This is a genomic window from Nocardia transvalensis NBRC 15921, from assembly GCF_000308875.1.
Lineage (GTDB): Bacteria > Actinomycetota > Actinomycetes > Mycobacteriales > Mycobacteriaceae > Nocardia > Nocardia transvalensis.
Map to the genome: position 1 here is coordinate 113,280 of NZ_BAGL01000032.1, position 49,436 is coordinate 162,715.

General features: G+C 69.2%; 41 protein-coding genes and 2 pseudogenes (1 of these 43 only partly in view). 26 read left to right on the forward strand and 17 right to left on the reverse strand.

Annotation, left to right across the window (positions count from 1 at the left end):
• Together octT and ON41_RS10365 are read left to right on the forward strand one after the other, a co-directional pair.
• Positions 1-278: the 3' portion of a diglucosylglycerate octanoyltransferase gene (octT, locus tag ON41_RS10360; protein ID WP_040747173.1), read on the forward strand. It extends 463 nt beyond the left edge of the window; the window shows 278 of its 741 coding nt (coding positions 464-741); the start codon falls outside the window, past its left edge; it ends in the stop codon at positions 276-278.
• A gap of 41 nt (positions 279-319) precedes the next feature.
• Positions 320-1,162 carry a DegV family protein gene (locus tag ON41_RS10365; RefSeq protein WP_040747174.1) on the forward strand — a complete coding sequence of 281 codons (843 nt, stop codon included), beginning with the start codon at positions 320-322 and terminating at the stop codon, positions 1,160-1,162.
• Positions 1,163-1,169: 7 nt separating this feature from the next.
• Here the strand turns inward: ON41_RS10365 and ON41_RS10370 are convergent, their stop codons facing one another.
• Positions 1,170-4,055 carry a P-loop NTPase fold protein gene (locus tag ON41_RS10370; RefSeq protein WP_040747176.1) on the reverse strand — a complete coding sequence of 962 codons (2,886 nt, stop codon included), beginning with the start codon at positions 4,053-4,055 and terminating at the stop codon, positions 1,170-1,172.
• Between the two features lie 291 nt (positions 4,056-4,346).
• Between ON41_RS10370 and ON41_RS10375 the strand changes: the two genes are divergently transcribed.
• From ON41_RS10375 to holA, 4 genes and pseudogenes are all read left to right on the forward strand, one after another.
• Positions 4,347-5,186: a class I SAM-dependent methyltransferase gene (locus tag ON41_RS10375; RefSeq protein WP_246829495.1), complete on the forward strand. Its 840-nt coding sequence runs from the start codon at positions 4,347-4,349 to the stop codon at positions 5,184-5,186.
• 131 nt (positions 5,187-5,317) lie between these two features.
• Positions 5,318-6,478 (forward strand): ComEA family DNA-binding protein, encoded by a 1,161-nt coding sequence (locus ON41_RS42975; RefSeq protein WP_246461707.1) that lies wholly within the window; start codon positions 5,318-5,320, stop codon positions 6,476-6,478.
• Positions 6,479-6,682: 204 nt separating this feature from the next.
• The gene (locus ON41_RS10385; RefSeq protein ID WP_051161195.1) at positions 6,683-8,218 is read left to right on the forward strand and encodes a ComEC/Rec2 family competence protein; all 1,536 of its coding nucleotides are present in this window, start codon (positions 6,683-6,685) and stop codon (positions 8,216-8,218) included.
• A pseudogene (gene holA, locus ON41_RS10390) lies at positions 8,190-9,199 on the forward strand (DNA polymerase III subunit delta). The gene ON41_RS10385 and the pseudogene holA overlap by 29 nt, the downstream one beginning before the upstream one ends.
• Before the next feature lie 149 nt (positions 9,200-9,348).
• Here holA and ON41_RS38895 read toward each other — a convergent pair.
• The 3 genes from ON41_RS38895 to ON41_RS10405 all read right to left on the reverse strand — a co-directional run bounded on the left by ON41_RS38895 (position 9,349) and on the right by ON41_RS10405 (position 11,959).
• Complete coding sequence (locus tag ON41_RS38895; protein ID WP_157185418.1) at positions 9,349-10,389, reverse strand: phosphatidylinositol-specific phospholipase C; 1,041 nt, start codon at positions 10,387-10,389, stop codon at positions 9,349-9,351.
• Between the two features lie 137 nt (positions 10,390-10,526).
• Positions 10,527-10,790 carry a 30S ribosomal protein S20 gene (rpsT, locus tag ON41_RS10400; RefSeq protein WP_040747177.1) on the reverse strand — a complete coding sequence of 88 codons (264 nt, stop codon included), beginning with the start codon at positions 10,788-10,790 and terminating at the stop codon, positions 10,527-10,529.
• Between the two features lie 233 nt (positions 10,791-11,023).
• Complete coding sequence (locus ON41_RS10405; RefSeq protein ID WP_051161197.1) at positions 11,024-11,959, reverse strand: AraC family transcriptional regulator; 936 nt, start codon at positions 11,957-11,959, stop codon at positions 11,024-11,026.
• 213 nt (positions 11,960-12,172) lie between these two features.
• Between ON41_RS10405 and ON41_RS10410 the strand changes: the two genes are divergently transcribed.
• Positions 12,173-13,366 (forward strand): cytochrome P450 family protein, encoded by a 1,194-nt coding sequence (locus ON41_RS10410; protein ID WP_040747179.1) that lies wholly within the window; start codon positions 12,173-12,175, stop codon positions 13,364-13,366.
• A 108-nt stretch (positions 13,367-13,474) separates the two neighbouring features.
• On the forward strand, positions 13,475-14,269 hold the full coding sequence (locus ON41_RS10415; RefSeq protein ID WP_040747180.1) for an aquaporin: 795 nt from the start codon (positions 13,475-13,477) through the stop codon (positions 14,267-14,269).
• A gap of 4 nt (positions 14,270-14,273) precedes the next feature.
• On the opposite strand, the gene ON41_RS10420 is transcribed toward ON41_RS10415, so the two are convergent.
• Positions 14,274-15,119 carry a class I SAM-dependent methyltransferase gene (locus ON41_RS10420; RefSeq protein WP_040747181.1) on the reverse strand — a complete coding sequence of 282 codons (846 nt, stop codon included), beginning with the start codon at positions 15,117-15,119 and terminating at the stop codon, positions 14,274-14,276.
• A gap of 16 nt (positions 15,120-15,135) precedes the next feature.
• On the reverse strand, positions 15,136-15,699 hold the full coding sequence (locus ON41_RS10425) for a type II toxin-antitoxin system PemK/MazF family toxin (RefSeq protein ID WP_040747183.1): 564 nt from the start codon (positions 15,697-15,699) through the stop codon (positions 15,136-15,138).
• Positions 15,700-16,102: 403 nt separating this feature from the next.
• On the opposite strand from ON41_RS10425, the gene lepA reads away from it, so the two are divergent.
• From lepA to ON41_RS10445, 4 genes are all read left to right on the forward strand, one after another.
• Positions 16,103-17,947: a translation elongation factor 4 gene (gene lepA / locus ON41_RS10430; RefSeq protein ID WP_040747185.1), complete on the forward strand. Its 1,845-nt coding sequence runs from the start codon at positions 16,103-16,105 to the stop codon at positions 17,945-17,947.
• Positions 17,948-18,202: 255 nt separating this feature from the next.
• Positions 18,203-20,674, forward strand: a complete 2,472-nt coding sequence (locus ON41_RS10435; protein WP_040747187.1) for a hypothetical protein — start codon at positions 18,203-18,205, stop codon at positions 20,672-20,674.
• Positions 20,671-22,461, forward strand: a complete 1,791-nt coding sequence (locus tag ON41_RS10440) for a P-loop NTPase family protein (protein WP_083905255.1) — start codon at positions 20,671-20,673, stop codon at positions 22,459-22,461. The genes ON41_RS10435 and ON41_RS10440 overlap by 4 nt, the downstream gene beginning before the upstream one ends.
• A gap of 54 nt (positions 22,462-22,515) precedes the next feature.
• Positions 22,516-22,785: a hypothetical protein gene (locus ON41_RS10445; protein WP_040747188.1), complete on the forward strand. Its 270-nt coding sequence runs from the start codon at positions 22,516-22,518 to the stop codon at positions 22,783-22,785.
• A 7-nt stretch (positions 22,786-22,792) separates the two neighbouring features.
• Here the strand turns inward: ON41_RS10445 and ON41_RS10450 are convergent, their stop codons facing one another.
• The gene (locus tag ON41_RS10450; RefSeq protein WP_040747190.1) at positions 22,793-24,838 is read right to left on the reverse strand and encodes a glycoside hydrolase family 15 protein; all 2,046 of its coding nucleotides are present in this window, start codon (positions 24,836-24,838) and stop codon (positions 22,793-22,795) included.
• Between the two features lie 67 nt (positions 24,839-24,905).
• Between ON41_RS10450 and ON41_RS10455 the strand changes: the two genes are divergently transcribed.
• Complete coding sequence (locus ON41_RS10455) at positions 24,906-25,136, forward strand: hypothetical protein (RefSeq protein WP_083905256.1); 231 nt, start codon at positions 24,906-24,908, stop codon at positions 25,134-25,136.
• Positions 25,137-25,228: 92 nt separating this feature from the next.
• Positions 25,229-25,492, forward strand: a complete 264-nt coding sequence (locus ON41_RS10460; RefSeq protein ID WP_157185419.1) for a hypothetical protein — start codon at positions 25,229-25,231, stop codon at positions 25,490-25,492.
• Positions 25,493-25,511: 19 nt separating this feature from the next.
• Here ON41_RS10460 and ON41_RS10465 read toward each other — a convergent pair whose 3' ends face one another.
• A complete protein-coding gene (locus ON41_RS10465; protein WP_040747194.1) occupies positions 25,512-26,546 on the reverse strand; it encodes a M48 family metallopeptidase in 1,035 nt (344 codons plus the stop codon).
• A 65-nt stretch (positions 26,547-26,611) separates the two neighbouring features.
• Here ON41_RS10465 and ON41_RS43730 point away from each other — a divergent pair, with 65 nt between their 5' ends.
• The 9 genes from ON41_RS43730 to ON41_RS10505 all read left to right on the forward strand — a co-directional run bounded on the left by ON41_RS43730 (position 26,612) and on the right by ON41_RS10505 (position 36,173).
• Positions 26,612-26,701, forward strand: coding sequence for an Ms4533A family Cys-rich leader peptide (locus tag ON41_RS43730; RefSeq protein WP_373281333.1), 90 nt, complete (start codon positions 26,612-26,614; stop codon positions 26,699-26,701).
• A 207-nt stretch (positions 26,702-26,908) separates the two neighbouring features.
• The gene (locus tag ON41_RS10470; protein WP_040747196.1) at positions 26,909-27,955 is read left to right on the forward strand and encodes a sulfate ABC transporter substrate-binding protein; all 1,047 of its coding nucleotides are present in this window, start codon (positions 26,909-26,911) and stop codon (positions 27,953-27,955) included.
• 45 nt (positions 27,956-28,000) lie between these two features.
• The gene (cysT, locus tag ON41_RS10475) at positions 28,001-28,873 is read left to right on the forward strand and encodes a sulfate ABC transporter permease subunit CysT (RefSeq protein WP_051161198.1); all 873 of its coding nucleotides are present in this window, start codon (positions 28,001-28,003) and stop codon (positions 28,871-28,873) included.
• 16 nt (positions 28,874-28,889) lie between these two features.
• Positions 28,890-29,699 carry a sulfate ABC transporter permease subunit CysW gene (gene cysW, locus ON41_RS10480; protein ID WP_040747198.1) on the forward strand — a complete coding sequence of 270 codons (810 nt, stop codon included), beginning with the start codon at positions 28,890-28,892 and terminating at the stop codon, positions 29,697-29,699.
• The gene (locus tag ON41_RS10485) at positions 29,696-30,712 is read left to right on the forward strand and encodes a sulfate/molybdate ABC transporter ATP-binding protein (protein WP_040747199.1); all 1,017 of its coding nucleotides are present in this window, start codon (positions 29,696-29,698) and stop codon (positions 30,710-30,712) included. The genes cysW and ON41_RS10485 overlap by 4 nt, the downstream gene beginning before the upstream one ends.
• A gap of 506 nt (positions 30,713-31,218) precedes the next feature.
• On the forward strand, positions 31,219-31,812 hold the full coding sequence (locus ON41_RS10490; RefSeq protein WP_051161199.1) for a hypothetical protein: 594 nt from the start codon (positions 31,219-31,221) through the stop codon (positions 31,810-31,812).
• Positions 31,813-32,064: 252 nt separating this feature from the next.
• Entirely contained in the window at positions 32,065-33,189 is a 1,125-nt protein-coding gene (locus tag ON41_RS10495; protein ID WP_051161213.1) for an Hsp70 family protein, read from the forward strand.
• 383 nt (positions 33,190-33,572) lie between these two features.
• Positions 33,573-34,577 carry an AurF N-oxygenase family protein gene (locus ON41_RS10500; RefSeq protein ID WP_040747293.1) on the forward strand — a complete coding sequence of 335 codons (1,005 nt, stop codon included), beginning with the start codon at positions 33,573-33,575 and terminating at the stop codon, positions 34,575-34,577.
• Positions 34,578-34,589: 12 nt separating this feature from the next.
• Complete coding sequence (locus ON41_RS10505; protein ID WP_040747201.1) at positions 34,590-36,173, forward strand: FAD-dependent oxidoreductase; 1,584 nt, start codon at positions 34,590-34,592, stop codon at positions 36,171-36,173.
• 80 nt (positions 36,174-36,253) lie between these two features.
• Here ON41_RS10505 and ON41_RS10510 read toward each other — a convergent pair whose 3' ends face one another.
• From ON41_RS10510 to ON41_RS10520, 3 genes are all read right to left on the reverse strand, one after another.
• Positions 36,254-37,225 (reverse strand): zinc-binding dehydrogenase, encoded by a 972-nt coding sequence (locus tag ON41_RS10510; protein WP_040747202.1) that lies wholly within the window; start codon positions 37,223-37,225, stop codon positions 36,254-36,256.
• A gap of 69 nt (positions 37,226-37,294) precedes the next feature.
• Entirely contained in the window at positions 37,295-38,698 is a 1,404-nt protein-coding gene (locus tag ON41_RS10515; RefSeq protein WP_051161200.1) for a carboxylesterase/lipase family protein, read from the reverse strand.
• Positions 38,699-38,719: 21 nt separating this feature from the next.
• Positions 38,720-39,616, reverse strand: a complete 897-nt coding sequence (locus ON41_RS10520; protein ID WP_040747203.1) for an MBL fold metallo-hydrolase — start codon at positions 39,614-39,616, stop codon at positions 38,720-38,722.
• A 123-nt stretch (positions 39,617-39,739) separates the two neighbouring features.
• On the opposite strand from ON41_RS10520, the gene ON41_RS10525 reads away from it, so the two are divergent.
• Together ON41_RS10525 and ON41_RS43385 are read left to right on the forward strand one after the other, a co-directional pair.
• Positions 39,740-40,615 carry a helix-turn-helix transcriptional regulator gene (locus ON41_RS10525; protein ID WP_040747205.1) on the forward strand — a complete coding sequence of 292 codons (876 nt, stop codon included), beginning with the start codon at positions 39,740-39,742 and terminating at the stop codon, positions 40,613-40,615.
• A gap of 582 nt (positions 40,616-41,197) precedes the next feature.
• Positions 41,198-43,348 (forward strand): Hsp70 family protein, encoded by a 2,151-nt coding sequence (locus ON41_RS43385; RefSeq protein ID WP_051161201.1) that lies wholly within the window; start codon positions 41,198-41,200, stop codon positions 43,346-43,348.
• Positions 43,349-43,575: 227 nt separating this feature from the next.
• Here the strand turns inward: ON41_RS43385 and ON41_RS10540 are convergent, their stop codons facing one another.
• The gene (locus tag ON41_RS10540; protein WP_373281334.1) at positions 43,576-44,346 is read right to left on the reverse strand and encodes an SDR family NAD(P)-dependent oxidoreductase; all 771 of its coding nucleotides are present in this window, start codon (positions 44,344-44,346) and stop codon (positions 43,576-43,578) included.
• 167 nt (positions 44,347-44,513) lie between these two features.
• On the opposite strand from ON41_RS10540, the gene ON41_RS10545 reads away from it, so the two are divergent.
• Positions 44,514-45,311, forward strand: coding sequence for an HAD family hydrolase (locus ON41_RS10545; RefSeq protein ID WP_040747208.1), 798 nt, complete (start codon positions 44,514-44,516; stop codon positions 45,309-45,311).
• A 55-nt stretch (positions 45,312-45,366) separates the two neighbouring features.
• Here ON41_RS10545 and ON41_RS10550 read toward each other — a convergent pair whose 3' ends face one another.
• The 5 genes and pseudogenes from ON41_RS10550 to ON41_RS10570 all read right to left on the reverse strand — a co-directional run.
• Entirely contained in the window at positions 45,367-46,122 is a 756-nt protein-coding gene (locus tag ON41_RS10550; RefSeq protein ID WP_051161216.1) for a sirohydrochlorin chelatase, read from the reverse strand.
• A gap of 65 nt (positions 46,123-46,187) precedes the next feature.
• Positions 46,188-47,483 carry a sulfate adenylyltransferase subunit 1 gene (locus ON41_RS10555; RefSeq protein WP_040747210.1) on the reverse strand — a complete coding sequence of 432 codons (1,296 nt, stop codon included), beginning with the start codon at positions 47,481-47,483 and terminating at the stop codon, positions 46,188-46,190.
• Positions 47,483-48,412 (reverse strand): sulfate adenylyltransferase subunit CysD, encoded by a 930-nt coding sequence (gene cysD, locus ON41_RS10560; RefSeq protein WP_051161202.1) that lies wholly within the window; start codon positions 48,410-48,412, stop codon positions 47,483-47,485. Before cysD ends, ON41_RS10555 begins: the two co-directional genes overlap by 1 nt.
• The gene (locus ON41_RS10565) at positions 48,391-49,107 is read right to left on the reverse strand and encodes a phosphoadenylyl-sulfate reductase (RefSeq protein ID WP_040747213.1); all 717 of its coding nucleotides are present in this window, start codon (positions 49,105-49,107) and stop codon (positions 48,391-48,393) included. Before ON41_RS10565 ends, cysD begins: the two co-directional genes overlap by 22 nt.
• 15 nt (positions 49,108-49,122) lie before the next feature.
• Positions 49,123-49,436, reverse strand: a pseudogene (locus ON41_RS10570) (nitrite/sulfite reductase); the annotation flags it as partial.

A 49,436-nucleotide genomic window follows, 5' to 3' on the forward strand; every position in this document is an offset into this window, starting at 1 on the left:
CCGAGCTGCCGATGATCGGTGTCCTGCCGTCGGTGCACGACTGCGAGGCATACGGTCGCGTCCACGCCGGCCGCGAGCCCGCGGTCCGCGCGCTGCGCGAGTGGTCCGCGAAAACCGCTGTGCCCCTGGTGGATCTGGCCGATGCGGTACGCGACAACATCTTCTCCGGCGACGCCAATCCGGACGGCATCCACTGGGGCTGGGAAGGTCACACCGCCGTCGCCCGGGCCATGGTGAAGGTGCTGGCGGAAGTCCGTGCCCCCGAGGGCGGTTCATGAGCGGAAACCCCGCCTCGGTTCGGCGAGGGGGTGGATGACCGGTGGCCGTCGTCGTGGTGACCGACTCCGCCGCTGGCCTGCCCGCCGAACTCGTCGAGGAACTGGGCGTCGTCGTGGTGCCGCTGCACGTGCTTGTCGATGATCGGGCGCTTCGCGAAGGGGTCGACGACGAGCCGATCGACTACGCGTCCTCGACGGTGACGACCTCGGCCGCCTCGCCGGGCGAGCTGTGCGCCGCCTACGAGCGGGCGCTGGCGCTCAGCGGCGGTGACGGTGTTGTGGCCGTTCATATTTCGCGTCAGCTGTCGGCGACCTGGGAGGCCGGCCGGCAGGCGATCCGCGATATGGACGCCGCGGACAAGGTCCGGCTGGTCGACTCGCTCAGCGCCGGCCTCGGCACGGGCCTGCCGGTGCTGGCGGCGGCGCGGCGAGCCCGCGAGGGCGCCGCGCTGGAGGTCGTCTACGACGCGGCCGCGTCGGCGGCGGGCCGCGGCCGGGCGTTCATCGTGGTCAACCGCACAGAACAGCTTCGCCGTGGCGGCCGCCTGAGTTCCGCCGCCGCCTTCTTCGGCACCGAACTCGTCACCAAACCCATCCTGCAGATGGTCGACGGCCGACTCGAACTCCGCGAGAAGGCACGTACCCGCTCCAAGGCCTTCGCGAAACTCGTCGCCGCCGCGGTGGACGCCGCGGGCGAGGACGGCGCCACCGTAGCCGTCCAGCACCTCGGCGCGTCCGACGCCGCCACCACCATCACCGCCCAGCTGACCGACCTCATCCCCGGCATCCGCGAATTGGTCACCGCGGAATTCGGCCCCACCCTCGCCGTCCACCTGGGTCCCGGCGCGGTAGGCGTCCTGGTGGTCCCCGGCGGCTGCGGCTGAACCGGCGTCATGCGGTCCGCGTGACAGAACTGCTCGCCGGACGGCCGTTCGGAGGTGCGGCCGACGTGGGCGGCACGGCCGCACCGGGCGTGAGCGTGTAGCAGAAGCGCCGTACCCGGGGGAGCCAGGTGTGGAGACCGGACAGGTCCCTGAAGGTCACGTGCGCCGTGAGCCGGACCAGCCCCGAATGCAGTCGATGCCACTTGGGCACTTGGCTTTTCGGTATCCCGCCGATGATCCCGTTCACCCACTCCGAGCCGGAGTCCCGCGGTTCGAAATCGGCGACGAACCGGTCCAGCTCGGTATCCGGCGGCCGGTACGTAAGACCGCCGGCGAGCCCGCGCACCGGATCCGGAACCATATCGAGCACATCGGCGAGCAGCGAGGCGTGGGCGGTGAGCAGTCCCAGCAGCAGCACGACCGCCTCGAATTCGCCGGGGCGGCCGTCCATGCCCAGGAAGCGCGAGGCGGGTGAGAGGTCACGGGTGGCCCGCACCATGCGGTAGAGATTGAGCAGGCGCTTCGCCTCACGCGGTGTGTCCACCAGCATGTCCAGTGCGGTGAGCAGCGTCAGTTCCGGATCGGTGAGCGGCCGCGGCGGTTCCGGGGCCACGACGGAGTGCTGCAGGACGTCGACCTCCGAGCCCGCTTCGATATCGAGGGCGGTGATCACACCGTAGCGATCCGCGCTCGGCGGAGGGGACGTCGTCGTCGGCCGGCGCTCGGCAGGAGGGGCCGGCACCGAACGCGGCGTGGCGGAAGGCCGCGGGTCTCCCAGCGCGTGCAGCAGCCGGCTCATACCGGTCGAGGACATCGGCGGCAGTACCAGCGGGATGTTCAGGATCTTTTCCAGATAGTCGTCGGGCGTGTGCCACAGATCTTCGGGGTCGTTGTCCCCGTCGCGCAGCAGTGCGGAATAGCGGGTGCGCAGCGAACGCATCAGCCACCGCGGATCGACCCCGACGACCACCACGAACAGGTCCAGGGCCAGCAGGAGGTGCACGGCCTGCATGACGTCGACGACCTGGTCGGGGGAACAGCGGTCCAGGTCGTCGATATACAACACGATGCGGTCGATCGGCCGGTGATCGCCGTACGGGTCCGGATTGCGGCGCCAATCGTCCATGAGCTGGACCAGCTGCTGGAAGTCCTTGCGGATCGTCGAGATGAGGCCGAGTTTGCCGGAGTACGAATCACTTCCGGCACGCTCGGCGAGAAACGAGTACAGCCGCCGCCCGGGGTCGAGTTCGGCGAGTTGCCGGCCGAGTTCGCCGACATGCGCGATCACATCGTCGAGCTGTGCCTGCGCGACCCGCTGTTCGGCCTCGGCGGCGCGCAGCCTGGTCAGAGTATCGGCCATCTCGGTGCCGACCGCGCTCTCCGCGGCGGTCCGCATCTCGCCGCGCAGGTCCTCCCGTACCCGCCGCAACGTGCGCAGACCGGCGTGCGCGCGACCGAACAGGACGGTGACCCCGCCGACCCCGCCCAGCGCGGTGACCAGTCCGGTGACCCAGGCCAGCTGGCCGGCGGCGTGCGAGACGATCAGCGGTACGAGCACGCCGATGCCGACGAGGGCGACCGCGAAGGCGAGCGAGATCCGTCCGGCACGAGTCAGCGATGCGCGTGCCAGCACCTTGGTGTCGTCCACCGCGTCGTGGAGCTGTCCGGCCAGCAGGTCGGCCCGCTCCTTCTCGTCGGTGATGCCCAGCTGCCGCCACAGGGTCGCGATCTCGCTGCCGTAACGAGACGAATTGGTGAGTGTCGCAAGCAGATTGCGTGCGGTGGTCTCGCGATGGGCGACGGCCCGGTCGACCTCGGTCTGGAGCCGGGTCGCCGTCGCACGGGCCTGGCGCGTGGCCGCCTGGAGCTGGTGGCGCTGATCCAGGCGTTCGGTCAGTTCGGCGCGAATCCGGTCGGCACGGTCCGCGGAGGCCTCCGTGCCGCCCGCGAGCTGCCGGAATATCTCGTCACCGAGGCTGGCCCACAGGTTGCTGTCCGCGTAATGCCAGGCGTTGAAACCGATCTGCACGATCTCCCGGCAGTACTGCTCGCTGCCCGAGTCCGCGAGGGTGCGGATCCGGTCGCGCAGCAGACCCATGAAATAGCTTTTGCCCGAACCCCATTCGCCGAAGACTCCGATCGACAGGGGCAGCGGGGTCGTGCGGTCGGCAACGACGGTGGCGAGCATCGATACGTACGGAGCGACGCCGAGATGGTCGTCGTGCAAAGGGATTCCGACGTTCGGGTCCACCAGGTCGCTCGAGACTCCGCCTGCCAGTGGGGCTTCGGCGAGTGTCGGCGAGTTGGCGATGGCTCGGGTGAATGCCGCGGCGATGACTTCGGCGTCGGTATCGCTCTGGCAGAGGAACATCAGCTGGTCCGCGTCGCGTCCTGGTCGGACGTCCATTGTGGAAACGGCCGCGGGGACGATGATCTCGGCGACGTGATCGACCGGCTCGCCCAGTAGTCCCGCCGTGAGCAATGGCAGTCCGATCGCTCGCGCACCGAGACCCGAGGCCGCCTCGAGCGCCGACTTCACGGCGGAAGCCAGGGAGTTGTCGGTGATGTCGCTGTATTCGCCGGGCTCGTTCCTGGGGTTGACCAATATCGCGCGCCGAAGCAGTGGATTCGTCCCCGGGGGCGGTGGTAGTGCCAGGATATGGGGCCGGTCGGCATTGATGTGGTCGTAAGGGACGTCGCGCCACGCCGCCTCGGCGAATTCCATGCGGAGTGCGCCGCCCAGGCTGCCGAGACTGGAGCCGACCGACACCACGATGGCGTCGATCGGGAGCTGCCACGGTTCGCTGGTGCGAGCGATCGAATAGCGAATGCCGCCGTGAGTGCCGAGTTCGGTTGTCGAAGTCGAGTTCGGGAAGGCAGGTTCAGACACCATGGGCTCCGTCGTGCCGGTGCCTGTCCGGGCTCGGCAGGGACGCGCCGTGCGGGGCCGATGGGCGTCGCTGTACGTCGATGGATGGCATGAACCCCCCGAACAATCCGTGTGGAAACCCCAACCCTTCCGGCAGTGTACTGCGTCGCGCGGCCTCTGGGTGGCGGATGAATAACGGGCCCAGCGGATCTGCGTCTCGGGTCGGGTTGCCGCAGGGCGGCGCGGGGTACGACACGTTTGCCGAAATGGCAAAGGATGTTGCCTGCTTCCGGGGGTGTGGAGCATTGTCGAGGGGTGAATCACGACGACTTCGATTGGGCCGCGATGGCCGACATGCTGGTGGACGAGGCCGAGGCGTATCAGCCGTACCTGGACGGTGCGTTCGATCGGCTGGCGGATCTGAATCCGAAACGGATCCTGGATATCGGGTCCGGACCGGGAGTGGCGGCGTGCCTGCTGGCGCAGCGGTTCCCCGATGCCGAGGTGATCGCGGTGGACGGGACGCCGGAGTTGCTGACCCGCGCCGAGCAGCGGGCCGAGCGGCTGGGGGTGCGCCTGAGCACCCGCGTCGCGGAGTTCCCGGGCGGGTTGTCCGACCTGCCCGAAGCGGATCTGGTGTGGTCGGCGAACGTCGTGCACCACGTCGGCGATCAGCTCGACGCGCTGACCCGCATGGCGGGGCTGCTGCGGCCGGGCGGCACCCTGGCGATCGCCGAGGGCGGGCTGCCGGTGCGGTGGCTGCCTCGGGATATCGGTTTCGGCCGTCCGGGCCTGCAGATGCGGCTGGATGTCGCGCTGGCCGACCGGTTCGAGCAGATGCGTGCCGAACTGCCGGGCTCGGTTTCGGTGGCCGAGGACTGGCCCGCTCTCCTGCGCGCCGCGGGCCTGGTCGACGCGTACAGCCGCAGTTTCCTGGTCGACCGCCCCGCACCGCTGGACGCCGGTGCGCGCCGGTCGGCGCGGCAGTGGCTCGAACGCCACCGCGGCATGCACACCGACTACCTCGCCGAGGACGACCTGGCCACCCTGGATCGCCTGGTGGACCCGGACGACCCGGAATCCGTCGACAATCGCACCGACGTCTTCCTGCTCACGGCCAGGACGGTGCACTTCGCCCACCGCCCGGCGGACTGATACCAGATCGGTGTGACAAGTAGCCACCCGATGCCGGCTGGTTGTGCACAGCGGATCGGCTGTCCCCAGGTCTGTCGAAAGACCTTGTCGGGCCGGGGATCTCGGTGCGGCATCGGCCTACGGTGGCTCGCATGGCGCGAAACGAGGAGCGGAGACGGGTCCGCGAGCGGCTGGGGTCGCTCGCGGCGGAGGCGCCCGATACACGATCGGTGCCGGGCGGGCGTTGGGATCTCGACGAATTCGACGATCCGGTGCCGGGCCGCCGCCCGGACGACGACGGGGACGAGTGGGAAGAGACGGTCGAGGGTCCGCGCACGCCGCAATGGCTGAGCGAACCCTCGAGCGGTCTCGCGGTGTGGCACGAGCGGCTGGTCCCGGAGCGATTCCGGGGAACACGCCTCGATCCTGGGCGGCGCGGGTTGCTCGTGCTGGCCGCGGTCGGACTGGTGGCGGTGGTGCTCGCGGCCGCCGCGGCACAACGGGAAAGACCTGTCGCACAGCCTGTTCCGCCGTTGCCCGTGGTGCGTGCGGGTACGGCGGGCGCAACCAGTACGTCCGGGGCTGCGCCGTCGGCGGGAGTGTCCGGTACTTCGTCAGCCGGGGGCATGCCTGGTGGGAGTGCGCCCAGTGGTGTCCCGCCCGCCGGTGTTTCCGATGCCGTGCGGCCCGGGGACGTTCCCGGTGCCGCGACGCCGGCGGGTGCGCCCGGTGCTGCGACGCCGGCGGGTGTGTCCAGTGCTGCGACGTCGGCGGGTGTGCCCGGCACCGTGTCGGCCGGAGGCGTCTCCGGTTCCGCGCCGACGGCCGGCGGGTCCGGAGATCGGATGGCGGACCTGGTGGTGAGCGTCGTCGGCATGGTCGAGCACCCCGGCCTCCTGCATCTTCCACCCGGTTCGCGGGTGGCCGACGCGGTCTCGGCCACGGTCGCGAAGGACGGCGCCGATCTCGCCGGCCTGAATCTGGCCCAGCGGCTCGTCGACGGCGATCAGGTCGTGGTCGGAACCACGGCCCCCGATTCCGTTCCGCCACAGACGGGCAGCGCGGTAGTTCCCGGCCGGCGAGCCCCCACGGCGGCGTCGGGCGGCCCCTCTCACCCGGCCACAAAAGTAGACCTGAACACCGCCACCGAATCCGACCTCGACGCCCTCCCCGGAGTCGGCCCCACCACCGCCCGCGCCATCATCGCCTGGCGCACCGAACACGGCCGCTTCACCACCATCGACCAATTAGCCGAGGTCACCGGCATCGGCCCCGCCCGCCTGGCCCGCATACGCGACCTGGTGAAGATATGACGGCGGCGGTGCAGGGTGTGCGGGCCGGAAGGCTTCGTGATCGGGGGCGTCGGTCCGGCCTACTCGTTTCGGCTGCGCGATGCGGTGGAGATATGAGCGGGATCGGCGTGCGGGCCTGGGGATTTCGTGCCTGGGCGGTGGACTGTGGGGGATGACGGTGGGCAGGCGTCGAGTGAAGCGGATCGTGAGGTTCGGCCGGTTGATGTGCGGCTGGTTCCGGCGACGGTGGTGTGCTGGGGGGTCACGATCGCGGGGGTCGCCTGTGGCTGGCGGGTGGGGCTGATGGCGGGCGGTGCGTCGGCCGGGGTGGGGATGGTGTCGGGCGCGTTGCTCTTACGGGCCGTGTGGCCGGGGCGGGCGCGTGTGGTTGCGATGGCGATCGTGGCCGCGGCGCTGGCGGGGAGCGGGTTCGCGGTGGCGGCCGCATGGCACGAATATCGGGTGGCGGTGCATCCGCTGCGGACCGCGGCTCCGGGAACGTATCTGACAGCCGTGGTGACGCCGACGGATGATCCGAAAGTGTTGTCGAGCAAGCCTTTCGGTGGGCGGCAACGTCTGGTGCGGGCCGATCTCCGGGAGTATCGGCACGGCGAGTCGGCGGTTCGGGCGGGAGGGGGTGTCATCGTGCTCGCGCCGGAGCGTGGGTGGTCGACGATTCTCCCGGGCCGGACCGTGGAATTCCGGGCACGGGTGGACCGGCCGTGGCGGCGGGACCTCACCGTCGCGGTACTGCGGGCGCAGGGTCCGCCGATCGCCGTATCGGAGGCTCCGTGGTGGCAGCGGGTCGCGGGCACGGTGCGGGCGAGGTTCGCCGACACCGCCGATCGTGCGCTGTCCGACGATGCCGCGGGCCTGCTGCCGGGGCTGGTCGCGGGCGACACCTCGCGGCTTCCGGAGCACGTCCGGGAGAACTTCGAGAAGACGGATCTGGCGCATCTCACGGCCGCGTCGGGGATGAACGTCTCGATCCTCTTCGCCGCGGTCTTGATGGCGACGCGGGCGCTCACCCTGGACGCCCGGCTGGGCCTCGCGCTCGCGGCGCTGGCTCTGGTGGCGTTCGTGATCCTGGCGCGGCCGTCACCCTCGGTGCTGCGGGCGGCGGTAATGGGTGGGATCGCGCTGCTGGCCCTCATGACCGGCCGCCGGAGACAGGCACTGCCCGCGCTGTGCGCCGCGGTGATCGGGCTGCTCGCGTATTCGCCCGCGCTCGCTGTCGACGCCGGCTTCGCCCTGTCGGTCTCCGCCACGGCGGGCCTCGTCCTGCTGGCCCCGCCCTGGGCGCACTGGTTGCGAGCACACGGCTGGCCCCGCGTCGCCGCCGAGGCATTCGCGGCGGCGACCGCGGCCTTCCTGGTGACGACGCCGATCCTCGCCGCACTCACCGGACACGTGGGCCTGCTGGCCATCCTGGCCAACGTCCTGGTCGAACCGCTGATCGCCCCGATAACCATCCTCGGAACCGTCGGCGCCCTGCTCTCGTGCGTATGGCAACCCGCCGCGATCCTGGTCCTACAGCCGACCGCCCCGGCCCTGTGGTGGCTCCTGACGGTCGCCGAACACGGTGCCGCACTGAATCTTTCACTCGACGTCTCCGACGGCGTCCGCGGTGGCCTACTCGCCGCGGCGGCAGTGACCATCGCGATAGCGGTCCTGCTCCGCCTCGCCTGGCCCCGGAGGGAGGTCTCCGGTGACTTCTCGGGCAGCGCGGCGAATGCCGGGGGTGTCGGACCGCACCCGTAGGATCGTCGCCGTGACCGAACGTCCCGCACCCGTCCATCTTGTGCTCGGTGAGGAAGAGTTGCTGATCGAGCGCGCGGTCGCCGCGATCGTCGCCGGGGTGCGGGGGGCCGCGCCGGATCCGGAGGCGTTGCCGGTGGATCGGCTGCGGCGGGGGATGCGAGCACCTCCGAGCTGGCCGAGTTGCTGAGTCCGTCACTGTTCGCCGAGGACCGGGTGATCATTCTGGAGTCGGCGGCCGAGGCGGGGAAGGACGCGGTCGCGGTGATCACCGACGCGGCCTCCGCGCCGCCCGAGGGCGTGGTGCTGGTCATCCTGCACACGGGTGGCGGGCGGGCGAAGGCGCTGGCCCCGGCACTGCAGAAGGCGGGCGCCGAGGTGCACCACTGCGCCAAGGTATCCAAGGCCGGTGAGCGAATCGAGTTCGTGCGCAACGAATTCCGCGCCGCGGGGATCCGGGTGTCCGGCGAGGTGGTGCAGACGGTGCTGGAGGCCGTCGGCTCCGACCTGCGCGAGCTGGCCGCGGCCGCCTCGCAGCTGGCCGCCGATACGGGCGGCCGGGTCGATGTCGCGGCCGTGCGGCGGTACTACTCCGGCCGGGCCGAGGTCACCGGTTTCGACGTGGCCGAACTCGCCGTATCCGGTGACCGTGCCGGCGCCATGGAGGCGCTGCGCTGGGCCACCGACCGCGGCGTGCCGGCTGTGCTGCTGGCCGACGCCCTTGCGGACTCGGTGCACACCATCGCCCGAGTCGGTTCGGCCGGCCGCGGCGACCCGTTCAAACTCGCCTCGGCCCTCGGAATGCCGCCGTGGAAGGTGAAGAAGGCCCAGGGCCAGGCCCGGGGGTGGAACCCGGCCACCATCGGCAACGCCCTCGAGGTCGTCGCCACCCTCAACGCCGATGTGAAGGGTGGCGCGGCGGATACGAACTTCGCTCTGGAACACGCGTTGGCGAAAATTCTGGATCTTCACGAAAGTCGTTGAGCGGCAACGAGCTAGGGAAGCTGTCATGTTGCGTAGGTTTCCGGCCAAAAGCATGCCGGAAACTAGGAGGCATGCCGGGAAACTAGAAGGCATGGCGGGAACAAGAAGGAATGGCGGGAGCAAGAAGGCATCCCGGAATTGAGGGGGCGTCATCCCGCGTTGTGGCGAATGATCTCCTCGACCAATGCAGGGCCCGGGAAGTCCATCATCAGGACTCCGGTGGGGCCGGGGTGGGTGCGGAGGTGGTCGAGGGTGTGGTCGTTTTCGTAGGACGCGTAGCGGCCGGGGAATTTGGTGGGGTCGGGGGCGCCGTTGGCGGAGAGGTAGTTGATGTAGAGGGCCGGGGTGGGGGCGGCGGCGGCCTTGGCCAGGTGGGCTGCGATCGCCGCCCATTTGACGTCCATGTCCGGGCCGTCCCACAGGTCCTGCGCGTCGACCGTGAGGCCCCGGTCCTCGCCGTGTTCGATATCGGTGAACTGGGTGACGACGATCTTGCCGCGGACGTCGCCGAGCCGGGGTAGGTCGGCGTGGGCGGTAGCGGAGGGCCGCCAGGCGCGGGGTGCGGCGGTGAGGTACCGGTCGATCAGGGGCAGGTCCGGTTTGGCCCCGCCGGCGTCCACACAGCCGAAGGGACGGCCGTCGTTGGCACATTCCGCCTTCACCCGCAGGAGGACCGTCTCGCGCGGATGCCGGGACAGGAAGTCGTCCACTACGCCGAGGACGTCCCCGAGGTTCGCGTGCTGGTAGAACGACCCGTGCTGGACGGCCGGCACATCGGCCTCGTCGCGGCGCACCCGGATGTCGAGGGCGCGCACACCGGCCTCCAGCTGGCCGCGCAGGGTCTGGCGGGAGGTGCAGGGCTCGTCGGCGCAGCCCTTGTCGAACCCCTCCTGCGTGACCACCGCCGGACCGCCCTTACCGCCGTGGACGGCCATCGTGTCGTGGGTGCCGGGCACGGATAGGCGGCCCAGCGGGCGATCGTCGGGCAGTGCGCCCATCCAGTCGGGGCTGCTCGCGGTTGCCAGCTTGCCGTGCGCGCCGGAGGATTTCGCGCCAGGCAGACCCATGGCGACCGGAGCCGCCGACTCGTCCGAAGTCTGCGGGGGAGCGGAGGCGGTCTGCCCGCACCCGGCCAGCAGCGCCCCCGCCGCGATCGCCACCGTGATTCTGTAGAGCACCCCACCCGTCACCCGATCACGGTAGCCGACCCCCACCGGTGGAGCTACCGGTTCCCGGACACGACAAAGCCGCCGTGGTCGTCTGCTTCAGCAGACCCTCTGCCACGGCGGCATCGCGAAGAACAGTGCGGTAGTGCTACCGCGAAAGATCAGCCGATCTTGTTGTACGCCAGCGCCAGCGCCGACTTCTTGTTGGCGGCCTGGTTGGCGTGGATGACGCCCTTCGAGGCGGCCTTGTCGAGGTCGCGGCTCGCCGAGACCAGCAGCTGCTGCGCGGTCTCCTTCTCACCGGCCGAGGCGGCCTCGCGGAACTTGCGGATCGAGGTGCGCAGCGCGGACTTGACCGACTGGTTACGCTGACGCGCCGCCTCGTTGGTACGGATCCGCTTCATCTGGGACTTGATGTTGGCCACGCTTGTTCCTCTGATTCCTGTCGTCAGTTGGGGTCATGCTTCGAGAAGTCTCTGGGCGCACTACACCGGGGCGTAGCGCCGCGCCGACGATCGAGACTACCAGCTGCCGCGGTACGGGGTGAAATCGCCCCGGTCAGGGCTTTGCCGAGCCGAGAAACCCCTGGTCCTGCCGTGCGCCCAGGTTGGTGCTGCTGGGCGGTGCCGGCAGGATTCCGGGGGCGGGTGGCGGCGGTTCATCGCTCGGGGCCCTCGGCCGCGCGACGCCGCCGGAAGTCGCGGGGGGTCTCGCCGTACCGGGCCTTGAAGGCGGCGGAGAACCAGGTCGGCGTGAAACCGCAGCGGGCCGCCACCTCGGTGATCGACAATCCTTGCGGCCCAGGGCGTTCCAGAGTGTCGCGGGCGAGCCGCAGGGCCTCCTCGCGGCGCAGGTCGCGGTAGGTGGTCCCGGCCTGCTGCAAGGTGACCCGCAGCTGCCGGGGCGACCAGCCGAGCGCCTGTGCCACGGCCGGCAGCCGCAGATCCCCGGCGCCGAGGGTGTCGCGCACATAGCGCCGCACGGCCGCGACCGTTTCCTCGCCGTGCCCGCTCTGCGGTCCCAGATCGCCGAGCGCGAGCATGCACAGCAGCTCGCTGATGCGGTCGCACACCGCGTTGAAGTCACGGTCGCTCAGCTGGGACTTCTCAGCGTGCACGCTCTGGAGCATGGTCCGGACGATGCTGCCGAGGCCGGTCTCCAGATTCAGCACGAGGCGGCGCGGGCCGTCGGCGGGGACCGCGTGGTCGATTTCGGTGCGCGGCAACTGCATTGCTATCGCGGCGGGACCCGGGCGCATCCGGCACGCCTGGTCCAAGCCCATGAGGATGGCGCCGCCCGGCGCCGCGCTGGCGACGCCGTCACCGTTCCAGCCCACCGTGAAGGGGACCCGCTCGGGCAGGACCAGCCAGTAGAAGCTGTCGGCGGGCGCTCGCCGCACGTGCGAGGGCGTGCGATAGCCGATCCGGTCGCCCGGTTCGTCCCAGCGCAGCAGGCTGTAGGTGGTCGTCTGCTGCACGGTCAGGCTGGAATTCCAGTGGTCCGGATCGCCGATCCGGTGATCCATCGGCACGAAGGTGTTGGTGAGCTCGGTCCACTGCCGCGCATCGGACACGGTCAGCCGGTCGTATCTCATACAGACCCCGATCCTGGTTCGAGCGGCTGAATCTCGTTCCGCGCATGGGACCCTATCGCCATCTCGGGGCGCCGTCCTGCCAACGGGGTCTGCGACTTACGTTTTGGTGCCGATGAATTCCGCTGGCGGGCAGGAGGTCCCGGAACGGGTTTCAGCGCTCGCGCGGGTGCACCACACTGCTCGGGATCAGCCCGCAATCCCCTGGGAGACACTATGACCCGAGCAGTCATCCAGCTTCCCACCGCTGGAGAATCCGTATACGACACCTACGCCCGCATCCGGGCGGCCGGTGAGGTCGTCCCGATCGAACTGCCCGGCGGCGTACCGGCATTCGTCGCGACCAGCTACCGGGCCGTGAGCCAGGTCCTCGACGACAAGGTGTTCGCCAAGAACGCGGCGCACTGTCCCGCGCTGCACGACGGCACCATCCCCGCCGACTGGCCGCTGCGCGCGCTGACCGATATCGACCACATGCTCAACATGGACGGTCTCGACCACCGCCGGCTGCGCAAGACGATCAGCCAGGCCTTCACACCGGCCCGGATCGCCGCGCTGGAACCGGATGTGGAGAAGATCGCCGCGAATCTCATCGCGGCCTTTCCCCAGGACGAGGAGGTCGATCTCGTCGCGAATTTCACTACGCCGCTTCCGGTTCGGGTGATCTGCACACTGTTCGGCGTGCCGACCGAGGACCAGCCGCGCATCAAGGACTGGACCGCCACGATCGTCTCGGCCACCGCGACCCACGAAGAGGCCGGGGGCGCCATGGTCGGCATGATCGGCTACTTCACCGAACTGCTGGAGCGCAAGCGCCGCGAGCCGGGCGACGATCTGACCACCGCGCTGCTGGCGGCCAACGAGGACAACAACCTGACGACCGAGGAACTGGTCAACATCCTCTGGATCGTGATCGTGGCCGGGCACGAGACGACGGTGCATCTGCTGGGCACCGCGGTCGTGGTGCTGTGCACCAATCCGCAGCAGCGCGCCAAGGCGGTCGCCGAGTCGCGGTGGGCCGATGTGGTGGAGGAGATGCTGCGCTACGGCTCGCCGGTCGTCGGCGCCCTGATGCGCTACGCGCTGCACGACGTGACCGTCGCCGACGTCGAGGTTCCGGCGGGCAGCATGATGCTGTGGCACGGCACGGTCGGCCGGGACGCCCGCCACTATCCGGACGCCGACCGGTTCGACATCGACCACGACCACCGCGATCAGCTCGCCTTCGGCCGCGGGCCGCACTTCTGCCTGGGTGCGCCGCTGGCCCGGCTGGAGAGCCGTATCGCGCTGTCGATGCTGTTCAACCGCTTTCCGCGGCTCACGCTGGCCCGCGATCCGGCGGATCTGGGCTACGCGAACCAGATCAGTACCACCGGACCGCTGGCGGTGCCGGTACGGCTGTACGGGTAGCGGCGCGGGATCGTTGTGCTGCCGGTCCGCCTCGCGTAGCGTCCGATACAGAAGTCTCCGCGTAGTACCCGACCTCGCAGCACACGGCTCGAAAGGGGAAGGTGGCAGATGTCTCCCACTGCTCAGGAAGTTGTCGAGGAAGACGTCGAACGGCGGCCGGTGCCGCTGACCCGCAAACTGCTCGCCGAGGCGATCGGCACCTTCGTTCTGGTGCTCGGCGGCGTCGGTACCGCGGTGATCGCGGGGGAGCGGGTGAGTGCGCTCGGGGTGGCGCTGGCCTTCGGGTTCTCGCTGCTGTTCCTGGTGTACGCGATCGGTCCCATCTCCGGCTGTCATGTCAATCCCGCGGTGACGGTGGGACAGCTGCTGCTGGGCCGGGTCAGCGTGTCGACGGCGACCAGTTACATTGTGGCGCAACTGATCGGCGGTTTCGCGGCCGGTGCGGTCATTTTCGCGCTCGCCAACAACCTGCCGTCCTACAACCGGGCCGCCGACGGGCTCGGCGCCAACGGCTGGGGCGCGCACAGTCCGTCGAAGGTGTCGATCGAGGGTCCGCTCGGCGGGACGCTCACGCAGAACGGCTACGGGCTGGCCGCCGCCATCACGATCGAGATCATCCTGACCGGGCTGCTGGTGTTCGTGGTGCTGGCCTCGACCGACCAGCTGTCGGATCTGCCGCTGGCCGGTCTGTCGATCGGTATCACGCTCGCGGTCATCCACCTGATCTCGATCCCGATCGACAACACCTCGGTCAATCCCGCCCGCAGCCTGGCCGTCGCGCCCTATCAGGACGGGGCGATGGCCCAGGTCTGGGTGTTCATCGTGTTCCCGCTGGTCGGCGGGGTGCTCGGGGCGCTGGTGTACAGCCTGCTGTTCGGCCGCTCCCGCAACATGGTGTCCTGAGCGGCTACGTCCGGGTCGCGCTCAGCGCGTAGAGCAGCGGTACGCGAGGGTCGTCCGGCGGCAGCCGCCACCATCCGCTCGCCTGGTCGCGGACCATTCGCTCCCACCGCGGCCAGGGGAGCAGGTCGGTCTCCCGTAGTCCGGTGATCGTCAGCCCCGCCCCGGCGAGCGCGGTGACCACGTGTCCCAGGCCGTGGGCCCACTCGTAGACCCGCGCCGCCTCGGGCGGGAGCGCGGGGCCGTCGGTGTAGGTGTGGGTGGCGTTGTGCTCGATCGCGCCGCGTCCCTCGAGGTAGTCGTGGCGCAGCAGCAGTTCCGGTCCGTCGTCGGGGCCCGGCTTCGGGCCCAGCGAGGTCAGGACGGGATGGAATTCCACGATGTACAGCAGGCCGCCGGGGCGCAGCAGCTCGGCGATCAGGGCGGCCCAGCGGTCCAGGTCGGGCAGGTAGCACAGCGCGCCCTTGCCGGTGTAGACGATGTCGAAGCGGCGGTCGCCCACCGCGGCCGGGGCGTCGTACACATCGGACCGGATGTACTCGATATCGGCGTCCTGTGCCAGGGCGATGCGACGCGCCTGCTCGACGGCCCGGCCGGAGATGTCGAGTCCGACCGCGCGGGCGCCGCGCTCGGCGAATGCCACGGTCTCGGTGCCCAGATGGCATTGCAGGTGGATCAGGTCGCGACCGGCGAGCGGCCCGAGATCGTCCCATTCGAACGGCGCGAACCAGGATTCTGCGGGCCTGCTGCCGTCGACGCCGTAGAACCGGGATGCCACGTGAATGGGAGTGCGCGCATCCCAGTTGCGTTCGTTGACACGGCGCAGCTCGGCGGTGAGATCCTCGGTATCCATTGCGCCTCCGGTGGTTTCAGTGCCAGTGGTAGTCGGCGCAGAGCCGGTGCGCGACCCGGTCGAAGGTCTTGCGGGGCAGGATGGCGCCCTCGCGGCGGATACCCGCCTCCGGGACATCGAGCACCCGATCCAGCCGAACCCAGCTCGGCCGATCCTCGTAATCCCAAGGCCCGGAACCGATCTCGATCCAATTGTGATCGCGCGAGCGCTCCGGATTCGACGAGAGCATGAGCCCCAGCAACACCTTCCGCTCCCGCCCCACCACCAGCACCGGCCGATCCTTCCCGTTACTCGGATCCTCCTCGTAAGGCACCCAGGTCCATACGATCTCACCTGGATCGGCGCGCCCGTCCAGCTGCGGGCAGTACACCACCTGCCGCGCCCGCTCCCGCGTCGGCACGGGCGTCGACGCCGCCGGCCGCACCGCGACGCCCCGCCCCTTCCGTCGCCCCCGATCGAACACCGCCGACCGCTGCACCCGCCCCACCAGCCGCGGCGCCTGCCTCTTGACGATCTTGGGCCCCTGCTCCCTGGCGAGTGTCCCCAACTGCTTGCCGAGTGAGCTCCACGTGCTGGCCATGAATCGGACTATAACGGCGGCGAGCCCCGATCACACCCCACCCCAACTCCCTTGCGCGAGCTGGGGATTTGCCAGAGGCGGAGTAGTGATCGAGAGAGCGAATCGCCGACGGCCCGGAGGCTGGAAGAGCAGCCGGAAGACCGCACCCAGCTGTGACCCAGGTCTCCGTGAGGAAGCACGGTGCTACCGAGGAAGGAGGGGCGTTGCAACTCCGTCGGCCGGAGCCCATAAGCTGAAACACAAGCGAACGGCACCGCGCAACCACAACGGTTTGCGGCGCGGCTCGGTTTTCGGTGGCCGCCGCGCAAGCGACGAAGGAGCAAGCGGCGGTCGCCGAAAACCGAGCCATACGGGCGCCGCAAACCCGCGACGCCGGAGGCGGCGCAATTAGAGAGAGAGTGGAGTGCCAAGCTTCGCCGATACGACGTTCACCGATCCCGCCCGGATCCGGAACTTCTGCATTATCGCCCACATCGACCACGGGAAGTCCACCCTGGCCGATCGCATGCTGCAGCTGACCGGTGTGGTCGAGGAGCGGCAGATGCGTGCGCAGTACCTGGACCGGATGGATATCGAGCGGGAGCGCGGTATCACCATCAAGGCCCAGAACGTGCGGCTGCCGTGGACCGTCGACGGCACGGACTACGTGATGCATCTGATCGACACCCCGGGCCACGTGGACTTCACCTACGAGGTGTCCCGGGCGCTGGAGGCGTGCGAGGGCGCGATCCTGCTGGTGGACGCGGCGCAGGGCATCGAGGCGCAGACGCTGGCCAATCTGTATCTGGCCCTGGACAAGGACCTCGAGGTCATCCCGGTCCTCAACAAGATCGATCTGCCGGCCGCCGATCCGGATCGCTACGCCGCCGAACTCGCCCACATCGTGGGCTGTGAGCCCGAGGACGTGCTGCGCGTCTCCGGTAAGACCGGCGAGGGCGTGCCGGAACTGCTGAACACGGTGATCGGGAAGGTGCCCGCGCCGCAGGGCGAGGCGGACGCTCCTGCCCGCGCGATGATCTTCGATTCGGTCTACGACACCTATCGCGGCGTCGTCACCTATGTCCGCGTGGTGGACGGCAAGCTCACTCCGCGCGAGAAGATCAAGATGATGTCCACCGGCGCCACCCACGAGCTGCTGGAGATCGGCATCGTCTCGCCGGAGCCGAAGGCAACCCAGGGCCTGGGCGTCGGCGAGGTCGGCTATCTGATCACCGGCGTGAAGGACGTGCGGCAGTCGAAGGTCGGTGACACCGTGACGGCCGCGCGCAACGGCGCGGCGGAACCGCTGACCGGTTACCGGGAACCGTCGCCGATGGTGTTCTCGGGCCTGTATCCGGTGGACGGCTCGGATTACCCGGATCTCCGCGATGCCCTGGACAAGTTGCAGCTCAACGATGCCGCGCTGACCTACGAGCCGGAGACGTCGGTGGCGCTGGGCTTCGGTTTCCGCTGCGGGTTCCTGGGTCTGCTGCATATGGAGATCACGCGCGAGCGGTTGCAGCGCGAGTTCGGCCTGGACCTGATCTCGACCGCGCCCAACGTGGTCTACCGGGTGGTCATGGAGGACGGCAGCGAGCACATCGTGACCAATCCCTCGTACTGGCCGGAGGGGAAGTCGCGCGCGGTCTTCGAGCCGATCGTCAAGGTGACCATCATCTCGCCGAGCGAATTCATCGGCTCGATCATGGAGTTGTGCCAGTCCCGCCGCGGCGAGCTGGGCGGTATGGACTACCTGTCGGAGACGCGCGTGGAGATGCGCTACACGCTGCCGATGGCGGAGATCATCTTCGACTTCTTCGACTCGCTGAAGTCGCGCACCCGCGGTTACGCCAGCCTCGACTACGAGGAGGCGGGCGAGCAGGAGGCGGACCTGGTCAAGGTGGACATTCTGTTGCAGAGCGAGGCCGTCGACGCGTTCTCCGCCATCGTGCACCGGGACGCGGCGCAGGCCTACGGCCGCCGGATGACCGAGAAGCTCAAGGAGCTGATCCCGCGCCAGCAGTTCGAGGTGCCGATCCAGGCGGCGGTCGGGTCGAAGATCATCGCCCGCGAGAACATCCGCGCCATCCGCAAGGACGTTCTGGCCAAGTGCTACGGCGGCGATATCAGCCGCAAGCGCAAGCTGCTGGAGAAGCAGAAGGAGGGCAAGAAGCGGATGAAGACCATCGGCCGCGTCGATGTCCCCCAGGAGGCTTTCGTGGCGGCGCTGTCCACCGACTCGTCGTCGGACAAGCCCAAGGGCAAGTAGCATTGCCGCTGGTCTGAGCGTTCGACCGGTTGGTGTTGCCCGTTGATCTCGGGGCTTTCCTCCGGATTCGGGCACTGCAAGGGTGGTAGACGCACCACCGTCCGGTCGGTTTCCAGCCCTGGGACGCCTCGAGGGCGGTCCGGGATGGTACAAGAGATGTGACAGGCCGGATATCCGGAAATAAGGTGTAAAGCGATCTGAATTCGGTAACACCCCGTTCGGTTCGGATACCGAGCAGCTGAGAGCGGAGCCTGTATGACGCGTGACCTGCCCATCGAGGACGACGATTCGGGCGCGGGCGATCACGCGGGGGACACCGCGTATCGCGTCGCGACCGGCGTCGCACGGGTGGCCAGGGCGGGCGCGTATGTCACCGGTGGCGCGCTGATCGCCTCCAACGGCTCCCCGGCGCCGGCGAACGAGTCGCACACCAGCCGCATCACCGGGCTCACCAACGATCCACACCCGGATGCGCCGAGCCCGGTGGTGACCTATCCGGATCCGGATCCGGACTCGGTCCCGCCTCCGGTGCTGGGCAAGCCCGCGCCACCCGTCCTCGCCGCGCCGGATCCGTCGGCCCACGCCCCGAATCCGTGGGCGGCCCCGCAGGCGCAGAACCATGTCGACCTGTCCACGCCGGACGGCAGTTTCAGCGGCGGGGGCTACTGGTACTCGCAGCCGCTGGGTGACGGGTACTCGCCGACCGCGCCGTCGGCCGGGACGCAGGGAAACTCGTCCTCCGATGCGGGAACGCACGGCTCCGGACATGCTCCGACGCCCGGGTACGGGGATTCCGGCACGATGCCCTTCGGCTCGCTCACCGATCCGGGCTTCGGGTTGCCGGGCCTGCCTGGCTTGGACGGCCAAGGTTTCAACCTGCCCGGATACCTCACTCATCCGACCAGTTCGACGATCGGGAATGTCGCGTCGACCGGTACGTCGCCGGAGGCTCGCTTCGCCGACACCGCCGACGACGGGTCGCACGCCTACGGTCTGCCGGGCGCGGAATCGCATCCGGCCGCCTCGTTCGGGTCGGGCCTCGGCCTGCCCGGTACCGGCGGGTTGCACCTGCCGGGGATGAACGGTCTCGGCGCGGGCGGTTTCGGATTGTCCGACGGCACTCAATCGCAGGCCGACCATGCCTTCGGCGCGCAGCCGCAGGCGGGCCATGCCTTCGACGGCATCGGTGACGACCATATGACCGGCGTCTTCTTCGGCGCGGAATCCACCCTCGACGTGCACATCGGGCTCGACGGCATCTGGGTGAGCGCCGATTCGCACGTCGATGTCGTCGTCGGGGAACTCGGGCATCAGCTCGACAGCTACGGCGACTGGCTGGATCACGGCGTGGGCGTCGCGACCCCGGCGGACGAGGCGAATCCGCTGCTCGCGGGGCTGGGCGCGCAGGCCTCCGGTTCGCAGAACGGTACCGGCGCGGTGGCGGGCGCACAGTCCGCGGGCGCACCCGGATCCGCCTCGGCGACGCCTGGGACGGGTTCCACGATGGCCGGCACCCAGGGTGTCCAGGCGGCCGGCGCCGCCCCCGTCGTCGGCTCCGCGGGCGCGCCCGGCCCGATCGCCGCCGCACCCGCGCCGATGTCCGGCCCCGCTCCCGCATCGATGCCGAATATTGCTGTCGCACAACCGATGCCGACCGCTCCCGTCGCGGCCCCCGCGCCCATCGCGGCCGCGCCCGCACCGGTGCCACCGCCGGCCCCGGTGCCGGTGCAGCCGGTGGCCGTGACCCCGTGGCAGACGACCATCCAGCCGGAGGCGGCCTCGCATCCGATCGCCAATGTGCTGGTGGCTCACCCCGGCCCGACGCCGCTGACGGTGCCCGCCTTCGCCGCGCCGACCTTCTTCGACCACAATCCCGGCCGTCCGGAGCACACCGGCGTGGGCGGGGGGCACGACGACGACGGTTCGCCCGCGTCCACGATCGCCCATTCGCTGACCGGCACCGCGGCACCGTCGACGACCCCGCACGTGGGCATCGTTCCCGGTCACACGAGCGGCAGCACCACGCCCTCGCACGGCGCGGAGCCGAGCCTGCCGGGCCTGCCGATCTTCGGACCGGGCTCCTCGACCACGGTCGCCCCGACCACCCCGCCGGGGAGCAGCGAGCCGGGCACCACACGCCCGGAGTCGTCGAAACCCGAGACCACCCGGCCGGAGACCTCCACGAACCCGAGTGGCGCCCACGATTCGGACTCGCCGAGCGTCACCCCCACGGTGACCCCGCCTCGCGACACCGATTCCGATCATCCCGGCGGCGTGCACCGGCCCACCCCGTCCGATACCGACGACGCGACTACGACCGTGCCGACATACGACGGCCCGACCCGCGACGTCCCCTCCCATGAACCGTCCGCCTCCGACCCGACTACCATGCCGGGGCATGCGTCGACGGTTCCCAGCATCAGCAAGCCCGCGCCGCCCGATACCGGCGACGTCGGTGGCGGCGCGTCCCACACGCAGCCTCCCGTGACCGCGCCGCACACCCCGGTGAAGCCGCCGCCCACCGTGGATTCGTCGCCGGGCGGCTCGCATCCGATCAAACCCGCCGCGTACGAAGCGAATTCGTACGACAGCGCGGTGTGGCCCGACCCCGGGCACACAGGGCTCGACGCCGGGCACGACGGGCTGGCGGGCACGCTGCTGCCCGGCCCCGCCGAGACCGACCACACGATGGTGCACCTCGTCACCGACCACCACGTCATGCTGTGACCGGAACAGCAGTGGAATCCTCCGCCGCCAAGCATCCCGACGCGATGGCGCCGCTGCTCGGCCTGCTCGACCAGCTGCTCGAACAGACCCGGACCGCCGGTCGCGCCGATCTGTCCGCCCGGCTGGGGATGTCCCGGTCCCGGGTCGCCGATCCGCGGGTGCGCCTGGTGGTGGTCGGGGAGCCCAAGAACGGGATGAGCACGCTGGTCAACGGCCTGGTCGGCACGGTGGTCAGCCCGACCGACAGCCGGATCAGCGTGCCCGCCATCGCCGAGTACGGCCCGCGGCCCACGGCCACCCTGATCCGCGCCATCGGCGGCGGCCGTACCGAGCGCCAGTCGGTCGACCCGCTCGATCCGGGTCCCGCGCTCGCGGCCGAGGGCGTGATCCGCGCGGAATTCACCGAACCCAGCCCGCTGCTGGCCGAGGGTTTCGTGGTGATGGACGCGCCCGGCGCGCCCGCCGACACCCCGACCACCTGGTCGCTGATCGCGGCCGCCGACGCCGTGCTCTACGTCGCCGATGCCGGATCTCCGTACAACCCGGACCAGATCGCCCTGCTCCAGCGCATCCAGCAGGTGTGCCCGACGGTCGTCTGCGTGCTCAACAAGATCGATCGGCATCCGCAGTGGGCGCGGGTGCAGCAGCGCAATCGTGAACTGCTCGACTCCGCCGGGCTCGGATTCGCGGTCGCGCCGATCTCGGCCGAACTGTATCTGCGCGCGAAGGGCGATCAGCGCCGCGATCTCGAGTCCGGGGTGCCGCAGCTGCTCGACCATCTGCGCGAATACGTGCTGCGACGCGCGGATACGGTCGCCCGCGAGGCCGCGGTGCGCGATATCCGCATGATCACCGATCATCTGGCGATGGCGCTGCGCACCGAGGCCGAGACGCTCCGCGATCCGCGGCGTCGCGGCGAATTCACCGAACAGCTGCGCGCGGCCCGCGCCGAGGCCGACGAACTGCGCCAGCGTTCGGCGAACTGGCAGGTCACCCTCTCCGACGGCTGCTCGGAGTTGATGGCCGATATCGAGCACGACCTGCGACACCGGCTGCGCACCCTGATCCGCGAGGCCGAGGCCGAGATCGGCAAGCGCGATCCGGCCCGGCGCTGGCGCGAATTCGGCGCCGACCTGGACGCGCGCATCTGCGAGGCGGTGGAGGAGAACTTCGTCATCGCGCACTACCGCTCGATCGAGCTGGCCGAGCAGGTGGCGGAGAAGTTCCCGCACACCGAGTGGGATGTGCCGCTGCCGGATATGCGGCTGGAGAATCCGGGCGAGGTGCTCGAGCCGGTGGCCTCGCTGGAACCGCTCGGAAGCGCGAAAGTCAGTGTCACGCAATCGGTTCTGAACGCCATGCGCGGCTCCTACGCCGGCCTGCTGATGGTGGGCGTGCTCACCACGCTGCTGAATATGCCGCTGTTGAACTGGTATTCGGGTGCGGCCGCGGCGGTGCTGGGCGTGAACGCGCTGTGGGAGGACCGCCGGATGCGCCGCGAACGCCGCCAATCCGAGGCGAAGGTGGCCGTGGCGCGGCTGATGGACGACGTGATCTTCCAGGTGAGCAAGGAATCCCGGTTCCGCCTGCGCAACGTGCAGCGCACCCTGCGCGACCACTTCACCGAGATCGCGAACCAGACCCTCCGCTCGGTGGACGAATCGCTGCGCGCCGCCGAGGAGGCCGCCGCGGTCCACTCGCCGGAAAGCCGTGACCGTCGCCTCACGGAGATCGAGAAAACCCTGGTCCGCCTCCGCGAGGTTCGGGAACGCGCCGACGCGGTGTAGCGATCTGCGGTAAGTTACCTGGCCGAATGTGTTGTCGTCGTGGATGGAGCTCTCGTGCGCACCAAACTCCTCGCCGGAATTCCGGCCGCCGCGTTGCTGGCCTCGGGCGTTGCGCTGGTGTTCGCGCCGGCGGCCCAGGCCGTGCCGACCTACTCCTGCACCGCGCAGTCCGTCGACGGGCAGCAGTTGGACCCGGTCGTCGTGGAGGCGCGCAACGGCGCCACGCAGGCCCGGCTGCGGGCCCGCCCGGAATGGCGGGGCCAGGCCAAATTCGACACCATCCAGTGCACGCCGACCGGCGGCCAGGCTCCTTCGCAGCGCTGAGCCGGCCTCAGACCGTCCGGTGAGCGGGCTGGAATTCGCCCGCCCGCACTGATTCCTCCGCGCGGATCACGTGCATGACGGCGTTGATCAGCGCCAGGTGGGTGAACGCCTGCGGGAAGTTGCCGAGGTGCCGTCCCGAGCGCGGGTCGATCTCCTCGGCGTAGAGCTTGAGCGGGCTGGAGTAGCCGAGCAGCCGTTCCAGCAGGTGCCGCGCGCGCTGCACCTCGCCGATCTCGACCAGCGCCGAGACCAGCCAGAACGAGCAGATGGTGAAGGTGCCCTCGACGCCGGACAGGCCGTCGTCGGTGGAGTCGGTCCGGTAGCGCAGGACCAGGCCCTGTTCGGTGAGGTCGTCGGCGATGGCCAGGACCGTATTGCGGACGCGCTCGTCGGTGGGGTGCAGGAATCGGACGAGGGGGACCAGCAGCAGCGAGGCGTCGAGGGTGTCGCCGCCGTAGGTCTGGGTGAAGACGCCGTCGGCGTTGACGCCGTTGTCGAGGATGTCGGCGTGGATCTCGTCGGCGATATCGTGCCATTTCTTGGCGTAGTCGTATTCGCCGTGCATCTCGGCCAATTTCGCGCCACGATCCAGTGCCACCCAGCACATGACCTTCGACGACGTGAAGTGGCGGGGTTCGCCGCGCACCTCCCACATGCTGCGATCGGGTTCGCGCCAATGTTCGATGGCGGCCTGCACCTGTTTCTCCAGGATCGGCCACAGCGATTCCGGAACCTGCTGGCGGGAGCGGACGTGCAGGTAGACCGAATCGAGAATGGTGCCCCAGATATCGTGCTGGTCCTGCTGGTAAGCGTCGTTACCGACCCGGACCGGGCGGGCGCCGTCGTAGCCGTGCAGGTGGCCGAGTTCGTATTCGGTGATCTCGCGTTCCCCGCCGATGCCGTAGAGCACCTGCAACGGCACGGTTTCGCCGTTGTCGGATTTGGCGACGTCGTAGAGGAAGGAGAAGAAATCGTCGGCCTCGCGGTTCAGCCCGAGCGTGTACAGACCCCACAGCGCGAATGTGGAATCACGCACCCAGCTGTAGCGGTAGTCCCAGTTGCGTTCTCCGCCGGGCGTTTCCGGCAGCGAGGTGGTCGCGGCCGCGAGCAGCGCCCCGGTCGGCGCGTAGGTCAGCCCCTTCAACGTCAACGCGCTGCGCTGTAGATAACCGCGCCATTCGTGGTCGGGGAATTTGCCCAGGGTGATCCATTGCCGCCAGTACTCGGTGGTCGCCCACATCTTCTGCGCGGCCTCGGCGAAGGTCGTCGGCGGCGGCAGCGGTGACCACGACAGCGCCACGAAGACCTCGTCGCCCTCCTGCATCCGGGTGCGCGCCTGCGCGGACCGGCCCTCCAGGCCCAGCCGCATATCCGTCGTGAGCGTCAGGGTCGGCTCGTCGTGGCCGTCGGCGGCGTGTTCGCGGTGGGCGGTGGCCTGCTCGTAGACGTCACCGGTGTATTGCCAGGTCGCGAGGCCGCGGTGGTAGTCGAACGACGGTTCGCAGGTCAGTTCGAGTTCGACGACGCCGTTCACGCATTTCACCGTCCGCAGCAGGATGTGCTCGGCATCCCAGTCCCGCGGGGTGCGGCGGTAGGTGCGGCTGCGCTTGTCGTTGTTGTGCCAGGGGCCCAGCACCAGCGCGTCGCGCACGATGACCCACCCGGTCTCGGTCTGCCAGGTGGTCTCCACGATCATCCCGCCCGGCAGATACCGCCGGGCCGCGGGCACGTTCACCCCGTAGGGCCCCAGCCGGAAATGCCCCGCGCTGCGATCCAGCATCGCCCCGAACACGCTGGGGGAGTCCGGCCGCGGCAGGCACATCCACTCCACCGAGCCGTTGCGCGCGATCAGGCAGTTCGTCTCGCAGTCGGACAGGAACGCGTAGTCGTCGATGGGCGGGAACACCGAGCGGTGCGTGCCCGTGGGAGTCGGGATATAGCCTGCGGCCAGGGACGCGTCGGTCACGTCTTCGAGCGCGTCCCGCCGGACCGGCGCGTCGACCGGCAGCAGCCCGTCGGGCCCGGCGGAAATCGGTTCATCGTAAGACGACATATCCCCATCATCGGCGCTGCACGCTTCCCCCGTCCATAGAGCGGACGGGGAGGACTAGGCTGAGGCTGTGCATCGCATTGCTGGCTGGTGGGACGGCTTCGAACTCTGGGTGGCCGGACTGCCGTTCCTCCCGCAGTTTCTCGTGGTGCTGATCGGGGCCCTGCCGGTCAGCTTCGCCATCGCGTTCGCGCTCGATCGCGGACTGCGGGTGGTGCTGCGTGTGCTGGGCCGCGACCGGTCGGTGGATTCCGAGGCCGAGCGGCCCGCCCCCCGGCCCATCCACGAAGAGGCCGCCTGATGCCCCGCTCCCGCGTACAGCTCGCACTGGTCGCGCTGCTCGTGCTGGTGATCGTCGCCTGGTTGATCACCCGCTGAGGTACTGTGCACGGCATGCCAACCGATGAGGAATTCGCCGAGATCACGCAGCTGCTGGACGCCGACGAACTCGATGAGGGACCGCGCGTGCTCGCCACTCACTACGCGTCGCCGGAAGAGGCCGTGGAGATGGTGAAGGCAGCCCAGGTTCTCGGCCTGGGGGTGCGCCTGCACAACCAGCTCCGGGTGGAGGAGACCAACGAGGACGGCGAGGAGACCGCCACCGAAGAGTGGATCATCGATCTCCTCGAGAGCCCGCCCGAGGTCGAGGACGAGTGATCGGCTGACGCCGATTTCCTCAGAGCCCCAACCTTTTTCCTAGTTTCGACACCGTTCCGCCCACCTCTTGGCCCACGGTGCTCACCGCGGCCCCGACATCGCGGCCGAGGTTGCGCACCGTGCGGACCAGGGGATCCTCCGACGAATCGAAATTCTCCCGGTACGAGCGCGCCGCCGCGCGGATCTCGTCCGTGATCCGGGTCTGCCGGTCGTGTTCGCGCAGCGGATAGCGGCCGTCGAGAATGCGGTCGTACTCCCCGGAGGTGATCCAGCGCCGCAGCTCCGCGGCCCGCAGCACCGAGAACGGGTGCGTCCGCAGCTCCAGATTGAGCAGCTTCAACACGCCGTCGCGCAGGTCGCCGGTGCGGTCGTAGTCGTCGGCCTGCTGGAGGAAGGCGGCGTGGTTCATCTCGGTCACCATCGCGCCGCCGGCGAGCTTCATGTGCACCCGCACCGAGGCGTCCACATCCTGGCCGCACAGCAGCCCCGCGCGGTCGCCGGACAGCTCCGATTTGCGGCTCCACTCCATCAACGCCGCCACGATCGCCCGCAGCGCCCAGCCACCGATCGGCATCCACCCGACGGTCGACGCCAGCCCGAGCAGATGCATCAGCATGGTGCGATAGACCGCGTGCCCGGACAGCGCGTGACCGAGTTCGTGGCCGACCACGAAGCGCAGCTCCTCGGTGTCGAGCAGTTCGATCAGGCCCGTGGTGATCACGATGAACGGCTCGTCCATGCCGATGGTGAGCGCGTTGGCGCTCGGATCCTGCAGGACGAACAGTTGCGGCGTGACGGGCGCGTCGAGGATCCGCACGGCGTCCGCGCGCAGTTCGTGCAGCGTCTTGAACTGACGTTCGTCCACCCGGACGGCCGTCGCGAGATACAGCAGCCGATGCTGGCGTTCGCGCAGCAAACCCGACAGCGTGCGCAGCACCGTGTCGAAGCCCGTGAACGAGCGCAGCGCCACCAAGGCGGTCCGATCGGCAGGGTGCTCCCAGGCCCGCGTACTGATGCCGGGAAAGCTGCGGCGGATGCGGTCCGGACTGGTCATTTGGTTCCCCCGGTATGTTTTGTCTTGATTAGCGGGTCGTTCCCCCGCTCTGCTACAGTCTGCCCGTGAGGTCGAGTGTTGTACCGCAGGTCCGCCATGAATTGGCGTTGATCGCAGTCGGTTGCCTCGTCGTCGCGGACGTCTACTGTCGCTGATCGTCGAGCGGGCAGCTCTGCGCCGATTCCCAGTAGACTGGCGCGCATTCCTTTCGCAGACATGCCCGAACCCAGCCGGCCCCCGCGGTCGCAGTCGCGCCGTCGCCGCACCCACCGGCGATAGGTCTACTCAGGCAACCACAGTAGTTCCACCCGTCGCAGACTTCCCGGAACTGGGAACGGCGGTCAGCAGGAAGGTCCACCCCGATGTCACGCACCAGCCGGTTTCTCTCGCGTCGGCACACCGTCGCCGCGGCCCTCACCGCACTCTCGGCCGTGGTGCTCACCGCCTGCTCCGGCGGGGCCAGCGATACCGCGGGCGGGGGTGGCGCCGACGGCAGCGGCGGCACGCTGAACCTCTACGCCTACGCCGTGCCGAAGCCCGGCTTCGACAAGGTCATTCCCGAGTTCAACAAGACCGACCAGGGCAAGGGCGTGCAGATCCAGCAGTCCTACGGCGCCTCCGGCGACCAGTCCCGCAAGGTGAAGGACGGCGCTCAGGCCGACGTGGTGAACTTCTCGGTCGAGCCCGACGTCACCCGGCTGGTCGATGCCGGTCTGGTGGACGCGAACTGGAACGCCGACGCCACCAAAGGCGTGCCGTTCGGCTCGGTGGTCTCGATCGTGGTGCGCAAGGGCAACCCGAAGGGCATCAAGGACTGGGACGACCTGCTCAAGCCCGGTGTCGAGGTGGTGACCCCGAACCCGTTCAGCTCCGGCTCGGCCAAGTGGAACCTGCTCGCGCCCTACGCCGCCAAGAGCGACGGCGGTAAGAACCCGCAGGCGGGCCTGGACTACCTGGGCCAGCTGATCTCCAAGGACCACGTCAAGGTCCAGCCCAAGTCCGGCCGCGAGGCCACCGAGACCTTCCTGCAGGGCACCGGCGACGTCCTGCTGAGCTACGAGAACGAGGCCATCTTCTCCGAGCGCAACGGCGATCCGATCGAGCACTTCGTCCCGTCGACCACGTTCAAGATCGAGAATCCGGTCGCGGTGCTGAAGAACAGCAAGAATCTGGACAAGGCCGTGGCGTTCAAGGACTTCCTGTTCACTCCGGAGGGCCAGAAGGCCTGGGCGCAGGCCGGTTTCCGGCCGGTCGACCCGAAGGTGGCCGCCGACTTCACCAAGGACTTCCCGACCCCGCAGAAGCTGTGGACCATCGACGATCTGGGCGGCTGGAAGACCGTGGACAAGGAGCTGTTCGCGCAGGGCACCGGCAGCGTCGCGCAGATCTACGACCGGGCCACCAAGTAGGCCGGACGGGGAGACACGGGATACTCGACGACTGTGGGTGACGGCATGACGGGCACCGGTACCGCCGCCGGGCAGCAGACATCGCGGGAGACATGGGGTGGCCGGGCGCGATCCTGGCTACGCGTGACCGGTTCGGTCGGTCCGCTCGGCATCGCCGTCGCGGTGCTGTGGCTGAGCCTGATCGTGCTGCTGCCGCTGGCGGCGTTGACCTTCCACTCCTTCGACGAGGGCTGGGCGGGTTTCTGGGACGCGGTGACGGCGCCGGCGTCGCTGGATTCGCTGCGCGTCACCATCCTGGTCTCGATCGCGGTCGCGCTGATCAATGTGGTGATGGGCACGCTGGTCGCCTGGGTGCTGGTGCGTGACGAGTTCCCGGGTAAGGGCATCGTCAACGCGCTGATCGACCTGCCGTTCGCGCTGCCCACCATCGTGGCCAGCATCGTGCTGCTGTCGCTGTACGGACCGCAGAGCCCGATCGATGTGCAGCTCAACGCCACCCAGCCCGGCCTGATCGTGGCCCTGACCTTCGTGACGCTGCCGTTCGTGGTGCGCTCGGTCCAGCCGGTGCTGATCGAGGCGGATCGCGAGGTCGAGCAGGCCGCGGTATCGCTCGGCGCGGACAACTGGACGACGTTCCGGCGCATCATCCTGCCGTCGCTCACCCCCGCGATCATCTCCGGTGGCGGGCTCGCCTTCGCCCGCGCCATCGGCGAATACGGCTCGGTCGTGCTCATCGGTGGCAATATCCCCGGCCGGACCCAGATGACCTCGCAGTACATCCAGCAGCAGATCGAGGTCGATCGCCCGGTGAACGCCGCGGCGGTGTCGGTGGCCCTGCTGGCGATCTCGTTCCTCACCCTGCTGGTGCTGCGGCTGTTCGCCGATCGCATCGCCCGCAAGGAACAGGCGAGCCGATGAGGACGGAGGTATCCCGATGAAACTGTCCGCTCCGACCCGGATCTCGCTGCGGGTGGTCGCGCTGGCCTACCTGTTCGTGCTGCTGGTGGCGCCGCTGATCATCATCCTGTGGCGCACCTTCGAACGCGGTATCGGCGCGTTCATCGATGCCATCAGCACGCCCGCGGCGGTCTCGGCGTTCAATCTGTCCCTGCTGATCGTGCTGATCGTGGTCCCGGTGAACGTGGTGTTCGGGATCGTGACCGCGCTCGCGCTGGTCCGGGGAAACTTCCCGGGCCGCAACCTGGTTCAGGGCGTGGTTGACCTGCCGTTCGCGGTGTCGCCGGTGGTGGTGGGCGTCTCGCTCATCATGCTGTGGGGCGTCAACGGCTGGTTCGGCGGCGTCGAGAATCTCGGCTTCCGGGTGATCTTCGGCCTCCCGGGCATGGTGATCGCCACCATCTTCGTGACGCTGCCGTTCGTGGTGCGCGAGGTGGAGCCGGTACTGCACGAGATCGGTGACGACCAGGAGCAGGCCGCGGCCACGCTGGGGGCCACCGGCTGGCAGACGTTCTGGCGGATCACGCTGCCCGCGATCCGCTGGGGCCTGACCTACGGCGTCGTGCTGACCGTCGCCCGCGCGCTCGGCGAATTCGGCGCGGTGATCATGGTGTCCTCGGCGCTGCCGGGTATCTCGCAGACCCTGACGCTGCTGGTGCACGGCCGATACATCAACGACCACAACACCTTCGGCGCCTACTGCGCCGCCACTCTGCTGATGGCGATGGCGCTCGTCACTCTCGTCCTGATGACCCTCCTCGAACGCAAGCGGGGCACTGCCACATGATTACCGTGACCTCGGCGAACAAGCGCTACGGCAGTTTCGCCGCCCTCGACGACGTCAGCCTCGAGATTCCCTCGGGCGAGCTGACGGCGCTGCTCGGACCGTCCGGATCCGGTAAGTCGACGCTGCTGCGATCGATCGCCGGGCTGGAATCGCTGGATTCCGGCACGGTCGTCATCGCCGGGCGGGACGTCACCCGGGTGTCGCCGCAGAAGCGCGATATCGGATTCGTCTTCCAGCACTACGCCGCGTTCAAGCACATGACCGTGCGCGACAACGTGGCGTTCGGGCTGAAGATCCGCAAGCGGCCCAAGAACGAGATCCGCAAGCGGGTGGACGAACTGCTCGGCATCGTCGGCCTCGACGGTTTCCAGCACCGGTATCCCGCGCAGCTGTCCGGCGGTCAGCGTCAGCGCATGGCCCTGGCCCGGGCGCTGGCCGTGGACCCGCAGGTGCTGCTGCTGGACGAGCCGTTCGGCGCGCTCGACGCCAAGGTCCGCCACGACCTGCGGACCTGGCTGCGGCGGCTGCACGAGGAGGTGCACGTGACCACCGTGCTGGTCACCCACGATCAGGAGGAGGCCCTGGACGTCGCCGACCGGATCGCGGTCATGAATGCCGGGCGGATCGAGCAGATCGGCAGTCCGGAGGATGTCTACGATCGCCCGGCCAACGATTTCGTCATGTCGTTCCTGGGCGCGGTGGCGAAATTGAACGGACATCTGGTGCGGCCGCACGATATTCGCATCGGCCGCGATCCGGGCATGGCCCTGGCCGAACACGAGGGCACCGCGGAATCCGCCGGAGTCACCCGCGCGAAGGTGGAACGCGTCGTCCGCCTCGGCTTCGAGGTGCGCCTGGAATTGCGCAACGCCGCCACCGGCGACCTGTTCACCGCCCAGGTCACCCGCGGCGACGCCGAGGCCCTGCGGCTCGCGGACGGGGAAACGGTGTACGCACGGGCAACACGCATTCCCGACCTCCCGGTGGCCGAATCCCCAGCCTCGGCGAGCTGAATCCCGCGACGTCGGCGAGCTGAATCCCGCAACGTCCGCGAGCTGAATCCCGCGACGTCGGCGAGCTGAATCCCGCAGCCTCGGCGAGGTGAATGCGCACAGCCGTGGCGATCCGAATCCTTTTTCCGGCGTGCCTTTGGCCGGAATCTCGCGAGGTCCCGGCCAAAAGCACGCCGAGAACAGTGGAATGCGACACGCCATGAGCAAATGGCGTTTCACATCTGGGATATGTGATCGAATACATCCCATGCGAAACGAGTAATCCGAAAGTGATCGGACAGTGATCTCGTGGGTCGCGCGGTGCGCGATCGCATATCCTCGCCCGGACGACAATATCCCCGGGTAGTCCCTGTCACCGCCGCCGCTGTCGCGCGAAGATAGGCGAATGCGGGCCTGGTGGGGGAGTGGCGGACACACAGAAATCGCCCAATTCCATGCATATTCCCAGAATTTCGCCGGCGGCTCTCGCCGCCTGTGGCGCAATTGCGATCGTCACCGGGAACTCGGTGTCGGGACCGGACGAGCGCGTCGTGGACGAGCCGGAACTCGTCCGAAGTTACAGCGCTCCGGCCGTCGCGCCGGAGCCGCGCGATCCCTATCGCCGTTCCTCGCACCACGATCCCGATCTTCGTCCGTCGCTCCATGATCCGTACCTCCGTCCGACACCGGCGGACGTGTTGCCGCGCACGGTGACCGGTGCCCAGCAGCGTTTCACGCCGAGCCCGCCGCAGTGGGACAACGCGCGCGTGATCGTCTCGGTCGCCCGCGATCGTGGCCTGCCCGTCTACGCGGCGGTGATCGCGCTGGCGACCGCCCTCCAGGAATCGTTGCTGGAGAACCTCACCGAAGCCGTCGACAACGATTCGCTGGGCCTGTTCCAGCAGCGGCCCTCCAGCGGCTGGGGAATTCCGGACGAACTGACCGACCCGGCCTACGCCGCGGGCGCGTTCCTCGACGGCCTCGTCGCGCGGGCGCCGGATTTCCGGGAGCTGCCGCTGTGGGAGTCCGCGCAGGCCACGCAGGCCTCGGCCCATCCGCAGGCGTACGCGCAGTGGGAGGAGCAGGCGGCGGCGATGGTGGACGAGATCTGCGGCGAGTGAGGCCTTCCGCGATCCCGGCAAACCGGCGCCGGACGTCACCTCCTCGTCACCGCCGCCGGGAACACCGTGCCCCGACGATCATGATCACCCAGCTCGACGCGCGTATATCGGCTCGATATGTAGCGCACCTCACAACCGGCGCTCGGGCGGACAACCGCTTGTCCGGTGGTTGGCAATCTTTCAGCACAATGGTTGCCTTGTTCCGGGTCGAATCACGGTTCTATAAAGGCTCGTCGAACGAGGGTGGACGTGATGACGGTTGGGCTCGGAGTCAGTATCGGCACGGTCAATACGGTGTGCGCCGTGGAAAACGGAGGTGGGAACAGAAACGGGCCCCCGGCCACCTGGCGCACCACCCTCACCTTCGACAGCACGGGCACCGCCCGGGTCGGCCGCATCCCCAAACACGGCCGGGCCATCACCGATTTCGCCGATCTCACCCAGCGCGGGACGCCGAACGCGCGGGTCGGCCATCGGGCGCTGTCGGCCGCCGATCTGGTGGCGACGGTCGCGTCGAGCGTGCTGTCGGATGTGCTCGGCGCCGCGCCGGAGCCCGAGCACGGCATCACCGTCACCCACCCGGTCGGCTATCCGCCGCAGCGCGTGGACGATCTGCGCGAGGCCCTGGATGCCGTGGGGTTGCGGCATGCGGTGCTGGCCGCGGAGCCGATCGCGGCCACGGCCTGGCTGGAGGAGACGTGCGGTCCGCTGATGCCCGGCCTCGCACTGGTCTACGACCTGGGCGGATCGGGGTTGCGGGTCACGCTGGTCCGGGTCGGGGCGGGCGCGCCCCGCAATCCGGTGGTCGGAGAGTCGTTGCGCTCCACCGACTTCGGCGGCCGCGCGTTCGGTGCCCAGATGGCGCGGCGGGCCGACTGGCGGTCCGCCGAGACCCCGCATGTCGCCACCGACGCGGTGATCACCGAGCGGCGCACGGCCCACGTCCGCAAGTCGCTCGACGTCGTCTACGAATGCCTGCGCGTCGCCGACGTCACGATGGCCGACGTCGACCGCGTCCTCGTGATCGGCGGTGCGGCCCGGCCGCCGGAGGTCGCCGCGGTGCTCGCGGCCGCCCTGGCCCGCCCGGTGATCGTGGCGCCCGATCCGGAACGCACGGTCGCCGAGGGCGCCGCCATCCTCGCGCGCCGCGCCTCGGAGGCCGAGCACGGCGGCGTCGGCCAGCGCCGGGCGTGGTGGAGCGGCGGCACCGTCCGGGCGGCGAGCGGCCGCCTCCTCGGCCGCCGCCTCACCCGAGCGGTGATCACCGCCTCGGTCACCGCCGGCGCGGCCCTGTTCGTAGCCACCGCCCCCGCCGGCGACGCGGTCAGCGTAGGCGCGATAACCAACGACGCCTGCCTGATCCACCTCTACGGATGACCGCCCCTATATAGACGACTCCCGCTTGCGCGGCGGAGTAGTGAACGCTCCCCACCCTCGGTGGGGAGCGTTCCTCTTTCCCGGAGCCCTCCCATTTCCCGGCACGAGCCCTCCTCATTTCCCGGCGCGCTTTTGGCCGGGAACCCCCACGGGCACTCTCACCAATAGCGGACGAACGTTGACGTGATGCGGAACACGTTACCTGCGGGTCAAGTACGACCGGAAACCCTCTGACCTGCGAACCCCGCTCACGTCAGCGCCATTTCAGTGCACAAGTGTGCACTCGAATCCGAACTACCACCGGGTCACTATTGACCCCCGTCGTCGTTGGTGTAACTATGGGAAACAGTTAACCGTGCAAACCCGGAGAGGCTGTGACGACGATGTCGGTTGCCGCTACCAACGACCTCGACCCCGTGGTCGCTCAGGCTCAGGAGTACGCCCAGAAGCTGATGCTGCTGTCCGAGGGGTCGGTCAACAAGCACTTCGACCCGTTCGAGGATATCGACTGGGACAATCCGGACTTCGCCGCCGATGCCGGCGAGGAGCGCTGGGTGCTGCCCGTCTCCGGTGACGCGCTCGGCCGCCACCCGTGGTACCAGGCGCTGCCGCTGGAGCGGAAGATCGCCATCGGCAAGTACCGCCAGGCCAACGTCGCCAAGGTCGGCTTGCAGTTCGAGTCCATCCTCATCAGCGGCATGGTGACGCACAACTTCGGGCTCCCCAACGGGTCCCCCGAGTTCCGCTACTGCTCCCACGAGATGATCGAGGAGCACAACCACACCCTGATGTTCCAGGAGATGGTGAACCGCATCGGCCTGGACGTCCCGGGTATGGGTCCGCTGGTGAGCAAGTTCAAGTACATCGGCGCCCCGGTGGCCGCGCGGTTCCCGAACCTGTTCTTCATGGCGGTGCTCGCCGGCGAGGAGCCGATCGACCACATCCAGAAGGCGATCCTGCGCTCCGGCGAGGAGATTCACCCGATCATGCGCGGCGTCATGGCCATTCACGTGGCCGAGGAGGCGCGGCACATCTCCTTCGCGCACGAGTTCCTCAAGAACCACGTGCCGGAGACGTCCAAGGCCAACAAGTTCGCGCTCTCGCTGCTGATGCCGATCGTCATGTGGATCCTGGGCCGCTCGATCTACACACCGCCGCGGTCGTTCTGGAAGGAATTCGATATTCCGGACTACGTCCGCAAGGAGCTGTTCTACGGCACCAAGGAAGCCAAGCGGGAGTTCAGCGACTTCTTCGGTGACGTGCGCACGCTCGCCAAGGACATCGGCCTGATGAACCCGATCGCCAAGGGCGTGTGGAAGGCCCTGAAGATCGACGGCCACACCACCCGGTACCGGTCGGAGCCGCTGCGCTCCGCACGGGCGGGCTGAGCGGGCCGGCCGATGCCCTACGTTGTCACGCAGTCGTGCTGTAGTGACGCCTCGTGCGTGTACGCCTGCCCGGTCAACTGCATTCACCCGACGCCGGACGAGCCCGACTTCCTGACGGCCGAGATGCTGTACGTCGACCCGAAGGCGTGCGTGGACTGCGGCGCGTGCGCCACGGCGTGCCCGGTGGACGCCATCGCCTCGTCGAAGAAGCTGACCGACGAGCAGCTGCCATTCATCGAGATCAACGCCGACTTCTACCGGCAGGCCCGCCCGCGGGCGCTGCTCGCGAAGCCGATCCCGGCGGCGAAGGTCGAGTCCGGCCACGGGCCGATGCGCGTCGCCGTGGTCGGCTCGGGTCCCTCGGCCATGTACGCCGCCGACGAACTGCTGACCCAGCCCGGTGTGTCGGTGACGGTCTTCGACCGGCTGCCCGTGCCCTACGGCCTGGCCCGGCACGGCGTGGCGCCCGATCACACCCGCACCCGGCAGGTGAGCCGGCTGTTCGACGTGATCTCCGCCCAGCCCGGCTTCGGCTCGTATCTGAATGTGGCCGTGGGCGAGCATATTTCGCATGCCGACCTGCTGGATCACTTCCACGCGGTGATCTACGCGGTGGGCGCCTCGGCCGATCGCAAGCTCGGCGTCCCCGGTGAGGGACTGCCCGGCAGCGTCTCCGCCACCGAATTCGTGGCCTGGTACAACGGGCATCCCGATCACGCCGGGCGCGAGTTCGACCTGTCCCAGCGCCGCGCGGTGATCGTGGGCAACGGCAATGTGGCGCTCGACGTCGCCCGCATCCTGACCGTCGACCCGGAGACCTTGTCCGGCACCGATGTATCGCCCGCGGCGCTGGATGCGCTGCGGCACAGCAAGATCGAGGAAGTCGTGATCGTCGGCCGCCGCGGTCCGGCCGAATCCGCCTTCACGGTGCCGGAATTCGTCGGCCTGCTCGGTGCGGACGTGGATATCGTCGTGGACGGCCAGGTACCCGAGACGGTCGCGGGCATGCCGCAGAAGGTGGAGCAGAAGCTGCGCCTGCTGCGCGGTGCGGCCGATCGGCCGGTGGGCGCGCGCAAGCGCATCGTCTTCCGCTACCTGTCGTCGCCGACCGCCCTGCTCGGCGCCGACCGGGTGACCGGAATCGAGTTGGAGCGCAACGACCTTCGCACCGGCGACGACGGGACCACTCGCGCCGTCGGCACCGGCGAGACCGAAACCCTCGACGCGGGCCTGGTGCTGACCTCGGTCGGCTACCGCGGCGTGGCGCTGCCCGGACTGCCCTTCGACGAGAAGGCGAACGTCATCCCGAACCGCGAGGGCCGGGTACTCGATGCCCCGGACGGCGCGGTATTCCCCGCCACCTACGTGACGGGCTGGATCAAGCGCGGCCCGACCGGTTTCATCGGCACCAACAAGTCCTGCGCCCAGGAGACCGTGCGTCAACTGGTCGACGACTTCAACGCCGGCCGCCTCCCCGAACCCGCCTCCAGCGCGGCCGATTTCGACCACCTGATCACCACCCGCCGCCCCGCCGCCATCCGCGGCGGCGCCACCTCCCGCCCCTGGTGGAAACGAAAGCTCCTGGCCCGCACCTGATCCCGTTCCCCCTGCAGGTCCCGCGCCCCGTCCTTCCCTGAGGCCGGGGCGCGGGGCGTCTTCACGGCGGAGCAAGGTCGCTACACCAACAGCAGACTCTTGCCGACGACCGAACGGGCTTCGATGTCGGCGTGCGCGGTGACGGCGTCCTCGAGCGCGTAGGTCTGCCCGACGATCGGAACCAGCCTGTCGGCAGCCGCTTCGGCCAGCACCTGCCGGACTCGGCGGGGGGCGTCGGGCCAGAACGTGGGGAGCTGAGACATGTCGGTGACCGTCAGCCGCCGACGTGCCGCGACATCCACGAGAGTCTCGGCGCCGCTCGTCATGCCGTAGCCGGAGAACCGGCCGCCGTCGTCGAGCAGCGCCGAGGAAGCCGCTCCGAGCGATCCCCCGATGCCGTCGAATACGACGTCGAGTTTCCGCCCGCCGGTGATCACCGACAGTTGTGCCGTGACGTCCGGATCCGAATAGTCCACTGCCGCCACACCCAGACGTCGTGCGCGAGCAACCTTCTCCGGCCCACGGACCGCCGCGATCACCCGAGCCCCCGCCGTCGTGGCCAACTGCACCAGCAAACTGCCCAGACCCCCCAGGCCGGGCTGCACCAACACGAGATCACCAGGCGCGACCGGTGTGTTCTCCAGCAGAGCCAAGGCCGTGCTGCCGTCGTCGAGCACTGCCACCGCGGTACGGGCATCGAGACCCTCCGGGAGGGGAAACGTCGCGTCCACCGAAGCGCGGACGGTATCGGCGTATCCACCGCCGTAGCCGCCGGCCGCGTGAGTGACCACCACCGTGTTCAGCCAGGTGCGGTCTACACCTGGACCAACCGCGCTGACCCGGCCGGCCACCGCACTGCCCGGCACGAAGGGAAGGTCCACCTCGAACACCGGCGGGCCCTCGCCCGCCCGAATCCGTGTGTCGAGCCAGCCGACGCCGACCACTGCCACATCCACCAGCACCTCACCTGTGCCGGGCGCCGGACTCGGCAGATCTTCGACCAGCTCCAGGACGTCAGGGCCACCGAATCGACTCACTCTGATCGCGCGCATGCACACAGCTTCGAACCTCAATATGCGTTGAGGTCAAGTTGGGTGCGGGATGCTCGGTCCGGAGGTTGCCTAGCCAGTGAATCGGTGTGTCCGGGACGGCGACCAGCGCGGATCACCGGTACGTGCGAAATCCACCCAGGCATTGTGCATGTGGGCGGCCAGCGTGGGACTGGGATGCGGGCCGAGTAGTCCGGTGGGGCCGTGGAGGGCCGGGATGTCCAGGGTGTCGAAGACGTACGGAACCTCCACGCCGTGGGCCGCGCCGAGCAGACCACCCAAAGCCCCGGATTGCCAAGAGAATTCGTAACTGTATGTCGGTGCGGGGTGGGTCGAGTGCGCCTCGATGAGACGGCGGCTGCCGATGCCGAACAGGGCGTCGCCCAGGATCGCCGACCGCAGTTCGCCGAGATCTGCCCGCGGACGCGTGGCGCGGTACCGTGCCAGCACGGTTTCGGGATCGGCGGCCAGCTGTGCGGCGGTGGCACGTACCTCATCGAGCGTCGGCGAATTCCCCTGCGGCACAAGGTAGAGATTGCCTTCCTGGGTGTTGGTGCCGACGATCAGCGCCACCCGGGAACCCGCACCCGCCGCCACGGACTCGGCGGGCTGCTCGTCCAGCACGATGCTGAACGGGCTCAGCCCTGCCAGTGGATCGAATCGGGTGGCCGTACGCAGGTCCAAGCCGCCGAGTCGTGGCACGACATCGATCAGCCGGTCATCCGGTACGTCACCGAAAGCCTCAGCTGTACAAGGTATTCCGAGTGCGGCTGCCGCCGCCCGGGCAACTCGTTCCGCCTGCTCCGGTGCGAACGCCCCCAGCCCGTTCCCGCTCTGCACGATGGCCCGCTGGAACAACCCGTCCGCGTCGGGCGTGGCCAGCAGGGCCCCGGTGAGCGTCGCCCCCGCCGACTGCCCGAATACGGTGACAGCACCCGGATCACCCCCGAACGCGGCGATATTCTCTCGCACCCACCGCAATGCCGCGACGATGTCGAGCAGCCCGCGATTGGCCGGTGCGCCCGGCAGATCGAGGAAACCGGCGATACCCAGCCGGTAGTTGACCGTCACCAGCACGACGCCGTCGCGGGCGAAAGCCGTCCCGTCGTACAGCGGCGTCCGCGTGGAGCCGCTGACGAACCCGCCGCCGTGCACGAACACCATGACCGGCTTGTCCCGGGCATCCGGCGGAGCCCACACATTGAGCGTCAGATAGTCCGCCCCGGGCACCCATCCGGCCCCGAAATACGGTGACATATCGAGCTTTCCGAACCCACCGCGATGCGGCTGCGGCGCGGTCGGCCCGGGGCGAGTCCCGTCGCGCACCTCATGCCACGGTTCGTGCGGCTGCGGCGCGGCGAACCGCGCGGCCCCGACCGGCGGTGCGGCATAAGGGATATCGAGGTAAACCCGCGCGCCGTCGACGGCGCGCCCGCGGACCGCTCCCGCGGTGGTGGTGACGATCGGATCGGACACCGAATTCTCCTGTCGAAATAGTCAGAGGCGGGCGAAAGGAGCCCATTGCTTGATGGCGAAACGGTCACCGTCGCGGGTGATCTCGGCCCCGCCGTGCCCGCCGAGGTGCGCCGGGAACAGCAGCGCATTCGAATCCGCGGCCCCTCCGAGCAGTCGCCGCCGGGTGGCCCTGGCCTCCGCCGGATCCTCACAGAAACAGCTGTTGGTATCGGGATGGACGATCTGCATCGCGGTATGCAGCAGATCTCCGACGAAAAGCGCACGGTCACCACCCGATTCGAGCGTGAGCACCGACGAGCCGGGAGTATGGCCGGGCGCCGCGTCCAGCCGCAGATTCTCGTCGATGCGGAAGCTGCCGTCCCACAGCACGGTCCGGCCGTCCCGATGCACGGGCGCCACACTGTCCTCGAAGACGTTCTGATTGCCGCGCCCCACCGCCGGCACGTGGCCGTTCGCCGGATTCCAGAACTCGAAGTCCGCGCGAGGCATCAGGTAGGTGGCGTTGGGGAAGGTCGGCACCCAGTCACCGCCGTCCAGGCGCGTGTTCCAGCCGACATGGTCGACGTGCAGATGGGTGTTGACCACCAGATCCACGTCCTCGGGCCGCACCCCGGCACGGTCGAGATTCCCGAGGAAGTCGGTGTCCAGGTGGTGCCAGACCGGCGAATGCGGCCGCTCCTTGTGATTGCCGACGCCGGTATCGATCAGGATCGTCCGCCCCGCACTGCGCAGCAGCCAGGTCTGGATGGCCGACACGCAGACGTCGCGGTCCCGATCGAGGAAATCCGGCGCGAGCCACGGCTCCTGCCAGGCCCCCTCGGGGCTCTCGGGAAAGAAGGTGTCCGGTGACATCTCCACCGAACCGAAGTACTCCATGACCCGGGTGAGGGTGACGTCCCCCAGCACGATGTCGTGCATGCTCTGCTCCTTCGCTGACGGTGACCTCAGCGTGCGGAGCCCGGGCGGCCGCGTGCCAGCCCCGCCCGTGCCTATCCCCGGCAGGGTCAGGCTGCCCGCCGGCGCGCGAGGCAGACTGGCCTCATGAGCGGACGACTGGGCGAGTTCCTGCGCGCACGGCGTGCCCTCCTGCGCCCGGAGGACGTCGGCCTGCCCGACTACGCCGAGCGCCGCCGCGTCGCAGGCCTGCGCCGGGAGGAACTGGCGCAACTCGCCGGGGTGAGCGTGTCGTATTACACGCGCTTGGAGCAGGGCCAGTCCGACAACGCCTCCGACGCGATCCTCGAGGCCCTCGCCGGCGCCCTGCGACTCGACGATCACGAACGCGCCCACCTGCGCGAACTGGCCGCACGCCGCCGCCGCCCGCGTCGCCGGCCGCCGCCGGAACGGCTCGATCCCATGACCCGCGACCTGATGCGCGCGTTCACGACCGTGCCCGCGCTGGTCCTCGGCCGCCGGACCGACATCCTGGCGTGGAATCCGCTCGGGCACGCACTCCTCGCGGGCCACACCGACCGCACCGCGCCGGAGCGGCCCGCCGATAGGCCGAATCAGGCGCGACTGGTATTCCTCGACCCGCACACCCGCGAGCTGTACGCGGACTGGCGTCGCAAGGCCCGCACCGTCGTGGGACATCTGCGACTGGTCGCGGGCCGCTATCCCGACGACGAGATGCTGGCCGCGCTGATCGGCGAATTGTCGATGAAGAGCCCGGAGTTCGCGGAGATGTGGGCCGACCACAGCGTCAGGCCGTGCGAGGGGGAGTCCTACGAGATCCGCCATCCGCTGGTTGGCCCGCTCACCGTGACCAAGCAGGTCCTCGTCCCGGCCCGCTCACCGGATCAGACCGTGGTGGTCGTCACGACGGCCGAGGGGTCCGGCGCCCAGGACAGCATTCAACTCCTCGCCCGGTCGACCGACGACCGATCGCCCGTGGAAACACGCTTCGGCGCACCATAATTCGCTGACAGGCGCTCCGGCGCGGCAGCTGTCAGGCCGAGCCCGCTGATCGGTGTGTTCGCCGAGATCCGGCGCGACGGGGATCGGGCGGACAGCGGACGTGGATGCGACGGCTCCCCGGAGGCCCTCGTTTCACCCTGCGGCGGTGGCATTTTGGACGAACCGGGCGGTTCGTTTGCGATGGCCGATCTGCCGGTATTGCTCCACTTCCGAGGGTTGGCAACCTTTCAGCCATCTAGAACTGGACGGATGAATTCGGGCGCGCAGTGATCGTTTCCGTCATTTCACAGCACACCGGTCGGTATCTCCAGATGGTTACTGTGAAGTAGCTAGTTTTGATAGCCATTTGCCGGTCGGGCATGATTTCGTGTCGCCCTTACAGGCTCGATAATCGATCTATCAGGTAATTTGCCGTAAAGACCGGTGGGTATGAAACCTTTTACGCCCATTCGGTATTCGTGATCGATATCCACCAGCTAACCTGTGCTCGCTGTTTGGTAAACGACCGCGACCACATGGTTCGATTACGTGAGGCCGTGGTCTCGGTGCGTTGACGGGATAGCAATGACAGTTGGCTTCGGCATGAGCATCGGCACAGTGAACTCCGTCCTAGCGGCAGCCGGTGAGAACGATCAGCCCTCCGTGCGGGTGCGCCGCACGGCCGTCACCTTCGACAGCGCGGGTGGCGCGCGCATGGGCGGACTGCCTCGATTCGCCCCTGTGGTAACGGATTTCGCCGATCTCACGCGCTTCACCGAGCCGGTCGTCGTGAACGGGCGGACGTGGACGCCGTCCGATCTGGTGGCCACGGTGATCGCCTGCCTCATCGACGCCGACGAACCGGCCGCCGCGCCGGTCGCCACCTACCCGGCCTGCTACACCGAACGGTGGCTGTCGCCCTTGCGGCGGGCGCTGATTCGGCACGGGGCCGCCGACGTGATGCTCATGCCGGAGCCGGTCGCGGCCGTCGAATGGCTGGATGCCGAGCACGGCGTGTCCGAGTCCGGGCTCACGCTGGTCTATGACCTGGGAGGCAGCAGCCTCGATGTCGCGGTCGTACGCACTGAGGGGGATCGCGACAAGCGGGGAATCCTGGGCCGGCCGGTGCGGTCGCACGAGTACGGCGGTCGCCCGCTGGGGACCGTGCTGGCCCGGTACGCCCGCGCGCTCGCTCCGGGCGTCACGCCCGTGTCGAAGGTCGTTCCTGCCGGGGATACGACGCGATTACGCACCTGGACCGTGCGCAATTCCCTTCGCGTGGTGCGCAAGTGCGTGCACGGCGCCGGGCTGACGATGCGGGATATCGACCGGATCCTGCTCGTCGGCGGCGCCGCCCGGCCGCCCGAGGTGGCACAGGTGCTGGGCGAACTCGGGCCGCCCGTGGTGCTGTCGCGGGATCCGGCGCACACCACCGCCATCGGTGCCGCCGTCGCCGCCGCGCGGATGGCCGACCCGGGTGCCGGCCCGGGTCGCTATGCGCGCGGCGCGGCGGTGTTGTCCAGCGCCGCGGTCGCTTCCGCCATGGCGATGTCGGCGGCCACGATGCTGGGGAGCGGGCCGATCGGCACCGACGGTCCGTCTCTGGAGTTCGCTCCCGCGCTGGCCGGACCCGCCACCGGGGCGCGTACTCAGTTCCGCGATCTGCAAGTGTTCGCGGACCTCGACGCCGGCCCCGGGCTGCCGGGCGGCGCGGACGGACTGCTCTCCACGGTCGCGGCAGTGCGTTCGAACGGTTCAGCGGCAGCGGCGGTTTCGGCTGTCGCATCGGCGGCGACGCAGACGGTGGAGCGTGCGGTCCGCGATCGCGGCCCCGGCACGCATTGCGATCCGGTGAGCCTCCGCCAGACGGCCACCTACGCCAACCCGGCTCGCTTCACCAACCCGCTGCCGTTCGCTTCCTCGGTCGGCACGGCGTCCTCCGGCGGCACGATCCCCAGCGTCAGCCTGCCCGGTCGAAAGCCGGGCAGCCAATCCGACGTCGCCCGAGGGGTTTCCACTCCCGGGCCCGTCGCGCCCGGTACCGGTCTGTCCTCTACGCCGGGAGGCGCCACCGGCACGGCCAGCGCCGGTGGATCCGGTTCCGGCACCGGACTATCCGAGGGGCCGGCTCCCATCGCCGCGACGGGCACCGGCTCCGCGGGCGGTAACGGCTGGTCCGCTACTCAACCCTCCGGAGGGTCGTCGGGTGGTGGCTCCGCGCAAGGGGTTGGCGCGGGGGCCGGGGGAGCGAGCACCCCCGGTACGCCATCGGCGGGCGGGGCATCCTCCGGTGATGGATCTTCCAGTGCTGCATCGGGTTCCGGTGCCGGTGGGGGTTCTGGTTCCGCTGGTAGTGGGGACGGCGGGGGTGCGACATCCGGTGGTGTCGGCGGGGGTTCGGCAGGTGGGGGTGCGACGTCGGGCGGTGAGGGTGCGACGTCCGGTGGCGGCAGTGGAGGGTCTGTGGGCGGCGGGTTCGGTGGCGGTTCCACGAGCGGCGGTATCGGCGGAGGCGCAACGTCCGGTGGGAGTGCGGGTTCCGTGGGTGGCGGCTTCGGTGGTGGCGGGACGTCCGGCGGCGGAGGAGGTTCCACGAGCAGCGGCGCGACATCCGGTGGCCTGGGCGGAAACTCGTCGAGCAGCTCGACCGGCGGAAACTCCGGTGGCGGATCGAAGTCCGGCGGATCCTCCGGCGGCTCATCCCACGGTGGCTCCGGTGGAGGTTCCGGCGGTGGGGGCGGATCGCGCCGCTGAGCCGCGTCCAGACGATCGCCCCGACGTGTACCGCGCCGGGTGGGACATGCCGTGCACACGGCCGTTCCGCAGAGTAGTGCCGCCTGTGCTGCTTCGCTCGTTAAGGTGCGATGCCCGGAACCTGCGGCCGCACATCGAGATTCGCGCGGCCGCAGATCGGCACCCGAGCTGTGCTGCGCCTTCCCGGGATAACCGCTGAGCAGCGGAAGGCGCTCGGCCGCAAAGGGTTACTGTGCCGTGAACCCGCCGTCGATAGCGACCGCGGACCCCGTGACGAAGCTGGCCTCGTCGCTCAGGAGGTAGGCGCAGAGGGTGGCGATCTCGTCGGGGCGGGCGATACGGCCCAGGGGATGCAGGGCCGCGACACTCGCCTCGCCCTCAGGGGTGGCGCCCATGGACGAGCGGAACGCCGGGGTGTCCACCGCGCCCGAGACCAGCGCGTTCACCCGCACGCCCTGGGCGGCCGTCTCCAGGGCCACCGCGCGGGTCAGCCCCACGACGCCGTGCTTGGCCGCCACGTAGGGCGATACGGAACCCATGCCCACCACGCCGAGGTTCGACGCGTTGTTCAGGATCGCGCCGCCGCCGGAACCCAGGATCGCCGGAATCTGATGGCGCAGACCGTAATACACGCCCGTGAGATTCAGATCCAGCTCGCCGCGCCAGCCGGCCTCCTCGATGTCCTGGATCGCGCCGAAGGCCGTGACCGCGCCGGCATTGTTGAATGCCGCGTCCAGCCTGCCGAATTCGTCGAGCGCGGTCTGCGTCAACCGGGCCACGTCGTCGGAGACGGTCACATCGGTCGGCACGAATACCGCCCGGCCCCCCGCCGCCCGAATCCCCTCGGCAACCCGGTCGCCGGCCTCCTTTCCGCGCGAACCCAGCACCACCGCGGCCCCCTCGGCGGCCACGCGATGCGCCACCGCCGCCCCGATACCCGAGCTGGCGCCGGTGATCAGTACGACCTTGGACTCGAACCGAGCATTCATCGATGTCATCACTTTCCCTGTAGGTCTTCGGTTTTCGCTGACAGGACCGAGTCAACCAATGTCGTGCGGCCGGAGCTGGCGGAAACCGGACATTTAATTGACGCGTCATGTACCGCCCGGGAGTGACACGCGGACGCCGATGAGGTCGCGGCGGCGATATCGGTAACAATGGGCGCGTGGACACGGCAGATATTCCCCAGCTGATAGCCCTCGATGTGGACGGCACCCTCCTGAACACCGGCGCACCCATCAGCCCGCGCGTGCGCGAGGCGGTGCGGGCCGCGTCCGAGGCCGGTGCGCACGTCGTGATCACCACGGGCCGCACCCTGTTGGCGACGCGGCTGGTGCTGGAGGAGCTGGGATTGGACGAGGGCCGCGCGTTGTGCTCCAACGGCGCTGTGCACGTGGACATCTCGAACTGGGAACCGCTGTCGGTGCACACCTTCGATCCGGAACCCGCAGTGGCGGTGCTGCGTTCGCTGTTTCCCGATATGGTGCTGTCGGTGGAGAAGGTCGGCGTGGGCACCTGGACCACCGGCTACTATCCCGGCAGTTTCCGGCTCGGCGAATTCCGTTTCGTGGAGGACCGCGACCTGAGCCTGGAACCCACCACCCGCCTGAACGGCTGGTGGCCGGGCGGCAGCCTAGCCGACATGGTCCAGGTCATGGGCGAGCAGAGCCTGCCCGGCGCGGGCTGGGTGCACGGCGAACACGAACCCTGGCTGGTGGCCTCCAAGATCGGCATCTCCAAAGGCTGGGCGCTGGAACAACTCCGCCGCGAACTCGACGTCCCCCAGGAGGCCACCCTCGCCGTGGGTGACGGCTACAACGACTGCGAAATGCTCTCCTGGGCAGCCCATTCGGTAGCCATGGGCAACGCCGTCGACCCGGCACTCGAACTCGCCGACGAGGTCACCGCCGACGTCTCCGAAGACGGCGTAGCCATGGTGCTCGAGCGCTGGTTCCGCAACTGACCACCCCGCACCCGTCGCGACTGTTTCCGGCGTGCCTTCGGCCGGAATTCACAGGTCAGGCCGACAGCTCGAATGTGGCTGTGGCGGCGCGCGTGTAGCGGTCCAGGGCCACCTCGGTGAGGAGCGGATGGGCTCCGATCGTGGGGGCGTGGGTCAGGGCCGGGGCGGCGGTGCGCAACCGGTCGGTGAGGAGGCCGGGGGCGAGGAACCAGGGCGCGACCAGGATTCGGTCGCATCCGCGACCGGAGAGATCCGAAACCACCTGGGGGAGTGACGGTTCGGTGGTCGCGAAGCAGACCGAGGTGTGCCAGGCGGTCCCCGCGGCCAGGAGGTCGCCGATCTCCCGGGTGCGGCGATTGGCCTGCTGGGACGACGATCCGACTGCGGCCACGGCGATGCCGATACGGTCGTCGCGGGGGTCGGCCCCGGCGGACCGGACGCGCTCGCGCAGGGCCGTGACCAACCGCGGGTCCGCGCCCAGGACATCCGCCTGAGTCAGCCGCAGCCGCGGGTGCCGGGTGCGGGCCGCCGCGAGCATCCCCGGCAGGTCGACCCGCGCGTGAAAGGCGCTGCCCAGCAGCAGCGGAACCACCACGGCCTCGGTATGCCCCTGCGCCGCAACGGCATCCACGACCTGCTCGACCGACGGCGTATTCAGATCGAGGAATGCCAGCCGCACGTCCAGATCTTTTCGGCGCGCGGCGATATCGGCCACGACCGCCGACACGGTCGCCGCCGACCGCGGATCCCGGCTACCGTGCGCGACCGCGATGAGTGCCGGTTTCGCCGCCGTGCCGAGATCCGGGCGCAGGTCCCCCACCCGGCGCAGGAGCCCGGCGTCCGGGCGCGGCGCGAAGCCCGCGGGATGTTCCACCGTCAGGACTCCGTGCCGACCTCGACGGCGGTGAGGACATCGCCCACCAGACCCGCGGCGAGGGTGTTCCCGCCGGCCGGATCGATCAGCAGGAAGGAACCCGTGTGCCGGTTGACGCGGTAGTCGTCGGCCACGATCGGATCCGCGACCCGCACCGAGATACGGCCGATATCGTTGAGCCCCAGCGACTCCGGATCCGGATCCGCGGCCAGGTTCTGCTCGTCGAAACGCTCAAGCAGCGCGCCGACGATCGCCTGGGTGGTGCGGGTGCCGTGCTTGAGCAGCAGCCGCGCGCCCGGGCGCAGCGGCTTGTCGCCCAGCCAGCACACCGTGGCGTCGAACGTATCGATCGGCTCGGGCGCGTCGGCCGCGGCGGCGATGGTGTCGCCGCGGGAGATGTCCACGTCGTCGGCCAGCACCAGCGTCACGCTGCGGCCCGGCTGCGCGGACGCCAGTTCGCCGTCGGCGGTGTCGATGCGCTCGACGGTGCTGCGTGTGCCCGAGGGCAGCACGACCACCTCGTCGCCCTTCGACACCACACCCGCCGTGACCTGTCCCGCGTAGCCGCGGTAGTCCGGGTACTCGGCGGTGCGCGGCCGGATCACGTACTGCACCGGGAAGCGCAGGCCCACTTGGTGTTTCCCGGAGCTGTCGGCGTCGACCGGCACCGATTCCAGGTGTTCGATGAGCGAGGGGCCGTCGTAGAACGGGGTGTTCTCCGAGCGGGAGGCGATATTGTCGCCGTGCAGGGCCGAGACCGGAATCTCCACCACGTCCTCGGGCGACCAGCCGAGTCGCGTTGTCAGCTCGGTGAATTCGGTCGCGATCCTGTCGAAGACACCGGCCGAGTCGTCGACCAGATCGATCTTGTTCACGGCGAGGACCAGCTTCGGCACACCCAGCAGCGCCATCACCGCGGCATGGCGGCGGGTCTGCTCGATGACACCCTTGCGCGCGTCTACCAGCAGGATGACCAGCTGCGCGGTCGACGCGCCGGAGACGGTGTTGCGCGTGTACTGCACGTGTCCGGGGGTGTCGGCGAGCACGAAAGTCCGTCGCGGCGTGGCGAAGTAGCGGTACGCGACATCGATCGTGATGCCCTGCTCGCGCTCGGCGCGCAGGCCGTCGACGAGCAGCGACAGGTCCGGCGTGGCCAGGCCCTTGTCGACCGACGCCCGGGTGACGGCGTCGATCTGGTCGGCCAGCACGGATTTGGTGTCGTAGAGCAGGCGTCCGACCAGAGTGGACTTGCCGTCGTCGACACTGCCGGCGGTGGCCAGTCGTAACAGGTCGGACATCAGAAATAACCTTCTCTCTTGCGGTCTTCCATCGCGGCCTCCGAGACCCGGTCGTCACCGCGGGTGGCGCCGCGTTCGGTGAGCCTCGACGCGGCGACCTCGGCGAGGATGTCCTCGTTGGTCGCGGCGGTGGAAAGTATTGCGCCGGTGGTGGATCCGTCGCCGACGGTGCGGTAGCGCACCGACTTCACGACCAGGTCCTCACCGTCGGCCGGGCCGCCCCAGGAGCCGGGCGTCATCCACATGCCGTCGCGCTGGTAGACCGGGCGCTCGTGGGCGTAGTAGATGGTCGCCAGCTCGATGTCCTCGCGGGCGATGTAGCGCCAGATGTCCAGCTCGGTCCAGTTGCTCAGCGGGAACACCCGGACGTGCTCGCCGGGGGCGTGCTTGCCGTTGTACAGATTCCACAGCTCGGGGCGCTGGCGCTTGGGATCCCAGCGGCCGAACGCGTCACGCAGCGAGAAAATGCGCTCCTTGGCGCGCGAGCGCTCCTCGTCGCGGCGCCCGCCGCCGAACACCGCGTCGAAGCGGTTGTCGGCGATGGCGTCCAGCAGCGGCACCGTCTGCAGCGGATTGCGGATCCCGTCGGCCCGCTCCGTCAGCCGCCCGTCGGCGAGATACTGCTCGACCGACGCGACATGCAGCCGCAGCCCGTACTTCTCGACGACGCGATCACGAAACTCCAGCACCTCCGGCAGATTGTGCCCGGTATCGACGTGCAGCAGCGCGAACGGCAACGGCGCGGGCCAGAAGGCCTTGAGCGCCAGATGCAACAGCACCGTGGAGTCCTTACCCCCGGAGAACAGAATCACCGGCCGCTCGAACTCCCCCGCCACCTCGCGGAAGATATGGATCGATTCGCTCTCGAGGGCGGCCAGGGTGTCGAAGTGCGTGTCAGTGGCTGTGGTCATGAGGCGTGTAACCCGCATTCGGTCTTGGCGAGGCCGGCCCAGCGGCCGCTTCGCGGATCGGCTCCCGGTTCCGGCTTCCGTGTGCACGGGGCGCAACCGATGGACGGATATCCCTCCTCGACAAGGGGGTTGACGAGAATGCCGTTGCTCTCGATGTAGTCGGCCATCTCGTCGTCGGACCAGGCGGCGATCGGGTTGATCTTCACCAGGCCGAATCCCTCGTCGAAGGAGATCAGGGGGGCGTTGGCGCGGGTGGGCGCCTCCACGCGGCGGATGCCGGTGACCCAGGCGTTGTAGCCGGCCAGCGACTTCTTCAGCGGCACCACTTTGCGGAGGCGGCAGCATTCGGCCGCGTCACGTGCGAACAGATCCTTGCCGAGCAGTCGATCCTGTTCCGCCACAGTGTTTTCCGGCTGCACGTTCACGATGTTCACGCCGTACACGGTCTCGACCGCGTCCCGGGTGCCGATGGTCTCGGCGAAGTGATAGCCGGTGTCGAGGAACAGCACGTCGACGCCCGCGTGCACCTGCGCGGCGAGGTGTACCAGCGCCGCGTCCTGCATATTCGAGGCGACGATGTAGCCGTTGCCGAAGGTCTCCTCGGTCCACCGCAGCAGCTCCTGCGCGGTGGCCTCCGAACCCAGTTGCGCCGCACCGTCTTCCGCGATCGCGCGCAGCTGGTCCTCGGACAGCTTCTCCACTGTGGTTGCCATAGCTGATATCTCCCGTTACCGAAGGTCGGCGTCGTCGGCGCGGACGGCCCACTGCGAGAACCGCTCGCCCTCGTCGCGGTTCTTCGCGAAGTTGCGCACCACACGCTCGATGTAGTCACCGAGTTCGGCGCTGGTCACCTTGTGCTGACGCAGCTTGCGTCCGAAGGCGGCGTCGAACCCGAGACTGCCTCCCAGATGAACCTGGAAGCCCTCCACCTGATTCCCGTTGCCGTCGTCGACGAGCTGACCCTTGAAGCCGATGTCGGCGATCTGGGAACGGCCGCACGAGTTGGGGCAGCCGTTGATGTTGATGGTGATCGGCACGTCGA

Bases quoted from the DNA above. Each gene is read 5' to 3' on its own strand.
- ON41_RS10505 (WP_040747201.1), top strand. From the start codon at position 34,590: ATGCCCTACGTTGTCACGCAGTCGTGCTGTAGTGACGCCTCGTGCGTG.
- ON41_RS10485 (WP_040747199.1), top strand. From the start codon at position 29,696: ATGATTACCGTGACCTCGGCGAACAAGCGCTACGGCAGTTTCGCCGCC.
- ON41_RS10565 (WP_040747213.1), bottom strand. From the start codon at position 49,107: ATGGCAACCACAGTGGAGAAGCTGTCCGAGGACCAGCTGCGCGCGATC.
- ON41_RS43385 (WP_051161201.1), top strand. From the start codon at position 41,198: ATGAGCATCGGCACAGTGAACTCCGTCCTAGCGGCAGCCGGTGAGAAC.
- ON41_RS10425 (WP_040747183.1), bottom strand. From the start codon at position 15,699: ATGGCCAGCACGTGGAGCTCACTCGGCAAGCAGTTGGGGACACTCGCC.
- ON41_RS10465 (WP_040747194.1), bottom strand. From the start codon at position 26,546: ATGACCAGTCCGGACCGCATCCGCCGCAGCTTTCCCGGCATCAGTACG.
- cysT (WP_051161198.1), top strand. From the start codon at position 28,001: ATGACGGGCACCGGTACCGCCGCCGGGCAGCAGACATCGCGGGAGACA.
- ON41_RS10520 (WP_040747203.1), bottom strand. From the start codon at position 39,616: ATGCACGACATCGTGCTGGGGGACGTCACCCTCACCCGGGTCATGGAG.
- ON41_RS10525 (WP_040747205.1), top strand. From the start codon at position 39,740: ATGAGCGGACGACTGGGCGAGTTCCTGCGCGCACGGCGTGCCCTCCTG.
- ON41_RS10410 (WP_040747179.1), top strand. From the start codon at position 12,173: ATGACCCGAGCAGTCATCCAGCTTCCCACCGCTGGAGAATCCGTATAC.
- ON41_RS10495 (WP_051161213.1), top strand. From the start codon at position 32,065: ATGACGGTTGGGCTCGGAGTCAGTATCGGCACGGTCAATACGGTGTGC.
- ON41_RS10435 (WP_040747187.1), top strand. From the start codon at position 18,203: ATGACGCGTGACCTGCCCATCGAGGACGACGATTCGGGCGCGGGCGAT.
- ON41_RS10500 (WP_040747293.1), top strand. From the start codon at position 33,573: ATGTCGGTTGCCGCTACCAACGACCTCGACCCCGTGGTCGCTCAGGCT.
- cysD (WP_051161202.1), bottom strand. From the start codon at position 48,412: ATGCGGGTTACACGCCTCATGACCACAGCCACTGACACGCACTTCGAC.
- ON41_RS10510 (WP_040747202.1), bottom strand. From the start codon at position 37,225: ATGCGCGCGATCAGAGTGAGTCGATTCGGTGGCCCTGACGTCCTGGAG.
- ON41_RS10540 (WP_373281334.1), bottom strand. From the start codon at position 44,346: ATGACATCGATGAATGCTCGGTTCGAGTCCAAGGTCGTACTGATCACC.
- ON41_RS10470 (WP_040747196.1), top strand. From the start codon at position 26,909: ATGTCACGCACCAGCCGGTTTCTCTCGCGTCGGCACACCGTCGCCGCG.
- ON41_RS10555 (WP_040747210.1), bottom strand. From the start codon at position 47,483: ATGTCCGACCTGTTACGACTGGCCACCGCCGGCAGTGTCGACGACGGC.
- ON41_RS10370 (WP_040747176.1), bottom strand. From the start codon at position 4,055: ATGGTGTCTGAACCTGCCTTCCCGAACTCGACTTCGACAACCGAACTC.
- ON41_RS10405 (WP_051161197.1), bottom strand. From the start codon at position 11,959: ATGAGATACGACCGGCTGACCGTGTCCGATGCGCGGCAGTGGACCGAG.
- ON41_RS10420 (WP_040747181.1), bottom strand. From the start codon at position 15,119: ATGGATACCGAGGATCTCACCGCCGAGCTGCGCCGTGTCAACGAACGC.
- ON41_RS42975 (WP_246461707.1), top strand. From the start codon at position 5,318: ATGGCGCGAAACGAGGAGCGGAGACGGGTCCGCGAGCGGCTGGGGTCG.
- cysW (WP_040747198.1), top strand. From the start codon at position 28,890: ATGAAACTGTCCGCTCCGACCCGGATCTCGCTGCGGGTGGTCGCGCTG.
- ON41_RS10415 (WP_040747180.1), top strand. From the start codon at position 13,475: ATGTCTCCCACTGCTCAGGAAGTTGTCGAGGAAGACGTCGAACGGCGG.
- ON41_RS10460 (WP_157185419.1), top strand. From the start codon at position 25,229: ATGCCAACCGATGAGGAATTCGCCGAGATCACGCAGCTGCTGGACGCC.
- ON41_RS10450 (WP_040747190.1), bottom strand. From the start codon at position 24,838: ATGTCGTCTTACGATGAACCGATTTCCGCCGGGCCCGACGGGCTGCTG.